Origin of the sequence: Mesorhizobium sp. GbtcB19, assembly GCF_019091085.1 — a bacterium.
Classification (GTDB): Bacteria; Pseudomonadota; Alphaproteobacteria; order Rhizobiales; family Rhizobiaceae; genus Mesorhizobium.
This window is the reverse complement of sequence record NZ_JAGXJY010000006.1, coordinates 115,344-171,063: the sequence shown is the minus strand read 5'-3', so window position 1 is coordinate 171,063 and position 55,720 is coordinate 115,344. Positions and strand designations below refer to the sequence as shown.

The 55,720-nt window shown below is 64.8% G+C and carries 54 protein-coding genes (2 of these 54 only partly in view); 20 read left to right on the top strand and 34 right to left on the bottom strand.

The annotated features are described in order from the left end of the window. Positions 1-253: the end of a 5,6-dimethylbenzimidazole synthase gene (bluB, locus tag KVT37_RS13490; protein ID WP_217573607.1), read on the top strand. 470 nt of this gene lie to the left of the window's left edge; the window shows 253 of its 723 coding nt (coding positions 471-723); its start codon lies off the left edge, out of view; the stop codon is at positions 251-253. A 68-nt stretch (positions 254-321) separates the two neighbouring features. On the opposite strand, the gene KVT37_RS13485 is transcribed toward bluB, so the two are convergent. Continuing rightward, positions 322-1,305: a hypothetical protein gene (locus tag KVT37_RS13485; RefSeq protein ID WP_217573605.1), complete on the bottom strand. Its 984-nt coding sequence runs from the start codon at positions 1,303-1,305 to the stop codon at positions 322-324. A 130-nt stretch (positions 1,306-1,435) separates the two neighbouring features. Next, positions 1,436-2,029, bottom strand: coding sequence for a TetR/AcrR family transcriptional regulator (locus tag KVT37_RS13480; protein WP_217573603.1), 594 nt, complete (start codon positions 2,027-2,029; stop codon positions 1,436-1,438). Positions 2,030-2,149: 120 nt separating this feature from the next. On the opposite strand from KVT37_RS13480, the gene KVT37_RS13475 reads away from it, so the two are divergent. Next, positions 2,150-3,370, top strand: coding sequence for an MFS transporter (locus KVT37_RS13475; protein ID WP_217573601.1), 1,221 nt, complete (start codon positions 2,150-2,152; stop codon positions 3,368-3,370). Between the two features lie 349 nt (positions 3,371-3,719). Here the strand turns inward: KVT37_RS13475 and ribB are convergent, their stop codons facing one another. Continuing rightward, positions 3,720-4,820 carry a 3,4-dihydroxy-2-butanone-4-phosphate synthase gene (gene ribB, locus KVT37_RS13470; protein ID WP_217573599.1) on the bottom strand — a complete coding sequence of 367 codons (1,101 nt, stop codon included), beginning with the start codon at positions 4,818-4,820 and terminating at the stop codon, positions 3,720-3,722. A 119-nt stretch (positions 4,821-4,939) separates the two neighbouring features. Beyond that, entirely contained in the window at positions 4,940-6,046 is a 1,107-nt protein-coding gene (aroC, locus tag KVT37_RS13465; protein ID WP_217573598.1) for a chorismate synthase, read from the bottom strand. A 223-nt stretch (positions 6,047-6,269) separates the two neighbouring features. Between aroC and KVT37_RS13460 the strand changes: the two genes are divergently transcribed. Next, positions 6,270-6,533 carry a DUF1344 domain-containing protein gene (locus KVT37_RS13460; protein WP_217573596.1) on the top strand — a complete coding sequence of 88 codons (264 nt, stop codon included), beginning with the start codon at positions 6,270-6,272 and terminating at the stop codon, positions 6,531-6,533. Positions 6,534-6,668: 135 nt separating this feature from the next. On the opposite strand, the gene KVT37_RS13455 is transcribed toward KVT37_RS13460, so the two are convergent. The 4 genes from KVT37_RS13455 to KVT37_RS13440 form a co-directional block, all read right to left on the bottom strand. Beyond that, on the bottom strand, positions 6,669-7,256 hold the full coding sequence (locus KVT37_RS13455) for a histidine phosphatase family protein (protein WP_217573594.1): 588 nt from the start codon (positions 7,254-7,256) through the stop codon (positions 6,669-6,671). A gap of 55 nt (positions 7,257-7,311) precedes the next feature. Then, positions 7,312-8,130, bottom strand: coding sequence for an enoyl-ACP reductase FabI (gene fabI, locus KVT37_RS13450; RefSeq protein ID WP_217573592.1), 819 nt, complete (start codon positions 8,128-8,130; stop codon positions 7,312-7,314). A gap of 108 nt (positions 8,131-8,238) precedes the next feature. Next, complete coding sequence (locus KVT37_RS13445; RefSeq protein WP_217573590.1) at positions 8,239-9,168, bottom strand: DnaJ C-terminal domain-containing protein; 930 nt, start codon at positions 9,166-9,168, stop codon at positions 8,239-8,241. Positions 9,169-9,403: 235 nt separating this feature from the next. Continuing rightward, the gene (locus KVT37_RS13440) at positions 9,404-9,865 is read right to left on the bottom strand and encodes an RT0821/Lpp0805 family surface protein (protein ID WP_217573587.1); all 462 of its coding nucleotides are present in this window, start codon (positions 9,863-9,865) and stop codon (positions 9,404-9,406) included. A gap of 40 nt (positions 9,866-9,905) precedes the next feature. Between KVT37_RS13440 and pdxH the strand changes: the two genes are divergently transcribed. After that, positions 9,906-10,523: a pyridoxamine 5'-phosphate oxidase gene (gene pdxH, locus KVT37_RS13435; RefSeq protein ID WP_217573585.1), complete on the top strand. Its 618-nt coding sequence runs from the start codon at positions 9,906-9,908 to the stop codon at positions 10,521-10,523. Positions 10,524-10,544: 21 nt separating this feature from the next. Here pdxH and KVT37_RS13430 read toward each other — a convergent pair whose 3' ends face one another. From KVT37_RS13430 to KVT37_RS13405, 6 genes are all read right to left on the bottom strand, one after another. Further along, positions 10,545-11,114, bottom strand: coding sequence for a hypothetical protein (locus tag KVT37_RS13430; RefSeq protein WP_217573583.1), 570 nt, complete (start codon positions 11,112-11,114; stop codon positions 10,545-10,547). A 9-nt stretch (positions 11,115-11,123) separates the two neighbouring features. Further along, positions 11,124-11,702 carry a hypothetical protein gene (locus KVT37_RS13425; protein WP_217573582.1) on the bottom strand — a complete coding sequence of 193 codons (579 nt, stop codon included), beginning with the start codon at positions 11,700-11,702 and terminating at the stop codon, positions 11,124-11,126. Then, the gene (locus KVT37_RS13420) at positions 11,699-12,292 is read right to left on the bottom strand and encodes a hypothetical protein (RefSeq protein WP_217573580.1); all 594 of its coding nucleotides are present in this window, start codon (positions 12,290-12,292) and stop codon (positions 11,699-11,701) included. The genes KVT37_RS13425 and KVT37_RS13420 overlap by 4 nt, the downstream gene beginning before the upstream one ends. Beyond that, complete coding sequence (locus KVT37_RS13415; protein WP_217573578.1) at positions 12,285-13,601, bottom strand: hypothetical protein; 1,317 nt, start codon at positions 13,599-13,601, stop codon at positions 12,285-12,287. The genes KVT37_RS13420 and KVT37_RS13415 overlap by 8 nt, the downstream gene beginning before the upstream one ends. Before the next feature lie 208 nt (positions 13,602-13,809). Next, positions 13,810-14,565, bottom strand: coding sequence for a crotonase/enoyl-CoA hydratase family protein (locus tag KVT37_RS13410; protein ID WP_217573576.1), 756 nt, complete (start codon positions 14,563-14,565; stop codon positions 13,810-13,812). Between the two features lie 20 nt (positions 14,566-14,585). After that, on the bottom strand, positions 14,586-16,355 hold the full coding sequence (locus tag KVT37_RS13405) for an acyl-CoA dehydrogenase family protein (protein WP_217573574.1): 1,770 nt from the start codon (positions 16,353-16,355) through the stop codon (positions 14,586-14,588). Positions 16,356-16,647: 292 nt separating this feature from the next. Between KVT37_RS13405 and KVT37_RS13400 the strand changes: the two genes are divergently transcribed. Continuing rightward, on the top strand, positions 16,648-16,884 hold the full coding sequence (locus KVT37_RS13400; protein ID WP_217573572.1) for a hypothetical protein: 237 nt from the start codon (positions 16,648-16,650) through the stop codon (positions 16,882-16,884). A gap of 15 nt (positions 16,885-16,899) precedes the next feature. Here the strand turns inward: KVT37_RS13400 and KVT37_RS13395 are convergent, their stop codons facing one another. From KVT37_RS13395 to KVT37_RS13370, 6 genes are all read right to left on the bottom strand, one after another. Further along, complete coding sequence (locus tag KVT37_RS13395) at positions 16,900-18,507, bottom strand: FGGY-family carbohydrate kinase (RefSeq protein WP_217573570.1); 1,608 nt, start codon at positions 18,505-18,507, stop codon at positions 16,900-16,902. Positions 18,508-18,638: 131 nt separating this feature from the next. Beyond that, positions 18,639-19,367 carry an SDR family oxidoreductase gene (locus KVT37_RS13390; protein WP_217573569.1) on the bottom strand — a complete coding sequence of 243 codons (729 nt, stop codon included), beginning with the start codon at positions 19,365-19,367 and terminating at the stop codon, positions 18,639-18,641. Between the two features lie 24 nt (positions 19,368-19,391). Continuing rightward, positions 19,392-20,642: a sugar ABC transporter permease gene (locus tag KVT37_RS13385; RefSeq protein WP_217573567.1), complete on the bottom strand. Its 1,251-nt coding sequence runs from the start codon at positions 20,640-20,642 to the stop codon at positions 19,392-19,394. After that, entirely contained in the window at positions 20,639-21,475 is an 837-nt protein-coding gene (locus KVT37_RS13380; RefSeq protein ID WP_217573565.1) for an ATP-binding cassette domain-containing protein, read from the bottom strand. Before KVT37_RS13380 ends, KVT37_RS13385 begins: the two co-directional genes overlap by 4 nt. Before the next feature lie 69 nt (positions 21,476-21,544). Continuing rightward, the gene (locus KVT37_RS13375; RefSeq protein WP_217573563.1) at positions 21,545-22,627 is read right to left on the bottom strand and encodes a sugar ABC transporter substrate-binding protein; all 1,083 of its coding nucleotides are present in this window, start codon (positions 22,625-22,627) and stop codon (positions 21,545-21,547) included. Between the two features lie 363 nt (positions 22,628-22,990). Continuing rightward, the gene (locus KVT37_RS13370; protein WP_217573561.1) at positions 22,991-23,875 is read right to left on the bottom strand and encodes an AraC family transcriptional regulator; all 885 of its coding nucleotides are present in this window, start codon (positions 23,873-23,875) and stop codon (positions 22,991-22,993) included. A 250-nt stretch (positions 23,876-24,125) separates the two neighbouring features. On the opposite strand from KVT37_RS13370, the gene KVT37_RS13365 reads away from it, so the two are divergent. Further along, positions 24,126-25,286 (top strand): glycoside hydrolase family 25 protein, encoded by a 1,161-nt coding sequence (locus KVT37_RS13365; RefSeq protein WP_217573559.1) that lies wholly within the window; start codon positions 24,126-24,128, stop codon positions 25,284-25,286. Positions 25,287-25,296: 10 nt separating this feature from the next. On the opposite strand, the gene KVT37_RS13360 is transcribed toward KVT37_RS13365, so the two are convergent. Next, positions 25,297-26,139: an AraC family transcriptional regulator gene (locus KVT37_RS13360; protein WP_254633997.1), complete on the bottom strand. Its 843-nt coding sequence runs from the start codon at positions 26,137-26,139 to the stop codon at positions 25,297-25,299. 247 nt (positions 26,140-26,386) lie between these two features. Here KVT37_RS13360 and KVT37_RS13355 point away from each other — a divergent pair, with 247 nt between their 5' ends. The 6 genes from KVT37_RS13355 to KVT37_RS13330 all read left to right on the top strand — a co-directional run bounded on the left by KVT37_RS13355 (position 26,387) and on the right by KVT37_RS13330 (position 35,380). After that, positions 26,387-27,853 carry an alpha-glucosidase/alpha-galactosidase gene (locus KVT37_RS13355; protein WP_217573555.1) on the top strand — a complete coding sequence of 489 codons (1,467 nt, stop codon included), beginning with the start codon at positions 26,387-26,389 and terminating at the stop codon, positions 27,851-27,853. 100 nt (positions 27,854-27,953) lie between these two features. Further along, complete coding sequence (locus KVT37_RS13350; protein ID WP_217573553.1) at positions 27,954-30,038, top strand: ABC transporter substrate-binding protein; 2,085 nt, start codon at positions 27,954-27,956, stop codon at positions 30,036-30,038. 125 nt (positions 30,039-30,163) lie between these two features. Then, complete coding sequence (locus KVT37_RS13345; RefSeq protein WP_217573550.1) at positions 30,164-31,171, top strand: ABC transporter permease; 1,008 nt, start codon at positions 30,164-30,166, stop codon at positions 31,169-31,171. Then, entirely contained in the window at positions 31,172-32,308 is a 1,137-nt protein-coding gene (locus KVT37_RS13340) for an ABC transporter permease (RefSeq protein ID WP_217573548.1), read from the top strand. It begins immediately after the preceding gene. A 10-nt stretch (positions 32,309-32,318) separates the two neighbouring features. Continuing rightward, complete coding sequence (locus tag KVT37_RS13335; RefSeq protein WP_217573545.1) at positions 32,319-33,989, top strand: ABC transporter ATP-binding protein; 1,671 nt, start codon at positions 32,319-32,321, stop codon at positions 33,987-33,989. 20 nt (positions 33,990-34,009) lie between these two features. Then, positions 34,010-35,380, top strand: a complete 1,371-nt coding sequence (locus KVT37_RS13330; protein WP_217573543.1) for an alpha-glucosidase/alpha-galactosidase — start codon at positions 34,010-34,012, stop codon at positions 35,378-35,380. Here KVT37_RS13330 and purD read toward each other — a convergent pair. Next, positions 35,377-36,657, bottom strand: a complete 1,281-nt coding sequence (gene purD, locus KVT37_RS13325) for a phosphoribosylamine--glycine ligase (protein WP_217573541.1) — start codon at positions 36,655-36,657, stop codon at positions 35,377-35,379. The two genes, KVT37_RS13330 and purD, sit on opposite strands and share 4 nt — an antisense overlap. 164 nt (positions 36,658-36,821) lie before the next feature. After that, positions 36,822-37,616: a phytanoyl-CoA dioxygenase family protein gene (locus KVT37_RS13320; RefSeq protein WP_217573539.1), complete on the bottom strand. Its 795-nt coding sequence runs from the start codon at positions 37,614-37,616 to the stop codon at positions 36,822-36,824. Between the two features lie 90 nt (positions 37,617-37,706). Between KVT37_RS13320 and KVT37_RS13315 the strand changes: the two genes are divergently transcribed. Both KVT37_RS13315 and ubiA read left to right on the top strand, forming a co-directional pair. Continuing rightward, positions 37,707-38,618, top strand: coding sequence for a LysR family transcriptional regulator (locus KVT37_RS13315; RefSeq protein ID WP_217573537.1), 912 nt, complete (start codon positions 37,707-37,709; stop codon positions 38,616-38,618). Between the two features lie 51 nt (positions 38,619-38,669). Beyond that, a complete protein-coding gene (gene ubiA / locus KVT37_RS13310) occupies positions 38,670-39,653 on the top strand; it encodes a 4-hydroxybenzoate octaprenyltransferase (RefSeq protein ID WP_217573884.1) in 984 nt (327 codons plus the stop codon). Positions 39,654-39,858: 205 nt separating this feature from the next. Here ubiA and KVT37_RS13305 read toward each other — a convergent pair whose 3' ends face one another. From KVT37_RS13305 to KVT37_RS13295, 3 genes are all read right to left on the bottom strand, one after another. Further along, positions 39,859-40,425 (bottom strand): DUF6101 family protein, encoded by a 567-nt coding sequence (locus KVT37_RS13305; protein WP_217573535.1) that lies wholly within the window; start codon positions 40,423-40,425, stop codon positions 39,859-39,861. A 185-nt stretch (positions 40,426-40,610) separates the two neighbouring features. Beyond that, a complete protein-coding gene (locus KVT37_RS13300) occupies positions 40,611-42,041 on the bottom strand; it encodes an FAD-binding oxidoreductase (protein WP_217573533.1) in 1,431 nt (476 codons plus the stop codon). Positions 42,042-42,060: 19 nt separating this feature from the next. Next, positions 42,061-43,023: an L-threonylcarbamoyladenylate synthase gene (locus KVT37_RS13295; RefSeq protein ID WP_217573531.1), complete on the bottom strand. Its 963-nt coding sequence runs from the start codon at positions 43,021-43,023 to the stop codon at positions 42,061-42,063. A 174-nt stretch (positions 43,024-43,197) separates the two neighbouring features. On the opposite strand from KVT37_RS13295, the gene KVT37_RS13290 reads away from it, so the two are divergent. Both KVT37_RS13290 and KVT37_RS13285 read left to right on the top strand, forming a co-directional pair. Beyond that, the gene (locus tag KVT37_RS13290) at positions 43,198-43,707 is read left to right on the top strand and encodes a hypothetical protein (protein WP_217573529.1); all 510 of its coding nucleotides are present in this window, start codon (positions 43,198-43,200) and stop codon (positions 43,705-43,707) included. A gap of 101 nt (positions 43,708-43,808) precedes the next feature. Then, positions 43,809-44,198 (top strand): hypothetical protein, encoded by a 390-nt coding sequence (locus KVT37_RS13285; RefSeq protein WP_217573527.1) that lies wholly within the window; start codon positions 43,809-43,811, stop codon positions 44,196-44,198. 161 nt (positions 44,199-44,359) lie between these two features. On the opposite strand, the gene KVT37_RS13280 is transcribed toward KVT37_RS13285, so the two are convergent. Together KVT37_RS13280 and glyS are read right to left on the bottom strand one after the other, a co-directional pair. Then, positions 44,360-44,722: an ATPase gene (locus tag KVT37_RS13280; RefSeq protein WP_217573525.1), complete on the bottom strand. Its 363-nt coding sequence runs from the start codon at positions 44,720-44,722 to the stop codon at positions 44,360-44,362. A 267-nt stretch (positions 44,723-44,989) separates the two neighbouring features. Then, the gene (gene glyS, locus KVT37_RS13275) at positions 44,990-47,464 is read right to left on the bottom strand and encodes a glycine--tRNA ligase subunit beta (RefSeq protein WP_217573523.1); all 2,475 of its coding nucleotides are present in this window, start codon (positions 47,462-47,464) and stop codon (positions 44,990-44,992) included. Positions 47,465-47,722: 258 nt separating this feature from the next. Between glyS and KVT37_RS13270 the strand changes: the two genes are divergently transcribed. Continuing rightward, positions 47,723-47,899 carry a hypothetical protein gene (locus tag KVT37_RS13270; protein ID WP_254633996.1) on the top strand — a complete coding sequence of 59 codons (177 nt, stop codon included), beginning with the start codon at positions 47,723-47,725 and terminating at the stop codon, positions 47,897-47,899. Here KVT37_RS13270 and KVT37_RS13265 read toward each other — a convergent pair. Continuing rightward, on the bottom strand, positions 47,896-48,819 hold the full coding sequence (locus KVT37_RS13265) for a glycine--tRNA ligase subunit alpha (protein WP_217573882.1): 924 nt from the start codon (positions 48,817-48,819) through the stop codon (positions 47,896-47,898). The two genes, KVT37_RS13270 and KVT37_RS13265, sit on opposite strands and share 4 nt — an antisense overlap. Before the next feature lie 194 nt (positions 48,820-49,013). Here KVT37_RS13265 and KVT37_RS13260 point away from each other — a divergent pair, with 194 nt between their 5' ends. Continuing rightward, a complete protein-coding gene (locus tag KVT37_RS13260) occupies positions 49,014-49,475 on the top strand; it encodes a GNAT family N-acetyltransferase (RefSeq protein ID WP_217573512.1) in 462 nt (153 codons plus the stop codon). Positions 49,476-49,526: 51 nt separating this feature from the next. Here the strand turns inward: KVT37_RS13260 and KVT37_RS13255 are convergent, their stop codons facing one another. The 5 genes from KVT37_RS13255 to KVT37_RS13235 all read right to left on the bottom strand — a co-directional run bounded on the left by KVT37_RS13255 (position 49,527) and on the right by KVT37_RS13235 (position 54,634). Beyond that, positions 49,527-51,302, bottom strand: coding sequence for a tetratricopeptide repeat protein (locus tag KVT37_RS13255; protein ID WP_217573510.1), 1,776 nt, complete (start codon positions 51,300-51,302; stop codon positions 49,527-49,529). A 195-nt stretch (positions 51,303-51,497) separates the two neighbouring features. Continuing rightward, on the bottom strand, positions 51,498-51,914 hold the full coding sequence (locus KVT37_RS13250; protein ID WP_217573508.1) for a DUF1284 domain-containing protein: 417 nt from the start codon (positions 51,912-51,914) through the stop codon (positions 51,498-51,500). Between the two features lie 33 nt (positions 51,915-51,947). Beyond that, on the bottom strand, positions 51,948-52,541 hold the full coding sequence (locus KVT37_RS13245; protein ID WP_217573506.1) for a biotin transporter BioY: 594 nt from the start codon (positions 52,539-52,541) through the stop codon (positions 51,948-51,950). A 308-nt stretch (positions 52,542-52,849) separates the two neighbouring features. Further along, positions 52,850-53,515, bottom strand: coding sequence for a GntR family transcriptional regulator (locus tag KVT37_RS13240; RefSeq protein ID WP_217573504.1), 666 nt, complete (start codon positions 53,513-53,515; stop codon positions 52,850-52,852). A 105-nt stretch (positions 53,516-53,620) separates the two neighbouring features. Beyond that, positions 53,621-54,634, bottom strand: coding sequence for a polyprenyl synthetase family protein (locus tag KVT37_RS13235; protein ID WP_217573879.1), 1,014 nt, complete (start codon positions 54,632-54,634; stop codon positions 53,621-53,623). A 178-nt stretch (positions 54,635-54,812) separates the two neighbouring features. Here KVT37_RS13235 and KVT37_RS13230 point away from each other — a divergent pair, with 178 nt between their 5' ends. Beyond that, positions 54,813-55,037, top strand: a complete 225-nt coding sequence (locus tag KVT37_RS13230; protein ID WP_027164594.1) for a DUF2007 domain-containing protein — start codon at positions 54,813-54,815, stop codon at positions 55,035-55,037. Further along, on the top strand, positions 55,037-55,720 hold the 5' portion of the coding sequence (locus KVT37_RS13225; RefSeq protein ID WP_217573502.1) for a tRNA1(Val) (adenine(37)-N6)-methyltransferase. It continues 114 nt past the right edge of the window; only the first 684 of its 798 coding nucleotides appear in the window; its start codon is at positions 55,037-55,039; the stop codon falls past the right edge of the window. Before KVT37_RS13230 ends, KVT37_RS13225 begins: the two co-directional genes overlap by 1 nt.

Genomic DNA, 55,720 nt, shown 5'->3' with positions numbered 1-55,720 from the left:
GGGCGTCGGCGTCGGCTGGGTGAGCATCATCGAGACCGAGGCGCTGAAGCGGCTGTTGTCGATCCCCGAACATGTCACGCCGATCGCCTATCTGTGCGTCGGCCGCGTCTCGGCCTTCGCGCCGAAGCCGGACCTCGAGGCGCATGGCTGGGGCAAGCGCCTGCCGCTGCCCGAACTGGTGATGAGCGAGACGTTCCGCGGCGCCGGCGAAGCGCCGCTCAAATCGGCGATCGCAAGGCTTGGCGGCTCTTAGAACGTTTGACGCAATTCCGGACGGAAAACCGTTTCACACTTTTCCTGGAATTGCTCCCGAAGCTCTGATCAAGCCGCTCGGGGCGTATCCCAGCGCGAGCCGCCGCCGAAAGAGCCCAGCGCCTTGTCGCGCAGCTCCCTGAACTTCGACGAGGCCTCGGCCAGCCGCCGGTCCCATTCGGGGTTGGGCGTCTGGCCTTCGATGGCTTCGAAATAGACCTGCATCAGCGAAGCGATGGCGAAGGGCTCGATGAAGGCCGCCTTGAAGGCCCAGGCAAAGACGATCGCCAGCACGAAGGCCCAGCCGGCAAGCTGGCCCGGCATGACCCAGAGGATGGCGGCCGCGGGCGCCAGCATCAGCAGGAAGATGACGAAGGACACGCCCCACATGATCACCGCCAGCCAGACGGCGTTCTTGACCATGTGCTTGCCGTTCTGCGCGTAGAGCACGACGCCCTGCCGCGCCGTCTCGAAGGGCGAGTTCGAATTGATGCGGATGTTGTAGCCGAGGATGATCTCGTCGACATAGGTCAGCGAGATGCGGATGACGGTGTTGATGAAGCTGACGATGCCGCTCAGGCCCGGGATGGGCAGAAAGGCGGCAACGCCGCCGATCAGGCCGGTGATGGCGCGGATGGCGCCCTTGACCAGCTGGTCGACGACGAAAAGGATGTTGGCCTCGGCGAAGCGCTGGGTCACCACTTCCTTGGCATAGGCGATCTGGCCCTGGCCGTCGGGAACGTCATGGCCGTCGATCAGATGCACCATGACGGCGATATGGCCGGCTTTCAGCACATAGAGGATGTATTCGCGGATCCAGTAGACGGCGATCGAGACGACGCCGAAGCCGACCACACCGCCCCAGAGGGCAAAGGACACCGGGCCGTCCGGATCGGTCGAGATGTGGCCGACGCCGTAGCCGACGCTGGCGCCCGTGCCGGTCGCCATGATGTAGGCAACCGTGATGCCGAAATAGACGATCATGCGAAAGACGATGAACGGCCATGTCCGCATCATGATGGACACAGACCGGCCAATGCTGAAGTCCCACATGCCCCGACTCTCCACACCCTAAGAGTTGGCGGTGGAGGATGCTCTCGCCCTGGCTGTTGTCAATCACGGCAGGGTTGCACCGGCCCGAAACCGGTGCACAACCCGGTGGCTTGGTTACCCAAGCGTGCGGTCAAGGCTTCTTGCGCAAGCCTTCGAGCAGTTGCTTGAACGCCGCGATCGCCTTCTTCGACGTCGCTTCGGGATCCTTGGAATTGGCAATGCGCTGCGCTGCCTGGCTGCTGGCGCCGTTGATCAGCCGCGCAGCCGTCTCCGGATCGAGGTCGGCAACGACCACGCCCTCATCCTGCAATGCGGTCAGGTGATCGGTCATCGAGGCCGTGCAGGCACTGGCGTTCGGCCATTGCGCCGGATCGCCGAGCACGGCCGGGCCGTCGCGAAACATGATGCGCTGGATTTCCGGCTCCAGCGCCAGCTCGATGTAGGTGGTGCATTCGTCGACGAAATGCTGCCAGCGGGTCGGCGCCTTCGAGGCCACCTCGTTGACGCGTACGGCCATTTCGCCGTCGATCTCGGCGATCACCGCCTGCAGCAGTCCCTTCTTGTCGCCAAAATGATGGTAGAGCGCGCCGCGCGTCAGGCCGGCCGACGCGGTGAAATCGTCCATCGAGGCCTCGGCATAGCCGATCGTGCCGAAAGCGTGGCGGGCGGCCGCGATCAGCTTGGCGCGTGTCTCGGCGATCATCTCCTTGCGCGGTCTGTGCATGGCTCTGGCCCTATTCACATACGCACCGTATGCCAATTGACATACGCGGCGTATGGACTATCTGACATTCATACGCAGCGTATGTAGTTGTGGTATGCACCCTTGTCGAGGAGCAGGATCATGCGAAACCCCTATTCGGACATCTTTCGGGCCCCCGGCACGAAGGGCTTCGCCGCGGCCGCTTTCGTCGCCCGCTTGCCGATCGCCATGGCGCCGATCGGCATCGTGGCGATGCTGTCGCAGACGCATGGCGAATACTGGCTGGCGGGAGCGGTCTCCGCGACCTACGCGCTGGTCAACGCCTTCCTCTCGCCGCAAGTGTCGCGGCTGGTGGACCGGCGCGGCCAGACGGCGATCGCAGCACCCATGACTCTCATCTCGGTCATTTCCTTCGCGACACTGATCGCGGCCGCCAACCAGCACTGGCCGGTCTGGACCTTGTTCCTGTCCGCCCTGCTTGCCGCCGCCATGCCCAGCATTCCCGCCCTGGTCAGGGCGCGCTGGACCGAGATCTTTCGCGACCGACCTGAGCTCAACACGGCGTTTGCCTTCGAATCGGCCGCCGACGAACTGGTCTATGTTGCCGGCGCCTCGCTGTCGGTAGGCTTGAGCGCGGCGCTGTTTGCCGAAGCCGGCATGGTGGTCAGCACGCTGCTTTTGGCGCTTGGCTCGGCGGCCTTCCTCTTGCAGCGTTCGTCCGAGCCGCCAGTGCGTCCGGCAGAACATGGCGCGACCGGTTCGGCGATCAGCCTGCGGCCGGTCCAGATCATCACCTTCGCGCTGATCTTCGTTGGCGCGACTTTCGCCACCACCGAAGTCACCACCGTCGCCATCACCAAGGCGCTCGGCCAGCCGGAGGCGGCAAGCCTGGTCATCGGCGTCTATGCGCTGGGATCCTTCGTGCTCGGCATCATCGTCGGGGCGCTCAGCCTGAAGGCACCGCTGCAACGGCAACTGGCGGTCGCCGTCTCCGTGATCGCGCTCACCACGCTGCCGCTGCTCTTCGCCGAGACAGTGCCGACGCTGGCGCTGGCGGTGTTCATCAGCGGCGTCGCGATCTCGCCGACCTTCATCACCGCCTTCGGCCTGATCGAACGCCACGTGCCGCCGGCAATGCTCACCGAAGGCGTCACCTGGGTCACGACCGGGATCGGCATCGGCATGGCGCTCGGCTCCTTCGCCGCCGGCTGGATGGTCGACAATTTCGGTCCGCAGAACGGGTTCTGGGTTTCCGTTGCGGCAGGCGCGATCGCGCTGGTCACCGTGCTCGCCGGCCAGTGCCGGCTGGCGACGGACGATGGCGATGCGGACAGGGGCGAAGCGGTGGTCCTGGCGGAGTGACGGTTGCTCGGCCGTCCGATCATCATCGCAGACGTTGGCAGTTAGCCGAGACCTAAGCGACGTCGTCATCCACGGGCGGAGCGACGCGAAGCGGAGCGCAGACCCGAGGATCCATTCCGTGATCTCGATCGTAAAGTGCAGCGGAGCAGAATTCTGAACCGTCGCAACGCGTCAAAGTCACGGAATGGATCCTCGGGTCTACGCGCGTCGCTTCGCTCCTTGCTTCGCCCGTGGATGACGATTTCGCGGAGGCTCCGGCCAATCGCCGGCGTCGCGGAGCCTATGGTCAATCAGCAACGCCGGCGGGCTGCCCGCCCAGGACCTCCGGTTCGTCAAATCCGTCGAAGGACTACAAAATCTCGGTCTTGGCGATATGGATGCCAAACCCTTCGAGGCCGACATAGTGGCGCTCGCGCGAGGCGATCAGGTTGATCGAGGAGATGCCGAGATCCTTGAGGATCTGGGCGCCGAGGCCGATCTCGCGCCATTCGTTCTCGCGGCGGCGGGCTTCCTCATGATCCTCGCGGTCGCCGCTGACCGGACGCTTGCGCTCCTGATGGGCGACGCCGACGGAGCCCTCGCGCAGATAGACGATGACGCCGCGCTTGCGCTCGCCCATCGCCTTCATGATGGTGTCGAGCCGGTGGCTGGTGCCGAAGACGTCGGTGACGACATCTTCCGAATGCAGGCGCACCGGCACGTCCTCGCCATCGCGGATGTCGCCGAAGACGATCGCGACATGGTGCATGGTGTCCCATGGCAGCGTGTAGGTGAAGACCTGCGCCTTGCCGCCGAGCGTGTCGATGTCGGAGCAGGCGACGCGCTCGACCAGCGTTTCCTTGCGCTGCCGGTAGGCGATGAGATCGGCGACCGAAACCTGCTTCAGCCCATGCTCTTCGGCGAAAGCCTGCACCTGCGGGCCGCGCTTCACGGTGCCGTCGTCGTTGACCAGCTCTGAGATGACGCCGATCGGCGGCAGGCCGGCGAGCTTGCACAGGTCGACCGCCGCCTCGGTATGGCCCGAGCGCATCAGCACGCCGCCCTCACGCGCGATCAGCGGGAAGATATGACCGGGCCGCACGAAATCGGAGGCGCCGACATTGCCGTTGGCGAGGTTGCGCACGGTGAGCGTGCGGTCGTCGGCCGAGATGCCGGTGGTGGTGCCGTGCTTGAAGTCGACGCTGACGGTAAAGGCCGTGGTGTGCGCGGAATCATTATCGGCGACCATCGGCTGCAGATTGAGCCGCTTGGCCTCCTCGCGCGGCATCGGCGTGCAGACGATGCCGGAGGTGTTGCGGACGATGAAGGCCATCTTCTCCGGCGTGCAATGCACCGCGGCGACGATCAAATCGCCCTCGTTCTCGCGCCCGTCATCGTCCATGACGACGACGATCTCGCCGCGCTCGAAGGCGCGGATCGCTTCGACGATCTTCTTCTGGTCGTAGGGCATGACGTGCTCGCTTTGCTCGCAGGGCAGTAGGGGAATAAGGCAGTAGGGCAGTAGGGAAAAGGAAATTTTTGGCTGTTTCGACGGGGCTGCTTAACATACTGCCCTATTGCCTTACTGCCCTATTGCCCTCCCTTTCCCGTCTGTCCTCTGTGCCGCAGATAATGATCGGCGATCGCGCAGGCAACCATGGCCTCGCCGATCGGCACGGCGCGGATGCCGACGCACGGGTCGTGGCGGCCCTTGGTCATCACCTCGACATCCTTGCCGTCCTTGTCGATCGAGTGGCGCGGGGTCAGGATCGAGGAGGTCGGCTTGACGGCGAAGCGGGCGACGATCGCCTGTCCGGTCGAGATGCCGCCCAGGATGCCGCCGGCATGGTTGGACAAAAACACCGGCTTGCCGTCATTGCCCATGCGCATCTCGTCGGCATTCCGTTCGCCGGTGATGCGGGCGGCCTCGAAGCCGTTGCCGATCTCTACGCCCTTGACGGCGTTGATCGACATCAGGCCCGACGCGATATCCTGGTCGAGCTTGGCGTAGATCGGCGCGCCGAGGCCGGCCGGCACGCCGTCGGCGACGATCTCGATCACCGCGCCGACCGAGGAGCCGGCCTTGCGGATGCCGTCGAGATAGGCGGTGAAAACCGGGACCGAGGCCGGATCGGGCGTGAAGAACGGGTTTTCGGCGTCGCCGATGAAATTCCAGTTCCAGTTGGCGCGGTCGATCGACTTTTCGCCCATCGAGACCAGCGCGCCGCGCACCACCACGCCCGGCACCACTTTGCGCGCCAGTGCGCCGGCCGCGACCCGCGCGGCAGTCTCGCGCGCCGAGGAACGGCCGCCGCCACGATGGTCGCGCAGGCCGTATTTGACGTCGTAGGTGTAGTCGGCATGGCCGGGGCGGTACTGGCGGGCGATCTCGCCATAGTCCTTGGAGCGCTGGTCGACATTCTCGATCAGCATCGAGACAGGCGTGCCGGTGGTGATCATCGTCTCGCCGTCCTCGTCGAGGATGAAGCCGGACAGGATCTTGACCTCGTCTGGCTCGCGGCGCTGGGTGACGAAACGCGACTGTCCAGGGCGGCGGCGGTCGAGCTCGGCCTGGATGTCCTCGCGCTTGAAGCGAATGCCGGGCGGGCAGCCATCGACAACGCAGCCGAGTGCCTCGCCATGGCTTTCACCCCAGGTGGTGACGCGGAAGAGGTGGCCGAAGGTGTTGTGAGACATTGAAAAGCGCCCTGCCAGCGTCCTTTGCGCGTCCAAAAGGCCGCGCAGCGCTGCACGCTGCCTTCTATTGGCGTTTTCCACGGTGGTCAAACGGTGATCGGACGCATCAAACTGTGATGTGGCGGATTTAGTTTTGACACATTCGGTTGGTTTCTGCTCTGCTCCATCCGCCGTTGAGGATCCGCCGCTACCAGCCGGCGCAATGACCTAAAAGAGGACGACGATGCGTACCCTGATTGGCGCCGCCTGCGCCATGCTGCTGATTTCCACCGCCGCCGCGTTCGCCGGCCAGACCGAAGGCCTGATCAAGAAGGTCGACAAGGACACGCTGACGCTGACGCTTGACGACGGCAAGGCCTACAAGCTCAACGCCGAGACCGATCTCGACTCGCTGAAGCCCGGCATGGACATCGTCATCGCTTTCGACGTGAGCAATGGCGAGAATGTCGTGACCGACATGCAGCTGCCCGACAGCGACCAGAACTAAATTCAGGTGAGGCCGGTCTGCAAATGGCGGCTTCCTGCGCTTCCGGTGCTCACGTACGAAAAGTACGCTCCGCTCCGGTTCTCAGAAGCCACCATTTTCGACTCGGCCTGACCTGAATTCGATAGGTCGCAGCTTTCAAAGCCACTCCAGGCTGCGGCCCTCAAGGCGGAGCAACCGGTCCTGCGGAACCTCGAGGCTGGCGGCTTCCTGTTTGGAAATGCCGGTGACGAAGCGGAAAAAGCAGCGCATGACGCCGCCATGGGTGACGCAGACGGTCGGCTGGCGAAGCGCGTCGAACCACGGCTTTATCCGTTCGAGCAGCATCTCGTAACTTTCGGCGCCCTCGCCGGGCGGCTGGAAATCCCACTTGGCGTGGCGGCGGCCATCGGTTGAACCGGGGGCACGCTCCTCGAGTTCGGCGAAGGTAAAACCCTGCCAGTCGCCGAAACTTATCTCCACCAGGCGCGGATCGGTGCGGTAGCCGGAAGGATCGAGGCCCATCGCCTCGCGCATCAGCTCCATCGTCTCGCGCGTGCGCCGCATCGGGCTGGCGACGAAGTCGAAATCCTCGGCCTTGCCGATGAGTTCCGCCAGCCGCTCGCCGTTCTGTCTCGCCTGCTTGCGGCCGAATGCATTGATGTCGGTGTCGGCCTGGCCCTGCAGGCGGTGCTCTGCATTCCACTCCGTCTGACCGTGGCGCGCGATGTAGACGAGCGGATACATCAGGTCTTCCGAGGTCGGGCCAGGGCCTGGGACGAAGGATAGGCGAAGGAGAGGATCAGTCCTTGACCGTCGAGATATCCGGCGCGTCGACCGCCTTCATGCCGACGACATGGTAGCCGGAATCGACGTGATGGACCTCGCCGGTCACGCCGCGCGACAGGTCCGACAGGAAATAGACGCCGGAATCGCCGACCTCTTCCTGGGTGACCGTCTGCTTCAGCGGCGAATTGTACTCGTTCCACTTCAGGATATAGCGGAAGTCGCCGATGCCGGAGGCGGCCAGCGTCTTGATCGGCCCGGCCGAGATGGCGTTGACGCGGATCTTCTTGGCGCCGAGGTCGACGGCGAGATAACGCACGCTGGCTTCCAGCGCGGCCTTGGCGACACCCATGACGTTGTAATGCGGCATCACCTTCTCGGCGCCGTAATAGGTCAGCGTCAGAAGCGAACCGCCATCCGTCATCAGCGGCTCGGCGCGCTTGGCGATGGTGGTGAAGGAATAGACCGAAATATCCATGGTGCGCAGGAAATTGTCGCGCGTCGTCTCGACATAGCGGCCGGTGAGCTCGTCCTTGTCGGAGAAGGCGATGGCATGGACGAGGAAGTCGAGCTTGCCCCAATGCCTGGCGATATCGGCGAAAACCGCGTCGAGGCTCTCAGCGTCGGTCACGTCGCAATGGCCGGCGACATGCGCGTTGAGTTCGGCCGCCAGCGGCTCGACGCGCTTCTTGAAGGCTTCGCCCTGATAGGTCAGCGCGATTTCGGCACCGTGATCGACGCAAGCCTTGGCGATCCCGTAAGCGATCGACCGATTGTTGGCGACGCCGAGGATAAGGCCCCGCTTACCGGCCATCAGGCCCTGTCCACCTGCCATGTGCAAGCTCTCCGCAAGAATAGATGCTTTGTGGAGAGCCCTATCGCACAGGCACAGAGCCCCTTCAAGCGCTCAAAAGACACTGTAACAGGAACAAGATTCCGCCGATCAGCCTTTTTGGCGGCGCATCAGGGCCTCAAGCTCGGCATTGCCGCCTTCCGGCAGCATCAGCCGCACATGGGCGTAAAGATCGCCATGGCCGCCGGCTTTCTCCGGCAGGCCCCTGCCCTTCAGCCGCAGCACCTTGTCCGAGCTCGACCATGCGGGCACGTTGACCGCGAGCTTGCCGGTCGGCGTCTCGACCGCCACCTTGGCGCCGAGCACGGCGTCGGCCAGATCGACAGGCAGATCGACATGCAGGTCGCGCCCCTCGATGCGATAGCGCGGATGGCGGCGGATGTGGATCTTGACCAGCGCGTCGCCCGGCTGGCCCGGGCCCTGCTCGCCCTGGCCCTTCAGGCGGATCGTCTGGCCATCCTCGACATAGGCCGGCAGCTTGACCGCGACCTTGCGGCCGTCGGGGAACATCGCCGTCACCTTCTCGGCCGTGGCGGCTTCCTCGACGCTGATATCCAGCGTGACGTTCAAATCCGCGGCCTGGGCAGGCTGGCGGCGGTCGCCGCCCCTGCCGCCGCCGCGCGCGCCGGAAAAGGCATCGCCGAAGATCTGGCTGAAGATGTCGCTGTTGCCGTCGAACGGATCGCCGCCCGGGCGCCCGCTGCGGAATTCGAAATGCGCGCCGCCCGGGCCCTGCTGGCGCCGGAAGCCGGCGAACGGGTCGCCGCCGGCGGCACCTTCGAAGCCTTGGAATTTCGGCTTGCCTTCGGCGTCGATCTCGCCGCGATCGTAAGCGCCGCGGGCCTTTTCGTCGCCGACGACCTCATAAGCCTGGTTGACGGCGGCAAAACGGTCCTTCGCCTTCGGATCATTCGGATTCTGGTCCGGATGATGCTTCTTGGCGAGCTTGCGGTAGGCCGATTTTATGTCCTTGGCCGATGCGTTCTTGGCAACGCCCAGCACCTCATAGGGGTCGCGCATGCTTCCTGCCTGCAAAAGAGATTGAGTCCACGGTTGCTCCCTATATGCGCTCGCATAGGAAGAAATTCCAGTGCCGCAAGGGGGATTAACATCCGAAAGTCAGAGCGCCCGAAATCAGGGCGCCCCTAAAGCGCGTCGCGCTGAAAACGGATTCAGGCGACGCGCTTTAGTCTTTTGTTTTTATGCATGTCGTTGCCGCAAAACCGCTGCACACTTTTGCGCGACACGCATTAAATCACAGCGCCTTGAATTCCTGCATGCGCCAGCCGCCGGCTTCGGCCAGACACAGTTCACCCTTGTAGAGCGCGACGCCGTCGAAGCTTTCGCGCGTGGCGCTGAAACGGCGGCAGGTCAGGCCGCCATCCTTCAATTCCACCAACTCGGTGATCGCGCCGCGCGAGCCGGTGCCGGAATTGGCCCATGGCACCGCCTGGCCGCCCAGTTCCTTGATGTCGGCGGAGGAGACAGCGTTGCCGATGGTGGTCTGGTCGGAGTCCTTGTCGGCCACCGGAGCGGCGGGCGCGGACGGCGCGCTGGAGGTGATGATCGAGCGGTCGACATCGGCCTTTTCCAGGCTGAAGCCACCGGCGCCGCAAGCGGCAAGCGGCAGCGCCAGTGTCACGAGCGCAGCCTTGACGCTGGCCGAAGCGATAAAGCCCCATTGCCTGCTGTCAAAAGCTTGCGCGATACGCGACAATCGGCGAACTCCTCCCGCTACGTTAAAAATTTGGAAAACTATGAACGAAACCGAGTTAACAAGCAGTGACTTCACCGAAGCGGCGGAGCCGTTCCGGCTCTTTGCCGCATGGCTGGAGGACGCAACCAAAAGCGAAATCAACGATGCGAACGGCGTCGCCCTGGCGACCGTCGATGCCGACGGCATGCCGGATGTGCGGATGGTGCTGCTCAAGGGGTTCGACGAAAAGGGGTTTGTCTTCTACACGAATTTCGAGAGCGCCAAGGGCCGCGAAATTCTTGGCAGCATGAAGGCGGCGATGTGCTTCCACTGGAAATCGCTGCGCCGCCAGGTGCGCATACGCGGGCCGGTGGAGATCGTCAGCGACGCCGAGGCGGATGCCTATTACGCGACACGGCCGCGCGGCAGCCGCATCGGCGCCTGGGCCTCGAAGCAGTCGCGACCTTTGGAGAGCCGCTTCGCGCTGGAAAAGGCGGTGGCCGAATACACGGCGCGCTACGCCATCGGCGAGATCCCGCGGCCAAAGCACTGGTCGGGCTTCCGCATCCTGCCGCAGACGATCGAGTTCTGGCACGACCGGCCGTTCCGCCTGCATGACCGCGTCGTCTTCTCGCGCAACGCCGCCAGCGGCTGGGACAAGGAGCGGCTTTACCCCTGACCTCGAACGCCTGCCGGAAAGTCAATCCTTCTCCAGCTGAAACAGCAGGAAATGCGGCCGCTCGCTGGCGACGCTAACGGCCGGGCGGATGGATTTGGTCGCTTCCTTCGGCACCAGGAAGGTTTCGCGCAGGTTGAGCGTGTCGCCGCTCTTGGCGCCTGAGAAGATCGCCGAGATGCAGGTCTGGACATTGCCGGTCGCCTTCAGCGAGACGATCGAGGTCGGCGACCAGCGCCGGCCGTCCTTGTCGATCAGCACGATCTTGCAGCCGAGCCAGAGGTTCTGCAAATTCGGGTCGCCGATCTTGACCTGGAAGTCGGCCAGCACGGGCACCGAATCCGGCGGCAGGTTCGACATGCCGAAAGCCCCACGCAGATCGGTCAGCTTCCAGTCGCTGCCGCCGAACTGCGCGCTCTGCCCCCACACCACGCGACGCGCGAACAGGTCGTTGTTGCCGAGCAGCGCCTTGACGCTGTCATAGGCCTCGACGGCCAAAGCGAGCGGGATCAGCAGCAGGAGCGACCAGAGGCTGCGGCGGCGCCATTTGCGCTCGCCGTCCCTATTCTCCTGGTCCAGAACTTCCGCCGTCATTCGCGATCCTCAGAGTGGCTGCGCCATATCCAGCATGTCGACCGTGCCTGTGGGCAGACCGTCCGCCGCGGTCGTCACCGGCCCGAGCGAAATTTCGGCCTGCGAATCCAGGGCCGCCACCAGCTTTTCGGACACGAGCAAGGTCGCGTTGCTCACCTCGTCCGGCCGCAGTTCGAAGATCAGCCTCGCCTTCCTCGGCAGGCCGGGATCGAGCGCGACCGGCAAAAGCCCGTTCATGAAGGAAAGCCGCTCCGTCTGGTCGTAGGTGAGACCGGTCGGTCCGCGCCAGGACGCGACGGAGACCACGGTCGACTGCGCCCGCGCCGCAAACTCTGCGGTGACCACCGCCCAGACGCCGCCGGTGGTCAGGATCTTGGTCTGGCCGTACTGATCGACCGTCAGCTTGCGGGCGAACTCGATCTTCTCGGCATGGATCTCGAAGCCGCGCCCGACGACGGTGTCGCCCGGCTTGCCGCGCGCCGGGATCGGCCCGATCAGGTCGCCGTAATGCGGCTTCGAAACCTGCAGCCCGTAGCAGAACGCCACCGCGACGAGCAGCAGGGCAATGTTGGCCAGTCTGCGCATCATGGCTGCATATCCGGTGCGTCGGGCCCGGCGCCGACGGGAATGGTCATCGTGCCGATCGGCGCCGGATTGAACCAGCCGGGAAGACCGTAGAGGTTGTCCCGCGGCTTGTAGGTCTTGCGGATGACCGTCAGCTCCAAACTCGCAGACGCGGCCGCTCCGTCCGGCAATTGCCAGATATAGGCCATGCGCTCCGGCATGCCGGGATGCAGTTCGGGCGACATGGTGGAATCGCGCACTAGCGCGATGAAGGGTTTCGTCGCCGGGTCGATGGTCGCCTGCCCCACCTGCAGGAGGTCAAAATAATCCTTGGTGGACCTTGCCGTGCGGTTGGTCATTTCGAGCTCGAGCACCAGCGCCTTGCCACCCGGCTTGAGCAATGCGCCGTAGACGTATTTTTCCGCCGAGACATAGGCTTTCAGCGGCCGTATTTGCCATTCACCCGTGTCGATCCGGCTGGACGGCGCCAGGACCGGCAGCGGCTCGTGCCTTGCGCCGAAAGCGCCGAGAACGCCGGCAACCGCAATTGCCGCCGCCGTGCCGATGCCGGCGATCGCCCATGCCTTGAGACGCGAACCGGCGTTTTCAAGCATGCTGCGCCTCCGCAGCCCCCGCCGGCCCGGGCTGGGCGCTCTCGGCGGCCCGGCGCTTCGGCAGCGAAAATGCCGTTTCGAGGATCGCGGCGAGGAAGCAGATCCTGAGCGGCTCGACCAGGATGCCGGTCGAGGAATCCTGGAATGGGCTGCCGAACAAGAGCGAGACGCCTTGCGACAGCACCTGCCATGTGTCGAGCTCATGCGGGCCGATGAGCCGCGTCATGCCGAGCCATGCCCAGGCCGCCAGCCAGTCGATCAGGCGGTAGCCGACGATCAGCGTGACGATCAGCACGACGCCCGAGCTCAGCGTGATGCGCACGCCGTTGGCGATCGGCAGGTAGCGCGAGCGGTAGCCGGAGATGAAATGCTCGGCGAAATCGCGCAGGAATTTCGGGATGGCGCGGTAGCGCTCGCCGAGGCGCTCGACGCGCCGGTGCGCGCGCATCAGTTCCTTGTCGTCACGCACGTCATAGCCGTAGATCAGCGCCGCCAGCACCAGCCAGATCACCGGCAGGAGCATGTAGAAGAAAAGGTTCACCAGTTTGGTCGTGGTGTCGATGGAGGTCACTTCGACCGGCACGAACTGGGCAGCAAAGGCGCCGGCGACAGGATGCGTGAGACCGTCCGCCGCGGCTTCGAGAACGGAAAAGATGTTGCGGCTCATGATCCAGCCAACGGCCTCGTCCTTCCAGCGCGAGATCACATAGAGACCGATGAAGATCCAGTTGGTCTCGCAGATCACCACGACGATCTGCCAGAAGGAGCGCGCGCCGCCGCGCTTCTGCATTGCGGTGGCGAAACGCCTTATCAGCCAGGAGATGACGACCGAGACGATCAGCCAGCGCGAATCCAGCACGTCGAGCACGTTGCCGGCGCCTTCGCCGAAGGGGGCCATGTCGAGCGTGACGCGCGAATATTGCCGCACCGTGTCGCCCAAAAAACCCCAGGCGGCGTAGTAGGCGAAGAAGGGGAGCAGCGCGACGCTGACCATGCGCGTCAGCCGGGCGCTGCCAGTGGCCGGCGCGGCCTCGGTTTCGCCTTGCGCCGCCTGTTGCGCGGCCTGCACGGCAGGCAAGGCGGGCAGCAGCGTCTGGAACATGGCAACGGTGACGATGAGTTGCGTCAGCGCGACAAGCGTCAGCAGGGCCAGGCCCGCCATGTGGTTGAGCAAGGCGGTGCGCGCCGCGAGTTGCATGAACAGGTCGCCGAAGACGATGCCCAAAAGCACCGTGGCAACCAGCTGCGGCCAGAAGCGCCACCAGAACTTCAGGGTCAGCGCCAGCGGTTTTACGGCAATGGCAAGCATGTCGGACGCTCAATCCGTCAATGCATGCCTTATCGTTTCGGAAGGTTGCGTGTCTGCGGCAAGCTGGCGGGCCATGTCCACTCCAGGCGACTAGGCCCCCGCCCCGTCGGATTTACGAGATAGGGCGAAGGGTCCCTAGTGTACAGACCGAAAATCGCGTTCTGCGCGAGTTTCGATCGAAGCTGACACAACCTGACAGTGTCGCGGATCAGCCCGCCTTCTTGCGCGTCATGAAAGCATTCAGCGCGGCGCGGGCTTCATCGGAGGTCAGGCGCTCGCGGAAATGCTCGCTTTCCACCTTGATGCGCGCGACGAGCGCCTCGCGCGGCTCGCGCATCAGGTCGCGCGCGATCTTCAGCGCCTGAGGCGGCTTCGCGGCGATGTCGTTGGCGGCGGCAAATACGGCGGCCTCCAGCCTGCCTTCCTCGACCACGTCGTAGATCAGACCAGCAGCCTTGGCACGCTCGGCCGAAAAACCCTCGCCGAGACCGAGCAGCGCGAAGGCGCCCTGCCGTCCCAGAAGTTGCGGCGCGATCAGGCTGGACCCGGCCTCCGGCACCAGGCCGAGGTCGACGAAGGGTGTGCGGAAGAGCGTGCGCGGCGTGGCGAAGGTAAGGTCGCAATGCAGATTGAGCGTGGTGCCGATGCCCACCGCAATGCCGTCGACGCCCGAGACCATCGGCTTTTCCGCCTTGGCCAGCGCCATCAGGAAATCCCAGACCTCGTTGCCGCCCTCGCCGCCAGTGGCGATGACGAGGAAATCGGCAAGGTCGTTGCCGGCGGAAAAGGCGCCTGGAACGCCGAGGAAGACGTGGACGCGGACCGCCGGATCGGCGTCACCCTCGGCAAGGGCAGCCGACATTTTCCCATACATGGCCCGTGTCAGCGCGTTCTTCTTGTCCGGCCTGTTCATCCGGATGATCTGCAGGGCGCCCCGGCGCTCGATGAGGATATGGTCGGTCACGATTTTTCCCTTGTGAAGCATCAGGCTGAAATCAGCGTCTTGCCGGCGGCGGCGAGGCTTTCGGCGCCGTCAACGACGCGCTCCTTCAGCGCGCGCGTCTCGCCGAGGAGATTTTCAGCAAAGAAGCGGCAAAGGGCGATGCGGCCACGGTCGGCCAGCCCGCCCTGCGCCAGGTAGGCGCCGCCGGCGGCGAGCGAGATCAGGCGCAGATAGGGCGTGGCGCCGGCCATGGCGGCGTCGGCCCTGCCGTCGGCAAGCAACCCTTGCAGGAAGCGTGTCGCCTCGTCGAGATCGGCCAGCGCGCGGTCCAGATTGTCGGCGGTGCGGCCAAAGCCTTCGATGTTCGAAGTGCGCACGGCATCGGCCACCGCTTTCAATTCGCCGATGTAGCGATGCACGTGCTCGCCGCCGCCGAGCGGCAGCTTTCGCGCCACGAGGTCGATCGCCTGGATGCCGTTGGTGCCTTCATAGATCGGGGCGATGCGGGCGTCGCGGTAAAGGGCGGCTGCGCCCGTCTCCTCGATGAAGCCCATGCCGCCATGCACCTGGACGCCAAGCGAGGCGACCTCGACGCCGACATCGGTCGAAAAGGCTTTCGCCAGCGGCGTCAGCAGGTTGGCGCGGTCGCGCCAGGTGGCGGCGGCCTCGCCCTCGCCGACGCGAGCGCGGTCGAGCGCGTGCGCGCAAGAATAGCTGATCGAGCGAGCGATCTGCGTCAGCGCCCGCATGGTGAGCAGATTGCGCTGCACGTCCGGGTGATGGACGATCGGCGCCATGCCGGAACCCGAATAGTCCGAGGCCTTGCCCTGGCGGCGTTCATTGGCATAGGCGATCGCCTTCTGCGTCGCGGTCTCGGCAACCGCCACGCCCTGCATGCCGACGCAAAGCCGGGCATTGTTCATCATGGTGAACATGCAGGCGAGACCCTTGTTCTCCTCGCCGATCAGCCAGCCGATGGCACCGGGCGTCGCGCCCTGAAAGCCGTCGCCGTAGATCATGGTGCAGGTGGGCGAGGCGTGGATGCCGAGCTTGTGCTCGAGGCCCGAACAGAAGACATCATTGCGGGCGCCAAGCGAACCGTCGTCATTGACGAAAAACTTCGGGACCAGAAACAGCGAGATGCCGCGCGTGCCGGCCGGTGCGTCGGGCAGCCTTGCCAGCACCAGATGCACGATGTTGTCGGTGAAATCGTGCTCGCCATAGGTGATGAAGATTTTCTGGCCGAAGATGCGGTAGGTGCCGTCGCCGACCGGCTCGGCGCGGCTGCGCAGGGCCGCAAGGTCCGAGCCCGCCTGCGGCTCGGTCAGGTTCATCGTGCCCATCCACTCGCCCGAGACGAGCTTGGCCAGATATTTTTGCTTCAGCGCTTCGGAAGCGTGCTTATCGAGGGCTTCCACCGCCCCCATGGTCAGCGTCGGGCCGATGCCGAAGGCCATGGCCGCGGAGTTCCACATTTCGAGCGCGGCGACGCCGAGCATGGTCGGCAGGCCCTGGCCGCCGAATTCTTCCGGCCCGGACAGCGCGTTCCAGCCGCCGTCGATCCAGCGACGGTAAAGCTCCTTCCAGCCGGGCGGCGTGGTGACGGCCGCGTCCTTCAGCACCGCGCCATGCTCGTCGCCGATCTTGTAGAGCGGCGCCACCTCCTCGCTGGCGAAGCGTCCCGCCTCGGCCAGGATCGCGTCGACGAGGTCTTCGCCGAGATCGCCGAAGGTGCCGGCATCCAGCGCCGGCTTCAGCCCCGTGACGTGCTTGAGCGTAAAAGCGATGTCCTCGACCGGTGCCCGATACATGTTTGCTCTCCTGCGTTCCAGCCAATCGTAGTGCATGGCCGAAGCGAAACCATCCGGGATTTCGCGCCTTCTTTTTACGTAAACGTCAAACTTTGTCACGCGGATTTTGCGTAAACTTCGTCATCCACGGGCGGAGCGGGAGCGAAGCGGACGCACAAACCCGAGGATGACGAAGCTGAGGGGCTTCGGCCAATTTTCAAAACTGCAACTGCCGCTCAAAATTCCTGCGACGAATTCCATCCGGCTGGTATGATCCGCCGATCGCAGGCCAAAGCAAACCGGACAACCATCCATGCTTGCCAGACCCGACGCCTATCGCTGCATCGAATGCGGGCTGCCCTATCGGGCGCCGGGCTTCAACTACTACCATGGCGAGATCGAACAGGGTCCGGCCTACTGGACCGATCGCGGCCTGTTGTGCTCGCCGCAATGCTCGCTTGCGCATCACAACAAGCGCAGGGCCGAAGGCACGCTGCAGCAGGAGCCGGCGCCCGACCCATTCGAGGTCCCGTCGCTGTTCCGACGCTGACGCCTTACCGATCCCTCAGCGTATGCTGCGACCCACCGTCTGCAGTGCCAGGAAGGCTTCATAGCGGCGGTCGTGCCAAGCGCGGATGTCGCCGATCGCCGGCGTGAAAATGTCGCCAAGCCGGGACATGGATGGCATGGCCGTCGAAAGGTCGGGGTAACGGCCGACCGCGACCGCTCCGAGCATGGCAGCGCCGAGGAGCACCGGTTCCGGCGATTGCGAGGCGGCGACCCGCAGGCCGACGGCGTCGGCAAGCAGTTGGCGCACCAGCGGCGACTGGCCGGCGCCGCCGCTGATGACGATGGTGTCGACGGCATGGCCGGACGACGCCATCGCCGCCACGATCTGGCGCACGCCATAGCCGAGGCCGCAAAGGCCGGCCACGTAGAGGCCGACGAGACTTTCGACTGAGCGGTCGGTGCCGAGCCCGGCGATCAGGCCGCGCGCGTCCGGATCGGCCAGCGGCGAACGATTGCCGAGGAATTCGGGCACGACATGGATGCTTCCCGCGAGTGCCGCGGCGGCCGAGAGGCCGGGCGAAACCGCCGTGGCGGCCGCGGCCAGCCAGTCGACCAGCGATTTGCCTTCAGCCGCGGCGCGCGCGGAAGCCTCGGCTTCAGCCGGGTGGAAATGCACCAGGAGATCGATGGCCGCGCCGGCCGCAGACTGACCGCCCTCGCTCAGCCAGAACCCCGGCACCATGGCGGAATAGTAGGGCCCCCAGACGCCCGGCACGAAGGCTGGACCTTCGCTGCTCGCCATGGTGCAGGCCGAAGTGCCGAGCACATAGGCCATGCGCGAGGCGATGGTGCCGGCATCGCCGGCGGCGCCCACCGTGCCGACGCCGCCGGCATGGGCGTCGATCAGCCCGGCGGCGACGACGGTGCCCGCGGCCAGACCCAGTTCAGCGGCGGCCGCTTCGGTCAAACCGGCGCCCACCGCCGTGCCCGGATCCACTACCTCCGTGCCGATGCGGGCAAACCCCTCATCGGCGAGTTCGCCGAGCCCGACGGCGTAAAAATAGCTGTTGTCCCAGCGCCGCTCATGGCCGAGATAGGTCCATTTACAGGCCAACGTGCAGACCGAACGGGCAAGGCTGCCGGTGGCGCGCCAGGTCAGGTAATCGGCGAGATCGAAGAAATGCCTTGCCCTGGCGAAGGTCGCGGGCAGGTTCTCCTTCAGCCACAAAAGCTTTGGAGTCTCCATCTCCGGCGAAATGACGCCGCCGACATAGTCGAGGACGGGATGCCGGAGGGCATTGATGCGCCTGGTCTGGTCGAGGGCGCGATGGTCCATCCAGACGATGATGTTCCTGTCACTGTCTCCCGAACGGCCCACCGGCAAGGGCTCGCCATCGTCGCCGACCACCACCAGCGAACAGGTGGCGTCGAAGCCGATGCCTTTGATGTCCCCCGGGCCGACGCCCGACTTCGCGACCGCCTCGCGCACGCTGGCGCACACCGCCTGCCAGATGTCGCGGCTGGATTGCTCGGCGATCTCGCCGGGCTCGACGAAAAGCCCGATGTCGCGCTTGGCCGAACCCAGGAGCTCGCCGTGCTCGTCGAAAACGCCGGCGCGCGCGCTGCCGGTGCCGACATCGATGCCGAGGAAGTGGGAAGGCATGGGGGAACCTCAAGGTAGGCAGTAGGCAGTAGGCAGTAGGCAGTAGGCAGTAGGCAGTAGGAGATGGTCCGTGTTGAATGGCCGGAGGCAAGAGCCTCTTTCCCTATTCCCTACTGCCTAATTCCTACTGCCTACAGATCATTGCTCTGCGGCAGGATCACCAGATCGCGAATGGTGATGTTTCTCGGCCGCGTCAACATGAACAGGACGGCGTCCGCGACCTCTGTCGGCTGCATCAGGCCGCCGGCCGCAAGCTCGTCCTCGAGCTTCTGCTTCGGCCAGTCGCTGATCAGTGCCGTCACCACCGGTCCGGGCGCGACGGCGCCGACGCGCAGGCCGTGCTTGGCTACCTGTCGGCGCAATGTGTGAACGAAGGCCTGGATGGCGTGCTTGGAGGCCGTGTAGACCGGCTCCCAGACGACAGGCACGAGACCGGCGATCGAACTGGTGACGATGATGTCGCCGGTCTTGCGGCCGACCATGTGCGGCAGCACCGCGTGCACCGAACGGAACACCGAATTGATGTTGAGGTTCAGCATGCGGTCCCACGCGTCGGGATCGCCGTTGAGGATCTCGCCGCCGACATAGGAGCCGGCATTGGCATGGAAGATGTCGAGCTGGCCGGCCTTGTCGAGGATGCCGGGCAGCATGGTCGCCACGCTGGCGGGGCTGGTGAGGTCGACCACCAGCGGGATCGCGCCGTCGCCGAGTTCGCCGACGATCTCCTTCAGCTTGTCCCCTGCCCTGTCGACCAGCACGACGCGGGCGCCGGCCGCCAGCATGGCCCTGGCGCATTCGAGGCCGATGCCCGATGCCGCGCCGGTGACCGCTGCGACTTTTCCCGAAAGATTCTGAGCCATGTGTACCCTTCTCGTTTGAACGGATCAGGCGCGGCCGTGCGAAGCACGAGACCTGCGCGCGAGGGAGTCGACGATCACGGCGATGGCGAGAACGGCACCGGTGATCATGTAGCGGAGCGACGAGGACAGATCGAGCAGCGTCAGGCCGCTGGCGATCGACTGGATGACGATGATGCCGAGCAGCGCGGAATAGGCGCTGCCGCGGCCGCCGAACAGGCTGGTGCCGCCGATGACCGCGGCCGCGATGGCGTTCAGGTTGACGTCGCCGGTGCCGGCCTGCTGGCTGGCGGAAGCGAGCCTGGCGGCCGCAAGCACGCCGCCGAGCGCGGCAAAGAGCGAGCACAGCGCGAAGGCGCTGAGATAGATGGCGCGCACCTTGATGCCGGCGCGCCGCGCCGCCTCGCGGTTGCCGCCGACGGCGGTCATCGAACGCCCCCATTTGGTCCGGGTGAGCGCATAGTTCATCGCCACGACGAGGCCAACGAAGAGGCCGAACATCCATGGAATGCCGCGCGACTGGTTGAGGTAGGCGACGATCAGCTCGAGGCCGACGGTTATGACGGCGACGCGCAGGACGAGGCCGGCCACGGAGGGTGCCGAGAGGTTGGCCGCGCGGCGGCGCGCGAAGGTTCGAAGCCCGGTGATCAGCATCGCCAGGCCCGGGATAACCGCGAGCGTGTAGGAAACCCATTTCGGCATCACCATCAGCTGGCCGAAATCCACCAGAGCGGAGCCATAGGGCAGATTGATCGAGCCGGTGGAGCCGAGGATGTAGAGCTGCATGCCGAGTACCGCGAGCAGGCCGGCAAGCGTCGACACGAAGCTCGGCATGCCGAGCCGGTTGAACAGCAACGCATAGAGCGAGCCGATCAGCGCGCCGAAGGCCAGCGCGGCGAGGATCGCCAGTGCGACCGGCCAACCCTGGTTGACCCAAAGCGTGCCGACCATCGCCGAGGCGAAGCCGCTGATCGAGCCGACGGACAAGTCGATCTCGCCGACCATCAGCACGCAGACGATGCCGAGGGCGATGACGCCGACCGTCGAACAGTCGAACAGGAGATTGACCAGATTGCTGCTGGAGACGAACACCGGGTTGAGGCTGGTGAAAACCGTCCAGATGACGACGAGGCCGACGACGACCGGTAGCGAGCCGAGGTCGCCGCTGCGCACGCGGTCGAGGAAGGCGCTGAGCGCGCCGCCAATGCCAGCTTCATGCTTCACCCGCGCGTCGGCGCGATCGAGCGCCAAGGGAGCCGAGTTGCCTTGCTCCGTCATGGGTGCTGCTCCCCTGCCTGTCCGCCATGGGCCTGATTCCGTTCCGTCCGCAGGCGCTCGGCGCGACGCGATACAGCGTTGTTGGAGGCGCCGGTGATGGCGCTCACCAGATCCTGGTTCGAAGCGTCGGGCTCGAAGACGCCGTTGTTGCGCCCGAGCCGCAGCACGACGATGCGGTCGGCGACGGCGCGGACATCTTCCATGTTGTGGCTGATCATCACGACGCCGAGTCCGCGCGCGCGGACGCGGTCGATCAGGTTGAGCACTTCGGCCGTCTGGGCGACGCCAAGGGCGGCGGTCGGCTCATCGAGCAGGATGAGCTTCGGTTCCAGCAGCAGCGAGCGGGCGATGGCGACCGTCTGGCGCTGGCCGCCGGACAGCGAGGCGACCGCCTCGCGCACGCTCGGGATGCGCGCCGACAATTCGTTGAGCAGCGTCCAGGCCCGCATCTCCATCGCCACCTCGTCCAGCCGCAGCGGGCTGAGCTCGTTGCCGAGGAAAATGTTGGCGACGACATCGAGGTTTTCGCAAAGCGCCAGATCCTGGAACACCGTGGCGATGCCGAGCGTCAGCGCCGCGCGCGGGTCGGGCAACGTCACCGCCCTGCCGCGGAAATTGATCGTTCCCGAGCTCGGCTGGTGCACGCCAGCGAGGATCTTGACCAGCGTCGACTTGCCGGCGCCGTTGTCGCCGACCAGCGCGACGACCTCGCCGGCATGGACGTCGAAATCGATATCGGTCAGCGCCGAAACGGCGCCGAAATTCTTCGATATGCCGCGCAGGCTGAGCACCAGCTCGCCGACGGAAGCCGACCCTTCAAGACTCTCAATCATGCGCCGCCTTTCTTGACAGTCGTTTCGTGGACATCCGGCCGCCCGACGGGGCGGCCGGATGCTATGTGATCAGTTGCTGATGCCGAGCTTCTTGCAGCCCTCGGCATAGCGGTCGACGCAGAGCTCGGCGGCCGTGTTGATCTTCTTGTCGATGATCTCGGCCTTGAGATTCTCCTGCGTCACCACAGCCGGGGTGAAGAGCTGCGAGGGCGTGTCGTAAAGCGTCATCTCGGCCTTCGGCGTCTCGCCCGACAACAGCTTGACGGCGACGTTGGCCGCGGCCGCCGCGACGATCTCGCTCGGCTTGGAGATGGTGTTGTACTGGTCGCCGGCGATGATCAGCTGCAGGGCCGCGATGGTCGCATCATTGCCGGTCACCGGCGGAACCGGATCGACGCCGGCCGCCTTGAAGGCCGCGATCGCACCACCGCCGGTGCCGTCATTGGCAGCAACGACGCCGAGGATCTTGGCGCCAAAGCGGGTGACCTGGCCGCTCGCCCATTGCTGGGCTTTCGGCGGCGCCCATTCCGGCGTGTCGAATTCGGCCAGGATCGGGTAGCCGCTGTTGTCGAGACCTTCATGGATGCCCTTCTTGATCAGGCCCGCGGCGGCGTCGGTCGGCGAGCCGTTGATCTGCAGCAGGCCGCCGCCGGCCGGGTCGACCTTGAGCGCCTTGAGATGCTCGACCAGCGAATCCGCGATCGCCTTGCCGATGCCTTCATTGTTGAAGGACACGTAGAAATCGGCTGGCGCCGTCGGGATGGGCCGGTCATAGGCGATCACCTTGACGCCCTGGCTCTGCGCCAGCTTGACCAGCGAGGCTGCGGCGGTGGAATCGACCGGGTCGAGCACGATCGCCTTGGCGCCCTGCGAGATCACCGAATTGAACTGCTGCTGCTGGCGCGCGGCATCGGCATCGGCGTTCTGGTAGATCACCTTGCATCCCGGGCAGAGCTTCTTCATCTCGGCGACGAAGCCCGGATAGTCGTGCTGCTCGTAGCGGGTCGATGCCTGGTCGGGCATCAGGAAGGCAACCGTGGCGTCGGTGACGGTGCCGGCGAATGCCGCCGTGCTGGCGAGCAATGAGGTTGCGAAAACGGCCGCGACCGTCGATTTCAAGGCAAACGGCGATTTCCAAGTATTTCTGGTCATTCGAATGTCTCCGTTTCGAGAAATGGTTTCACGATGACCTGCGCGGTGGACGACGCGTCAGGCCTTGACTGCATGTCGAACTGTTGAAAGGAGTATGACTGGCGGCGCTTAGAGGGATGCGGTCGATCCGATCCCGTTCAAGCGTGCCTGCATCCTCCTGAAGTGCTGGATTTCAGGACAAACGATCTCCAGCACCGGGTGCGCTGCACCCCGCGTCTTCCTTCCCTGAATGTCTCTTTGTTTGACGCAATTCCGGACGAAAAACCGCTTCACACTTTTCCTGGAATTGCTTCGTTTCGACGCAGTTCCGGACAGAAATCTTTCAGACCGGATCTGCTTTTGGCTCCTCCCGTTCCCTCCCTGTTAGGCGGCGATCTCCGCGTTGACGTTCTGCGCCAGCAAGGCCCTGAAGCGCGAAGGCGACATGCCTTTCTGCGCCAGGAACTGCCGGTTGAAATTCGAGATGTTGTTGTAACCGGCGGCGTAGCAGATTTCGGTGATCGACATCTGTGCCTCGCTCATCAAGAGCTGGCAGGCAAGGTTGATGCGCAGCCGGTTGACATACTGCACCAGCGCCATGCCTGTGTGCCGGCGGAAGCTGCGCGAGAAAGCGCTCGGGCTGCGCCCGGCGATCTCGGCCAGCGTGCCTTCGCTGAAGGGCTCGGTCAGGTGGCAGTTGATGTAGGCGAGCGCCTGGTTGATGCCGGCCGACATGAAGCCGGAAGGGTCCGGCAGATAGCCGGCGCTGGCCAGCGTGCGGACGTCGCCGGCGCGGTTCAAGATATCGAGCACGGCCATGAACAGCGACAGGCGGCGCACGCCCTGCGCCTCGGTCAGCTCCGCCAGCAAAGGCGCCGCGAGTTCTGCCGTCGCCGGCGAGAACAGCGCGCCGCGACGGCTGGTTTCGAGGATGCCGGCGCAGGCGGCGAGTTCGGGCAAGGCGGCCGAAGCGTCGGCGATGAATTCTTCCGAGAACTGCACGACGCGGCCGCGCAGCGGCACGGTCTCGCCCGGCGGCACGTCGCTGACCCAGTTGTGCGGCAGGTTGGGTCCGGTGAGCACGAGATTGCCCGGCTCGAACTCGCCGATGAAGTCGCCGACGAAATAGCGGCCGGTGGTGGCGACGACCAGATGCAGCTCGTATTCGGGATGGAAGTGCCAGCGGACAGTGCGGAAAGGATAGCCGTGGGCCCAGGCCTTGAACGACTCTCCTTGTCTGATCTGGACGACTTCCAGGTCCGGATTCATGTTCCTTTTCCTCCCCGCGCGGGTCCGGTCTTGTGACCGGTTGCTGCGCTTCGCGAGGCGAACCGTGTATTCCCACTGGCCGCCGTGATTGAAAGCTTAGGCGGCAATTGAAGCGCCTGCCACCACGGCTTGTCCACCCTACCGATACTTTTTTGACGTTTCGGGGCAGGTCGAAGCAGCCGATGTTCTGAAAGCAATTCCTTAACCATAGCGGTTCAGGATCGTCCCCTGGTCAGTGGGGACACCCTGATTGAAAGAGCCGGCGCGCCCTCTTCGCCGCCTGGCGCTGATCGCTGCGGCGATTGCGCTGGGCACGGCGGCAAAGGCCTCGGATTTCTCCGAGCCGTGGAAGAATGCTGACCGCCCGCTGGTGATCGACGCCTACGAATACAATTCGATCGACTGGCAGCAGCTCGTCACCGACAAACGCATCGCCGGCTTCATCAACAAGGCGTCGGACGGCCTGCCGCCGCCCTATTTCTGCTTCGGCGCCGACGCCGACGTCAAACTCTGCAAGGCGCAGTGGAAGCGCTATGCGGTGACCCGCGAACTGTTCCAGACGCGCAAGGTGGTGGCCAAGGCGCTCGGGCTGAAATGGGGCGCCTATCATCTCGCGCGCCCCGGCAACCCGGTCGAGCAGGCCAACAATTTCATCGATTTCGCCGAGCCGGCGCCGGATGAGCTGATGGCCCTCGACATCGAAGGCATCGATGCCAGGCAATGGATGTCGCTGGAGGATGCCGAGGAGTTCGTGCGACAGGTGCACCGCCGCCTCGGCCGCTTCCCGGTGCTCTATGTCAATGGCAAGACCGCCCAATACATCGCCGACAACCGTTACCAGTATCGCCTCTTGTCACGGTTGCCGCTCTGGTATGCCCGCTACAAGCCCGACATCGACGTGCATTTCCCGATGGGCAACTGGCAGGGCTACGCGCTGTGGCAATTCTCAGCACAAGCCAATTGCGGCCGTTTCCGCTGCCCCTATCGCGTGCCCGGCACGCTCAACGACATCGACGTCAGCGTCGCGCCGATGAGCGCCGACCAGTTGCGCCAGGAATGGGCCTTTGGCGGCCTGCTCGACGTGCCGGCCGACTACCTCGCCTCGATCCCGGTGCCGGTACCGCGCCAGGCAGCGCTAGCCGGCAAGGTGACGATCACCTATGCCGATGTGGCGACGCCGCCGACCGTCGAGGAAATGGTCGCCGTGCTCGGCGCGCGCTGGGAAAAATTCCGCGACGGTTTCCGCATGCCGGTGGTGAAGACGGTGCCGCAGCGCCCGAGCTTCGGCATCGTGCAATATGTCGCCTGGAAGCGGACCGAGCAGCGCACGCCCGAACAGATCGACGCGGCCTTTGCCGCCGCCGATCCGGTCAAGACTGCCTCGACCGCTCTAGACCACAGGCGGCACTGAATCCCAGGCATCAGCGATGGTTGCCCAGGCTGGCATACATGCCGGTGGTGCGGAACTGCGTCGGATTGATGCCGTAGCAGCGGCGAAAGACCTTCGAGAAATAATTGGCGTCCTCGAACCCGCACAGCATCGCGACCTCCTTGACCGGCAGGAAGTCCGCCTTGGTCAGGAGCTTCGCCGCGCGCTGCAGCCGCTGCTGCAGGACGAACTCCGCCGGCGGCAGTCCTTCACTCTCGGCGAAGCAGCGCGAGAAATGGGCCCGGCTGAGGCCGCTGATTTCCACCAGCTCCGCAACCGGCAGCGGCTTGTCGAGATTGGCGTTGATGTGGTCGATCACCGGCTGCATGGCGCTCTGTTTTTCGGCGAAAGCGTGCGAGCCGAAGACATCGTCGTAAAGCGCCATCGCCGCCTCATAGGCGATCGCCGAGGCAGCGCCAGGCGAAGCCGCACCTTTGATCAGCCGCAAGCTGCAATCGGCGAGATGGTCGACGGTCGCCGGCTGCAGCCGGAACACCGGGCCTGAGACGCTCAAGATCGATTTGTGGATGCGCAGCGCCTCCTCGCCATTCATCGAGATCCAGAAATATTCCCAGCGGTCGCCCTTTGCCAGCCAGTAGCGATGGTTGTGCGGCACCAGCACCAGCAGCGTGTCGTTGGCCTGCAGGCGATAGTTGCGGTTCTCGTAGCGCAGCTGGCCGGCGCCGCCGATGGTGTGCTGGAGCACGGTGAAGGGCGTCTGGCCGCGCTTTCGCCCGTCCCAGTCATAGACTTCGTCCTCGCGCACCTCATAGCCGGTGCTGGTCGGCATGGCATGCAGGCGCTGGCGGCCGCGCGGCAGCGAAATCGTGCGCATCAACTTCCCGTTGGCGATCAGGTCCCGCAGCACAAAATTACCCTCGAAAGCATAATCCTTCTCTGGTCGCGCCGGCGAATAAGCGCATAATCAGGCCCTCAAGAACGGGAATGACCCGCGGTCGAGGAGCGGGCGGGAGGAGAAAAAGCCGGATTTCCGGCTTTGAGCGGTGCGTGCGCCATGGCGCGCGGCCGTATCCTCCCTTGCTGCTCCTTGCCTAGCATTCGATTGGATCGAGGTGAAGGTGGTGAGCTTCAAAATCGCTATTATCGGCGCTGGCAGCGTCGGCTTCACCAAGAAGCTGTTCACCGACATTCTGTGCGTGCCGGAATTCAAGGACATCGAATTCGCGCTGACCGACATCAGCGAGCACAATCTCGGGATGATCAAGGCGATCCTCGACCGGATCGTCGAGTCGAACAGACTGCCGACCAAGGTGACGGCGACGACGAACCGCCGCGAGGCGCTGGACGGCGCGCGCTACATCATCAGTTGCGTGCGCGTCGGCGGCCTCGAAGCCTATGCCGACGACATCCGCATTCCGCTGCGATACGGCATCGACCAGTGCGTCGGCGACACGATCTGCGCCGGCGGCATCCTCTACGGCCAGCGCAACATTCCGGTGATCCTCGACTTCTGCCGGGACATCCGCGAAGTCGCCGACACCAACGCCAAGTTCCTCAACTACGCCAACCCGATGGCGATGAACACCTGGGCGGCGATCGAATACGGCAAGGTCGACACGGTCGGGCTCTGCCACGGCGTCCAGCACGGCGCCGCGCAGATCGCCCAGGTGCTCGGCGCGAAATCGTCGAAGGAACTCGACTATGTCTGTTCCGGCATCAACCACCAGACCTGGTTCATCGAGCTCAGGCTGAACGGCCGGCCGATCGGCAAGGACGAACTTGTCGCCGCCTTCGAGGCGCATCCGGTCTATTCCAAGCAGGAGAAGCTGCGCATCGACGTGCTGAAGCGCTTCGGCGTCTATTCCACCGAAAGCAACGGGCATCTGTCCGAATACCTGCCCTGGTACCGCAAGCGGCCCGACGAGATCACGCGTTGGATCGACATGTCCGACTGGATCCATGGCGAGACCGGCGGCTATCTGCGCTACTCGACCGAAACCCGCAACTGGTTCGAGACGGAGTATCCGCAGTTCCTCGAAGCGGCGTCGCAGCCGCTCGATCCCGCGAAGCGCTCCAACGAGCATGCCAGCCACATATTGGAAGCACTGGAGACGAACCGCGTCTATCGCGGCCACTTCAACGTCAAGAATGACGGCGTGATCACCAACCTGCCGCAGGACGCCATCATTGAGTCGCCCGGTTTCGTCGATCGCTTCGGCATCAACATGGCGGCCGGCATCACGCTGCCGGAAGCCTGCGCCGCGACCTGCATGGCCTCGATCAACGTCCAGCGCATGTCGGTGCATGCGGCGATTGCCGGCGACATCGATTTGTTGAAGCTCGCCGTGTTGCACGACCCGCTGGTGGGTGCCGTCTCGACGCCAGAGGAGGTCTGGCAGATGGTGGACGAGATGGTCGTCGCCCAGGCGCAATGGCTGCCGCAATATGCGCATGCCGTTCCGGCAGCCAAGGAGAGGCTTGCGAAATCCAAGGTCAAGACCCGCGAATGGGCGGGCGCGGCGCGCCGCAGCGTGCGCTCGATCGAAGAATTGCGCGCCGAAAAGGCGGCGCTGAAACAGGCCGGCTGAACGCTCGAAACACCGACCTGCAGGAGGCAGGTCCGTCGGAATCAGCCACCCGAAAATAAGAGGCGGGCAACCGAGACGTCCAAACATCTGGGAGGATACCATGAGGAGTTTTCGTAGAATTGGCATTGCCGCCGGGTTGATGCTCGGCGTTTCAGTCCACGCGCTCAACGCCTTCGCTTCCGAACCGACGGTGCCACCGGAGCCGGCGACGTTCCCGGCCGAGGGCAAGATCAAGCTTGTGGCGCGCGACTCCATCCTGGAGTTCAAGGCGCTGCCGGACTATCACGAGCCGGACTGGGTGACCGAGAAATACGTCAAGACCGGCAAGCTGCCGCCGGTCAAGGACAGGCTGCCGAAGGAGCCGCTGGTCTTCAAGACGGGCAACATGCCCGACGGCATCGGCGTCTATGGCGACACGATGCGCCATGTCATCGGCGGCCGGCCGGAAGGCTGGAATTACGGCGCCGGCCAGACGCAAGGCTGGGGCGGCATCGACATCGGGCTGTCCGAATGCCTGACGCGCACGGCGCCGCTGTTCCAGGTCGAGGCCAAGGACACCGAGCCGCTGCCCAACCTCGCCAAGAGCTGGGACTGGTCGAGCGACGGCCACAAGCTGACCATGCATCTGATCGAAGGCGCCAAATGGTCCGACGGCGCGCCCTTCAACGCCGACGACGTGATGTTCTACTGGGACGACGAGGTGGTCGATCCGAACGTCTCGCCGCTCAACGGCGCCACGCCGGAAACGTTCGGCGTCGGCACGACGCTGAAGAAGGTCGACGACTACACCGTCGAGTGGACGTTCAAGGAGGCGTTCCCGCGGCAATATCTCTATGCCATGGCCTATGGCACGTTCTGCCCCGGCCCCTCGCACATCCTGAAGCCGCAGCATCCGAAATATTCGAAGAACACCTACGACCAGTTCAAGAACGCCTTCCCGCCGGAATATATGAACATGCCGGTGATGGGTGCCTGGGTGCCGGTCGAGTACAGGCCCGACGACATCATCGTCATGCGCCGCAATCCCTACTATTGGAAGGTCGACGAGAAGGGCAACCAGCTGCCTTATCTCAACGAGCTGCAGTACAAGCTCTCGACCTGGGCCGACCGCGACGTCCAGGCTGTTGCCGGCTCCGGCGACTTCTCCAATCTCGAGCAGCCGGAAAACTTCGTCGCCTCGCTGAAGCGCGCGGCGGACAAGAACGCGCCGGCCCGGCTTGCCTTCGGCCCGCGCCTCATCGGCTACAATCTGCGCCTGAACTTTTCCGCCAATGGCTGGGGCAACCCTGACGAGCGCAGCCAGGCGGTGCGCGAATTGAACCGCAATGAGGACTTCCGCAAGGCCGTCACCATGGCGCTCGACCGCAAGGCGCTGGGCGACTCGCTGGTCAAGGGTCCGTTCACCGCCATCTATCCCGGCGGGTTCTCGTCGGGCACCAGCTTCTACGACCGCAAGTCGACCGTCTACTACCCCTTCGACCTCGCGGGCGCCAAGGCCTTGCTGGCCAAGGCCGGTCTCAAGGACACCGACGGCGACGGCATCGTGAACTTCCCGGCCGGCACCGCCGGCGGCAAGGATGTCGAGATCGTGATGCTGGTCAACAACGACTACACCACCGACAAGAGCCTTGCCGAAGGCGTGGTCGCGCAGATGGAGAAGCTTGGCCTGAGGGTCGTGCTCAACGGGCTCAACGGCACGCAGCGCGATGCGTCCCAGTACTCGGGCCGCTTCGACTGGCTGATCCGGCGCAACGACCAGGAGCTCACCTCCGTGGTGCAGAACACCGAGCAGCTCGCGCCGGTCGGGCCGAAGACCAGCTGGAACCATCGCGCGCCGGAAAGCGGCGAGGTCGACCTGATGCCGTTCGAGAAGGACCTCGTCGACATCGTCAACAAGTTCGTCTCGACGCAGGACAACGACCAGCGCGCCGAGCTGATGCGGAAGTTCCAGAAGATCTCGACCGAAAACGTCTACAATGTCGGGCTGACCGAATATCCGGGCGCGCTGATCGTCAACAAGCGCTTCTCGAACATCCCGCAGGGGACGCCGATCTTCATGTTCAACTGGGCCGAGGATTCGATCATCCGCGAGCGCGTGTTCGTGAAGGCGGACAAGCAGGCCAAGTATGAATTGTTTCCGCAGGAGCTGCCCGGAAAGCCGGGTGACAAGGGTCCAATGGACTAGGAGTTCGATGTAAGGTTTACCTCCCCAGACGAGAGACGTCCGGCCGCGTCGCGGCGCGGCCGGACAAACGAAACCTCCGAACGCACCCGAGGGAGCGACGGGCAGACAAGAAGGCGGACGATCCGATGCTGCGGTTCCTGCTCATGCGCATCGCCTCGGCGATCCCCGTTCTCGCCATTTTGAGCCTGGTCACCTTCGCCATCATCCAGGCGCCGCCGGGCGACTATGCCGACTACATCAAATCGCAGCTGATCAACCAGGGCGGCGCCTCCTATGCCGAAGCCGACGCGCAGGCGCAGGCCTACCGCGTCGAGCATGGCCTCGATAAGCCACTACCGGTCCAGTATCTCAACTGGATCGGCGGCATCGTCACCCGCGGCGATTTCGGCTACAGCCTCTATTACAACAAGCCGGTGGCCGACGTGGTTGGCGAGCGGCTGCCGCGCACGCTGCTGTTGGCGCTTGTCTGCCATCTGCTCGCCTCGGTGCTCGGCATCACCTTCGGCATATGGGCGGCGACGCGGCAGTATAGCTGGATCGACTCGACGCTTTCGGTCATCTCGTTCCTGGGCATGACTGTGCCGCGCTTCCTGATGGCGCTGATCATCGTCTATCTGTTGGTGTTCCAGTTCAACGTGTCGGAGATCGGATCGTTCTTCTCGCCGCAATATGGCGGCGCGCCTTGGTCGTGGGCGAAGTTCGTCGACCTGGTCAAGCATGTCTGGCCGGTGGTGGCGATCGCTACCTTCGGCGGGCTCGCCTACAACATGCGCGTCATGCGCGGCAATCTGCTCGACACGCTGAACGCCCAATATGTCGAGACGGCCAAGGCCAAGGGGCTGACCGGCGGCGCCGTGGTGATGCGCCATGCGGTGCCCAACGCGCTGCATCCGCTGATCATGTATCAGGGCGTGGTGCTGCCTTACATGCTCACCGGCGAAATCGAGACGGCGATCATCTTCGCGCTGCCGACCGTCGGCCCGGCGATCGTCGGCTCGATGGCGGTCGGCGACGTCTATGTGACCGCCACCTTCATGATGGTGCTGTCGGCGACGCTCATCATCGGCAACATCATCGCCGACCTGCTGCTCGTGCTGCTCGATCCGCGCGTGCGCCAGTTCGGGGAACGCTAGATGCTGGCGCGCGATCCCTCCCCGCCGCCGCCGGCCGAAGGCGCGACCATAGCCGAGCCGGCGCATGGCAATGAGAGCTATATCGCGCTGGTCTGGCGCCGGCTCAAGCGCTCCTGGACCGGCATGACCGGGCTGATCCTGGTCGTGCTTCTGGTGGTGATGGCGCTGTTCGCCGATTTCTTCGCGCCGATGGATCCGAAGGCGACCGATGTCGCCTTCGCGCCGCCGCAGGTGATGAGTTTCCATGACAAGGACGGCAATTTCGTCTGGCAGCCGCGGGTCTATGCGCTGGCCGACTCGGCCGATCTCGATCCCGTCACCTTTCAGCCGATCGTCGGTCCCGACTACGACCATCCGCGCCTGCTCGGCTTCTTCACCGAAGGCGCGCCCTACAAGCTGTTCGGTCTGATCCCGGCCGACCGGCATTTCTTCGCCTCGAGCGACGGCCTGCCGGTGCATTTCCTCGGCACCGACAAGTTCGGCCGCGATGTCCTGTCGCGCGCCATCCACGGCTCGCGCGTCTCGCTGATGATCGCGCTGACGGTGGTCTTCATCGTCACCGTGATCGGCACCACCGTCGGCATGGTCTCCGGCTATTTCGGCGGCAAGTTCGATGTCTGGATGCAGCGCTTCGTCGAGCTGGTGCTCGCCTTCCCGCAACTGCCGCTCTATCTGGCGCTGACGACGCTGATCCCGGTCACCGCGCCGACCAATGTCTTCCTCGGTTTCGTCATCATCGTCATGTCGGCGCTGGGCTGGGCGCAGATGTCGCGCGAGGTGCGCGGCAAGACGCTGGCGCTGGCGCGGATCGACTATGTGCGCGCCGCCATGGCGGTCGGCGCTACCGACCGGCGCATCATCATGCAGCACATCTTTCCCAATGTGATGAGCCATGTCATCGTCGCGGTGACGATCGCCATCCCGACGGTGGTGCTGCTCGAAGCCTTTCTCGGCTTCCTCGGGTTCGCGGTGAAGCCGCCGCTGATCTCCTGGGGGCTGATGCTGCAAGACACCGCGACCTACTCGGTCATCGGCACCTATCCGTGGATCCTGTCGCCGGTCGGCTTCGTGCTGGTCACCGTGTTTGCCTTCAACGCGCTGGGCGACGGCCTGCGCGATGCCGTCGATCCGTATTGAGGTGGCCGGGATGACGACGATCGCGCTCGCAGACGATTTCGCACCCGCCGTCCGGCACGACCATGCCGCGCGGCATGAACAGCCGATCATCGATGCGCGCAACATCGAGGTCGCCTTCAAGGTCGAGCATGGCACCGTCGAGGCGGTGAAGGACGTCTCGTTCCAGCTCTATCGCGGCGAGACCATCGCCATCGTCGGCGAATCCGGCTCCGGCAAGTCGGTGACCGCGCGCACCGTGATGGGGCTTTTGTCGCGCCGGGCGACGGTGTCGCCGCGCTCCAGCGTCGATTATTGCGGGCAGAACATTCTGAAATACGCGGAAAGCGCCCGGCGCAAGCTGCGCGGCAACCGCATCTCGATGATCTTCCAGGAGCCGATGAGCTCGCTCAACCCGATCTACACGGTCGGCAGCCAGATCGTCGAGGCCATCCGGGTGCACCGAAGGGTGAGCCGCAGAGAAGCCTGGGCGCGTGCGCTGGAGCTCCTCAAGCATGTCCAGATCCCGGAGCCGGAAGCGCGCATCAAGCAGTATCCGCACCAGCTCTCGGGCGGGCAGCGCCAGCGCGTGATGATCGCCATGGCTCTGGCCAACGACCCCGACGTGCTGATCGCCGACGAGCCGACCACCGCGCTCGACGTCACCGTGCAGGCGCAGATCCTGAACCTGATCCGCAATCTTCAGAAAGAGCTGAAGATGGCGGTGATCCTGATCACCCACGACCTCACCGTGGTGCGCAAGTTCTCCGACTATGTCTACGTCATGCAGCATGGCGAGATGCGCGAGCACAACGTCACCGAACGGCTGTTCGCCGACCCCCAGCATCCCTACACGCAGCGGCTGCTCGCCTCGGAACCGCACGGGCGGCCGCAGCCGCTGCCGGAGGGGTCCGGCCCAATCCTCGAGGCGAACAACGTGCGCGTCTGCTTCATGCTGCGCCACGGTTCGTTGCTGAAGCCGGACTGGCGCGAGCTGGTCGCGGTCGACAATCTGGGCCTGAAGCTTTGCCGACACGAGACGCTGGGGCTGGTCGGCGAATCCGGCTCCGGCAAGACTACGTTCGGCCTGACCCTGCTTCGGCTGCAGGACGCAAAACGCGGCGAAATAAGCTTCGACGGACAAGCGATTCAGGGCCTGTCGCGCGCCGAGATGCGGCCGCTGCGCTCGCGCATGCAGATCGTCTTCCAGGACCCGTTCTCCTCGCTCAACCCGCGCATGACGATCGGCCAGATCATCGAGGAAGGGCTGGTCGTCAACAGGCTGGGGACGACGCGGCGCGAGCGGGTCGAGCGGGTGCGCGAGGCGCTCACCAGCGCCGGCATGCCCGGCAACATCCTGTCGAGGTTCCCGCATGAATTCTCCGGCGGCCAGCGGCAGCGCATCGCGATCGCGCGGGCGATTGCCCTGGAGCCGGAATTCATCCTGCTCGATGAGCCGACATCGGCGCTGGACCTTTCCGTCCAGGCGCAGATCATCGACCTCTTGCGCAAGCTGCAGGACGAGCGCGGCCTGAGCTATCTGTTCATCTCGCACGACCTCAAGGTGGTGCGGGCGCTCTGCCACCGCGTCATCGTCATGCAGCAGGGCAAGATCGTCGAGCAGGGACCCGTCGACGAGGTCCTTTCAAATCCCAAGACCGCCTACACCGAACGGCTCGTCAGGGCCGCCTTCGAGGTGGCGTAGACAAGTGCCGGAGGCTTACAGTGGCTAGAAATCCCAGGATCACGTTCATCGGCGCCGGCTCGACGGTGTTCATGAAGAATATTGTCGGCGACGTGCTGCAGCGGCCGGCGCTGTCGGGTGCGACGATCGCTTTGATGGACATCAACCCGCAGCGGCTGGAAGAGAGCGCCGTCGTCGTCAACAAGCTGATCGCAACGCTCGGGGTCAAGGCAAAGGCCGAGACCTATTCCGACCAGCGCAAGGCGTTGGCGGGCGCCGACTTCGTCGTCGTCGCCTTCCAGATCGGCGGCTATGAACCCTGCACTGTCACCGATTTCGAGGTGCCGAAGAAATACGGGCTGCGCCAGACCATCGCCGACACGCTGGGCGTCGGCGGCATCATGCGCGGCTTAAGGACCGTGCCGCATCTGTGGAAGATTTGCGAGGACATGCTCGCCGTCTGCCCCGAGGCGATCATGCTGCAATATGTGAACCCGATGGCGATCAACACCTGGGCGATCGCCGAGAAATACCCCACGATCAAGCAGGTCGGGCTCTGCCATTCGGTGCAGGGTACGGCGATGGAATTGGCGCACGATCTCGACCTCCCCTATGAGGAGATCCGCTACCGCTCGGCCGGCATCAACCACATGGCCTTCTATCTCAAGTTCGAGCACCGGCAGGCGGACGGCTCCTATCGCGACCTCTATCCCGATCTCGTGCGCGCCTATCGCGAAGGCCGCGCGCCGAAGCCTGGCTGGAACCCGCGCTGCCCGAACAAGGTGCGCTACGAGATGCTGACCCGGCTCGGCTATTTCGTCACCGAGAGCTCTGAGCATTTCGCCGAATACACGCCCTATTTCATCAAGGAGGGCCGCCCCGATCTGATCGAGAAATACGGCATCCCGCTCGACGAATACCCCAAGCGCTGCATCGAGCAGATCGAGCGCTGGAAGGATCAGGCGCAAGCCTACCGCTCGGCCCAGCGCATCGAGGTCGATGAGTCCAGGGAGTATGCCTCCTCGATCATGAACTCGGTGTGGACCGGCGAGCCGTCGGTGATCTACGGCAATGTCCGCAACAATGGCTGCATCACCTCGCTGCCCCGCGACTGCGCCGCCGAAGTGCCATGCCTGGTCGATGCCTCCGGCATCCAGCCGACCTATATCGGCGACCTGCCGCCGCAGCTGACGGCGCTGATCCGCACCAACATCAATGTGCAGGAGCTGACGGTGCGGGCGCTGATCAACGAGAACCGCGAGCACATCTACCACGCGGCGATGATGGATCCCCACACCGCGGCCGAGCTAGACCTCGACCAGATCTGGTCGCTGGTCGACGATCTGCTTGCCGCGCATGGCGACTGGCTGCCGGCATGGGCGCGTGGAGGCCGCAAGAGCGCCGCGGCTTAGGCCCCGGCCTTCTCGCGCGCAACCGCCTGCCAGCCGATGTCGCGTCGGCAGAAGCCCTGCGGCCAGTCGATACGGTCGACCGCCGCGTAGGCCTTTGCCTGCGCCTCGCCGACTGTCTTGCCGGTTGCCGTCACGTTGAGCACGCGGCCGCCATTGGCGACCAGCGCGCCGCCATTGACGGCGGTGCCGGCATGGAAGACCTGGACGCCCTCGCCTTCCACCGTGTCGAGGCCGCGGATGACCGAGCCCTTTTCCGGCGTGCCCGGGTAGCCGCGCGCCGCCATCACAACGGTCAGCGCAGCCGCGTCGCTCCAGCGGATCGACATATGCGCGAGCTGGCCGTCGACGGCGGCGTTGAGCAGGACGAGCAAATCATCCTTCAGCCGCATCATCAGCACCTGGCATTCGGGATCGCCGAAGCGGGTGTTGTACTCGATCAGCTTCGGGCCGCTCTCGGTGATCATCAGGCCGGCGAAGAGGATGCCGGCGAAGGGCGCGCCGAGCTCGGCCATGCCGCGCATCGTCGGCTCGACGATCTCGCGCATGGTGCGCTCGGTCATCTCAGGCGTCATCACCGGCGCCGGCGAATAAGCGCCCATGCCACCGGTGTTCGGCCCGGTATCGCCGTCGCCGACGCGCTTATGGTCCTGCGCGGTGCCGAAGGGCAGCGCGGTCGCGCCGTCGCAGAGGCAAAAGAAGCTCGCCTCCTCGCCGGTCAGAAATTCCTCGACCACGACCTCGGCGCCGGCCGCGCCGAAAGCGCCTTCGAAACAGGCTTCCAGCGCGGCATTCGCCTCGTCGAGCGTCATGGCGATGGTGACGCCTTTGCCGGCGGCCAACCCGTCGGCCTTGATGACGATCGGCGCGCCGACTTTCTCGACATAGGCCTTGGCCGAAGCGAGATCGCCGAAGCGGCCATAGGCGGCGGTTGGGATGTTGAACCTGGCGCAAAGGTCCTTGGTGAAACCTTTCGAGCCTTCGAGCCGGGCCGCCGCCTTAGACGGGCCAAAAACGCGGATGCCCCAGGCGCGCAGATCGTCGGCGATGCCGGCCACCAGCGGACCTTCCGGGCCGACGACGACCAGATCGATCTTCTTTTCCTGGCAGAAGGCGGCGACGGCGGAATGATCGGCGACGTCGAGCTTCACCAGTTCGGCGAGCTTGCCGATGCCCGGATTGCCGGGCGAGGCGTAGAGCCTGGTCAGCAATGGCGAGGCGGCCATCTTCCAGGCGAGCGCATGTTCGCGGCCACCCGAGCCGAGAAGAAGAACATTCATGGCCACCTCTTGCTGCCGATCGTCCCGTCGAGAGAACCCGCTATTGGTCCGCGGGCGACGGGTCAAGGCGTCTTGGCATTTTGGCGGCAATTGCGCACGGTAACATGGCCTTCATCAAGGTATGATGAGGCAAGTCCCACAGGCGGCCGGGCCGGAAAGCCGACTCAGCTCTGAAAGACTACCGGGAACCAGTCCTCGCGCAGCTTCTGGCCGGGCTTCATGTCGTGGCCCGGATAAGGCGGCGAGGTGCGGCCGGGGCGCTCGACATAATGCGCGTCGTCGCCGACCCAGCGCAGCGACAGCGCCCGGCGCCGCGCCGCCGTCAGATTGCCGCGCGCGCCATGCGCGGTGCGGAAATCGAAGAGGATGGCGTCGCCCGGCTCCATCTCCCATTCGAGCACCTTCATCGACGGGTCGTTGTCGGGATCGGGCACCGGCCGGTAGTCGCCCTCGCCGGCATAGAAATTGTCGTCGTTCAGCCAGCGCACCGGCAGCACCATCTTTTCCCATTTGTGCGAGCCGGCGATCAGCCGAAGCGTCGCCTCCTTCACCGGATCGATCGGGATCCAGAAGCTCACCGTCTGGCTGCCGTCGACGAAGTAATAGGGGATGTCCTGGTGCCAGGGCGTCGGCTTCTGGGTACCTGGCTCCTTGACCAGCACGTGGTCGTGGAAGAATTGGGCGCTGCGCGACTGCATGACGGCGGCGGCGAGCTCGGCGGCCGGCGATTCCCTGACGATCTTGACGAATTCCGGGATGCGCTCCCAGTTGCAGTAATCGTCGAAGAAGCTGCCCTTGCCGCCGGCGATGTCGGAGGCCGTGGCGCTGCGGTTCTCAATGTTGCGCTCGATGCCAGCCGCGATGATTTCGACCCAGTCCTTGAAGGCGCCGCGGATGCAGACCGCGCCATCGCGCTGGTAATCGGCAATCGTCGAAGCATCGATCTTTGGGCTGGCCATGGCGCTCTCCTTGTGTGCGATGCCCAACTATCGCAGCCGTCTCATATCGGGTAAAATAATAACTTCTCATCCTACTTATAGTTTTTCCCTATGAAATTCACGCTCACCCAATTGCGCTATGTCGTTGCCGTCGCCCGCCATGGCAGCGTGACCGCGGCGGCGTCGGCGCTCAACGTCTCGCAGCCATCGATCTCGGTGGCGATCGACCATGTCGAGGACGCGCTTGGCCAGAAAATCTTCGTGCGCCAGCGCGGCAGCGGCGTTGCGCTGACCTCCTTCGGCCGCAGGGCCGTCGCCAAGGCAAGGCAGGTGCTGGGCGAGGCGGACGAGTTGGCGGCGCTCGGATCGCGCGATGCCGATATCGGCGGCGAGCTGGTGCTCGGCTGCTTCGAGGATCTGGCGCCCTATTTCGCGCCGGCGCTGATGCGCGCCTTCGCCGAGCGCTGCCCGGCCGTCACCGTCGTCATCGGCGACGAGACCTTCGACACGCTGGGGCGGCGCCTGGCCGACAGCGCCGTCGATCTCGGCCTCACCTACGATCTCGGCCTGCCCGGGCATTTCAAGCGCATTCTTTTGCATGAACTGCGGCCGCACGCACTTCTGCCTGCCGGCCATGTGCTGGCGGACAAGCATGCCGTCAGCCTGGCGGAGCTCGCAACGTACCCGCTGATCACCACCGACCAGCCGCACAGCTGGCAGCACATGCTGGACCTGTTCCTCAGCCGCGGCCTGTCGCCGATCGCCCGGGCGACAACGAGCTCGTTCGAGCTGCAGCGCTCGATGGTGGCCAACGGCTTCGGCGTCGCCGTCAGCTACACTAGGCCGCGTGGCGACATGAGCTATGACGGCCTGCCGCTGGTCTGCAAGCCGCTCTCCGACCCGCTGCCGATGCAGCGCATCATCCTGACCCATGACACGCGCCAGCGCCTGTCCAAGGCGGCCACGGCCTTCATCGAGGTCGCCAAGGCATGGTTCGCCAGTCACGAAGTTTTCACCGGCTGAGCGACAACGCGACCGCTTGACGGCGCCCGTCGCTGCTGCCACTCCAAAGTGATGGAAACCGTCCAGTCGAAAGCGATCCAGGGCCGTGTCGCCGACGCGCCGAGCGGCCATTGGGTCTACCGGGTGCTGCCGCGCTGGCTGTGGCCCTATGCGCAGTTGGCGCGCTGGGACCGGCCGATCGGCTGGCAGCTCTTGTTATGGCCCTGCTGGTGGTCGGCAGCCCTTGCCGCCGGCGCTTATCCGCGCCCGACCGACCCGCTGCTGACGCTGCTTCCGGCGCCTTGGTATCTGCTCTTGTTCTTCATCGGCGCCGTCGCCATGCGCGGCGCCGGCTGCACCTATAACGACCTCGCCGACGAGGACATCGACAACCAGGTCGAGCGCACCCGCTCGCGGCCGCTGCCGGCAGGCAAGGTGACGCGCCGCCAGGCCTGGATATTCGTCATCATCCAGGCGCTGGTAGGCCTGGCCGTGCTGTTGCAGTTCAACAGCTTCGCCATTCCGCTCGGCATCGCCTCGCTGGCGATCGTCGCCGTCTACCCCTTCATGAAGCGCATCACCAACTGGCCGCAATTCGTGCTGGGCTTAGCCTTCTCCTGGGGCGCGCTGATGGGCTGGGCGGTCGAGTTCGGCGACATCGATGACCCGGCCATCATGCTCTATATCGGCTCGATCCTGTGGGTGATCGGCTACGACACGATCTATGCGCATCAGGACAAGGAAGACGACGCCATCGTCGGCGTGCGCTCGACGGCGCGGCTGTTCGGCGACAACACCAAAATGTGGCTCACCGGGCTCTATGGCGGCGCGCTGATCTGCTTCGCCATCGCCTTTGCCTCGGCACAGGTGCCGGTGGTGTCGCTGGCCGGCCTGATCGCCGCCGGCGCGCATATGGCGCGCCAGATCATCCGCCTCGACATCAACAATCCGGACCAATGCCTGAAACTGTTCAAGTCGAACAACCAGGTCGGCTGGCTGATCTTCCTCGGGTTGATCGGCGGGTCAGTGTGGATATGGCTGAAGCCGCTGGTTTGATCTCCCTTCTCCCCGTTCTACGGGGAGAAGGTGGCGGCAGCCGGATGAGGGGCAGCGCCAGCCTTGGTGGCAAATTTGCAGCGGCAATACAGCGTCTGATCGGGTTTGTGAGGTGGCCAAACACCTAGGTCGGCGCTGCCCCTCATCGCCCTGCCGGGCACTTCTCCCCGTATAGTGACGGGGAGAAGAAAGCCGTCATCGACGGCTACTCCCTTGCAATAATCTCCTGGCCGTCGATGACGAGCCTGAGGCCAAGGTTGCCGGCCTTGCGGCGGGCGAGGAAGCGCGGGCGGCGCGTGGTGGAGACGCGGCCCTTGCGGCGGTCCTGCGGCGGTAGCGCCTTGATCGCCACGCCGAGGGATTCTTCCAGCGTGCGGGCGATGCCGTCGGCTTCGATCAGAAGCATCGGCAGGCGATAGGCATCGGCCCAGGCGCGCCAGTCGGCGGCGACATCTTCCAGATCGTCGGCGACCAGCAGCGGCACCGACAGCATCGGGTCATTGTGCAGAAGTTCCAGCGTCACCGTGACGTTGCCGTCCGGGTCTTCCATGGCGCGGGCGGCGACGCCGCGGAACGCCTTGGCGGGCAGCGCGATGATCGCCGGCACGCCGCTCATCTCCAGCATGCGGCGGATGACGGCGCCACGCTGGTCGATGGTGAAGGTGACATCGCCATAATCGTCGCGGGTGGCATAGCTCACCATCTGCGGCAGGCGAAACGGGTCGAGACGCATGTTGCGCCCGGCCCAGACTGGCTTCAGTCCAGTGTTCATCGAATGTCTTCCCTGTTATTCCTGAGGGCCGTTTTCCGGTTCTCTCAGGGCCGGTTTTTCCGGCCTCGTTATGGGAAGAAACATTAGCGCTCGCTTCTTACCGTCGCGCTTAAGAAGTTCGGTTAAATTTTGCTGATCTCACGGATGGTTATCGGAATGCGACCGACCACCAGATTTAGGAAGGATCAGATAACCTTACCGGGATTCATGATGCCGGCCGGATCGAATGCCGCCTTCACCCGGCGCATCAGGTCGATCGCCATCGGCGGCGCCGTGGCTATGAGCTCGTCGCGCTTCAACTGGCCGATGCCGTGTTCGGCCGAGATCGAGCCATGGAAGGAGCGCACGACGTCGTGCACGGCCTTGTTCATGGGATGGTAGAGGTCGAGGAACGCCTCGTCCTGCCAATCGACGGGACGCGAGATGTTGTAGTGCAGATTGCCGTCGCCCATATGGCCGAAGCAGACGACGCGCGCGCCTGGGCAGACGGCCTCCACCACGCCGGCCGCCTTTTCGATGAAGTCGGGGATCGAGGCGATCGGCACCGAGATATCATGCTTGATCGAGGCGCCCTCCGGCTTCTGGCATTCGGGCAGCGTCTCGCGGAAATTCCAGAAGGCGTCGCCCTGGGCCAGGCTTGCCGACACCACGGCGTCGCCGACGATGCCCTGCTCGAGCCCGGCCGCAAGGATCTCCTCGATCAGCGCCTTGCCGTCCTCCTCGGAACGGCCGGAAGAAACCTGCATCAGGACATACCAGGGCCAGTCATCGGCCAGCGGCCGCGTGATGCCTTGGCCATGCTTCAGCGTGAAATCGTAAGGCCTTCTGGCGATCAGCTCGAAAGCGGTGAGCGAAGCGCCGGCCCGGTCCATCGCCAGGGTGAACAGCGACAGCGCGTCTTTCGGGGACGACGGCAGGCCGGCAAAGGCGACCTCCCTGCCCTTCGGCTTCGGGAATAGTTTAAGCACCGCGGCGGTGACGACGCCAAGCGTGCCTTCGGCACCGACGAAGAGGTTCTTCAGATCGTAGCCGGTGTTGTCCTTCTTCAGCTTGCGCAGGTCGTCGAACACCTCGCCGGTCGGCAGCACCACCTCGACGCCGAGGCAGAGCTCGCGCGCATTGCCATAGGCGAGCACGCCGGTGCCGCCGGCATTTGAGGAAAGATTGCCGCCGATCTGGCAGGAGCCTTGCGCGGCGAGCGACAGCGGAAACAGCCGGTCGGCGGCGTCGGCGGCTTCCTGCAGCGTCTGCAGGATGACGCCGGCCTCGACGGTGACCGTGTTCGACAGGACATCGATCTCGCGGATGCGGTTCAGCCGCGATAGCGACAGCACGATGTCGTGACCGGATCTGTCGGGCACCTGGGCACCGACCAGCCCGGTGTTGCCGCTCTGCGGCACGACCGGCGTTCCGGTCTCAGTCGCCAGCCGCATGATGCGGCTCACTTCCTCGACGCTGCCTGGTCTCAGCACCAGGGATGTGCGGCCATGCCAGAGGCCTCGTCGCTCGGTGATGTAAGGCGCGATGTCGGCCTGGTCGCGCAGTGCGTATTTGTCACCCACGATGGCGGCGAAGCGATCTATGACGGCAGGGTCGAGGTCGAAGGGCTGATCCATGAGCGAAAATCTATGGCGATCAGACGATCTTGTCACGCGGCGCGGCGGCGCGGGCGAGCCGGTCGTTGATCGCTTCGCCCAGTCCCTCGAACGGGATCGGCTCGACGGCGATGGTCGCGGCGCCGACGCGGTCGAGCGCCTGCATGAAGGCGAAGAGATTGCTGGCCGCCTCGCGCAGGTCGCCGGTTTCAGACAGATTGCGGATGGCCGCCGCATCTTGCCAGCCTTCGGCGCGGCTGCGGCCGAAGGCAAGCAGCGCCTCGCCGCCGGCAACCTTCTCGACGTTCAGCCGCATCAGGGCACCCGGCGCGTAATGCGAGGCGAGCATGCCCGGTGCCTCGATGCCGGCGGCGCCGCGCAGCAGTTTCGCCCCCGCCACCGCCTCGATCTCTTCGGCGCCGATGCCGCCTGGCCTGAGCAGCCGCAGCTCGCCGTGTTCGACCTTGAGAATGGTCGATTCCAGACCGACGGGCGTTGCGCCGCCATCGACGACCAGCCTGATCCTGTCGCCGAGATCGGCGGCGACCGCGCCAGCCGTGGTGCCGCTGATCCGGCCTGAGGAATTGGCGCTGGGGGCGGCGAGCGGCCGGCCGAGCCGCGCGATCAGTTCACCCCCGAAGCCCCTCGGCATGCGCAGCGCGATGGTGTCCAGCCCCGCGGTGACCAGCGGATGGATGCCGCTGTCGGCGCGGTGCGGCAGGACCAGCGTCAGCGGACCGGGCCAGAACGCTCCGGCGAGCCTTGCCGACAGCGGATCGAAAACGGCAATGCGGTCGGCCATGGCGCGATCGGCGACATGGGCGATCAGCGGATTGAAGCGCGGCCGGCCCTTGGCCTCGAAAATGCGCGCCACGGCGACGCCGTTGGTGGCATCGCCGGCGAGGCCATAAACCGTCTCGGTCGGGATGGCGACGACGTCGCCGCCTTCGAGCAGCGCCAAAGCCTGCTCCAGAGCCTCTCCGACCGCCAATATCTCAGCCAAATGCGCCACCAATCCTGAACATGCCGGTCCCGTAATACGGCCGCTTCTCTCGGGCAAGTGCGGCCATTGGCGATTTATCAATCCCTAAAATGTTAAGGTTCCGCGCAAGCCGGCTTCAACGTGCCGGCCCTAAGGTGCGGGTTTGGTGTGGTTGCGGGCTGGGGAGTTGTTGTGATGCGTTTGCTTGGAGCGTTCGGTATCGGCCTTTTGGCCATGAACGGCATCGCGCATGCTTCGTCGATCCTCGTGCTTGGCCCTTCGACCTCGACGCCGTCGGTGATCAGGCTGAATGCGATCGAGCCGGCCAAGTTGTCCGCGGCGACGGCGCCGTCGGTGATAGCGCTGGGCGACCCGATTCCCGCCGTCACCGACGAAAAAGTCGCGGCAATTCCGGAAACGTCCGGGCACCACCAGCTGGCCCCGATGATCATCCGCGGCGGCATTGTCGGAGGCGCCTTTGCAGCGCCCACGGCAACCGCGGCGGCCAAGCCCGCGACACCCGCGGCCACCGCGCCGGCCAACGGCACTTCGCCGGCAACGCCCGCCAACGGCACCGCCTCGGCTTCGAACGGCAACGGCAAAACCACCAGCCAGCCGGGCGCGACCGCGCAGGCCGGCGCACAGACCCAGGCGCAGCCTCAAACCACCACCACGCCACCGCCGCGCGTCGGCAAGGCGATGTAGTTCACATTGAACGTCGCCCCTCTATGCTAGGCGCGTGAGCTCTGTCCGATTTCCGTCATCCGGAGCGGGCACGATGGCACTGGCATTTCAAAGGGGGTTTCATGACTGTTTCGAAAGCAATCGCCATTGCCGGCCTGATGGCGGCAACAGCGCTGGGTGCAGGCCCGGCGCTTGCCGACGACATGCTCGGCTCTTACGTGGCGCGGATTTCCGATCGCGACCATCGCGCCAGCGACGGCTATCCGCTGAGCAGCGCGGCGCAGATGGTGCGGCAGGACCGCGCCAACTGGCATAAGTTCCACCGGCGCGACAGCGATGACCAGGGCGACGAATGGTTCCGCAGCGACGGCTCGCGCGCCGACCTGCAGCGCATGCTCGAACGCGGCGGCGCCATGAGCAGCGCGACGCGGCGCGCCATCGTCAACGGTGAGCCGCTGATCGAGGTGGATGTCTATTCCGACAGCGTGCGGGTGAGCATCGTGGAAGATTGACGAGGTCAACTTCTCGAAGACTGACGAAGTCAGCTTCTTGAAGACTGACAAAGTCAGCTTCTTGAAGATTGACGGGTCAATCTTCCCGGAAGACTGAAACGCTGACGAAAAGGGCGGCGCCTGACGCGCCGCCCCGTATTTTTCAGACGACGGGAAACGGCTCAGGCCGCCTCTTCCTTGTCGTCATCGTCGGACTCGTCTTCGTCCTCGGCGTCTTCATCCTCGTCGTCGGATTCGTCATCGCCCGAGGCCTTGGCTTCTTCGTCGGCGTCGTCTTCATCCTCGTCGTCGCCGTCTTCATCCTCATCGTCCGACTCGTCGTCGGCCGATGCAGTGGTTTCCTCGTCGCCGTCTTCGTCTTCGCTGTCTTCGTCGTCGCCATCTTCCTCGTCATCGTCGGACGGATCGGCGGCTTCGACAGCCGCGGCGGCGGCGTGATCGAGGACGTTTTCGGAAGCGGATTCGGTGGCCTCGGCGGCGGCCGGGGTTTCTTCAATCAAGTCCATATCGTCGACGGAATTCATGGCATGCCTCCGTGGTTTGGGGAACGTTGGAGCACGTTGCGCTGAAGCGGATTCAGGCGGCGTGCTTCACGTCTGTTTGATGCATGTCGCTGTCCCGGAACCGCTGCGCGCTTTCCGGGGCGACATGCATTAGTTCTCCCACGTGGAGGTCATCGTCATATGACTGTAAGCCGGCTCCGGCGCATTAAATTTCGGGCGCCAAATTGTTCAAGCCTGCCCGCATCGTAGCGGATGCAGACAGGTCCAAATGTGCGATTTTTCGAGCCATCAGCCGACGATTTTTGAAAAATCCGCGACCTGATCGGTCGCCGCGCGGATGCGGGCAAGCAGCGCCAGGCGGTTGGCGCGCACGGCCTGGTCCTCATCATTCACAAGAACGCCTTCAAAGAATGAATCAACCGGTTCGCGCAACACGCTAAGCGCCAGCATGGCGGCGGAAAAATCTTCGTTTTTAATTGCTTGGCCGGCTTCCTTCTCGGCGTGATTCACCGCGGCATAGAGCATCTTTTCCGCATCCTCGCGGAACAGAGCCGGCTCAACGGTCTCGGCGACGAGCGTTTTCTTCTTCTCTTCCGCCGCCAGGATGTTGGCCGCACGCTTGGTGCCAGCGAGCAGGTTCTTGCCATCCTCGGTGTCGAGCAGGGAGCCCAACGCCTCGACGCGGCGGACGATCTGCAGCAGGTCGTCGTTCGGCGATTGGCCGATCTCCCCCCTTGTGGGGGAGATGCCCGGCAGGGCAGAGGGGGGCGCGACGGAATGAGAGGCTGGCGGGACAGCGCCCCCCTCTGTCGGCTTCGCCGACATCTCCCCCACAAGGGGGGAGATCGGGCGCGAACCGGCCGACAACACAGCATCAATTAGGTCGTGCCTTGCACCGCTTTCACGCAGATAAACCTTCAGCCGGTCGTGGAAGAACGCCAGGAGGTCGGAACCATATTCACGAAAGCCTCGCCGTTCCGAACCATTGGGCAAAAAGCAGCCATCCTCATCAATAATCTGGATTGCTGTTTCTTCATCGTTCGGCGAGTGCTGATCACGAAGGGAATACAGGAAATATTCCGTCTCGCCGTCAACCGTATCCATGTCGCCTTCCAACATTGCCGCTCCGCTGTGGAACAACTGTTCTGAAGCATACCTATTGGCTCGTTGAGCGGCTTGAGCGATCGACGCCCGCACATTGTTCTCGACCAGTATCCTGATTACCCCAAGCGCGGCTCGGCGAAGCGCGAACGGATCCTTGCTGCCGGTGGGCTTTTCGTCGATCGCCCAGAAGCCGGTGAGCGTGTCGAGCTTATCGGCGAGCGCAACGGCAACCGAGACCGGATCGGTCGGCACGCGGTCGGAGGGACCTTGCGGCTTGTAATGCTCCTCGGCGGCGGCCGCGACCGACGCATCCTCGCCCTGCAGCAGCGCGTATTTGCGGCCCATGGCGCCCTGCAATTCGGGGAACTCGCCGACCACCTCGGTCTGAAGATCGGCCTTGGCGAGCACGGCGGCGCGAGCAACCAGCGCGCTGTCGGCGCCGACGACCGGCGCCAGTTCCCCGGCCAGCCGCTTGATACGCTCAACGCGCTGCCCTTGCGTGCCGAGCTTGGCGTGGAAGGTCACGTTCAGATGATCAAGCCGCGCCATGCGCTGGTCGAGCGGCTTCTTCAAATCGAGGCCGAACTTTTCCGCCGATCCTGCGAGCTGGTCGAGGTCCGGCAGGTCGCCCTGGTCGGTCTTCCAGAAATACAGCGCGTCGGAGAGACGGGCGCGCACCACCTTGCCGTTGCCGCGCGCGATCTCCCTGCCGCCATCCTTTGCCTCGATATTGGCAATGAGGATGAAGCGGTTCGAAAGGTCTTCGCCCGCGCTCTGCGGCCGGGTGACGAAACACTTCTGGTTGGCGCGGATGGTGAGCCGGATGACCTCGCCCGGAATGGTGAGGAAATCGCGCTCGAACTCGCCCATCAGCACGACCGGCCATTCGACCAGGCCGGAGACCTCCTCCAACAGGCCTTCGTCCTCGACCAGGTCGAGGCCGTTGGCGAAGGCGATGTTGCGGGCGTCGGCAAGGATGATCTCCTTGCGCCGGTCGGCATCGAGGACGACCCGGGCAGCCTCGAGCTTCGACACGTAGTCGTCGAAGCGGCGCACGGTGATGGCGCCCGGCGCGTGAAATCGATGGCCAAAGGTGACGTTGCCCGAGCGGATGCCGTCGATCTCGAAATCGACCACCACCGGCTCCTCGGTTTCCGGGCCGAAGGTGCAGACAATCGACTGCAGCGGCCGCACCCAGCGCAGCGAGCCGGGCTTGGCCGAGGCCGGCCCCCAGCGCATCGATTTCGGCCAGGGGAAGCTCTTGATGATGCCCGGCACCAGCTCGGCGATAATGTCCTCCGCCGCCCGGCCCGGCTTCGAGATGTGGGCGACGTAGAAGTCGCCCTTCTTCGGGTCGGAATGGACATGCGCCTCGGCGATCGATGACAGGCCGGCCTTGCGCAGGAAGCCCTGCACGGCCTGCTCGGGCGCCGTGGTCGAGGGACCCTTGATCTCCTCGCGGATATCCTTGGAGCGCGCGGTCAGGCCGCGGATGTCCAGCGCCAGGCGCCGCGGCGTCCAATATTCGCGCGCCGCCTCATAGGTGAGGCCCGCCTCGACCAGACCGTCGGTCAGCATCTTCCTGAGGTCGCCGGCAGCTTTGCGCTGCATGCGGGCGGGGATCTCTTCCGAGCGAAGTTCTAGAAGCAGGTCAGGCATTGGTAAGCTCCTCACCCTCCCCTCGATGGGGAGGGTCGGCGCGCAGCGCCGTAACGAATGCGCGGGAAATAGCAACTCGGCCGGCCGCTGTCACCCCGCTAGCAGATCGCCTGGTTGATCGATTTCGCGGAATTTTTCGAGCCGCTGTCGGGACGGCGCGGGGTCGCCCGTCCTTGGAGCAGAATTTCCCATGAACCGAACACGGCGCTGAAGCGACACACGCTCAGGCAGAGACCTATTGGCTGAACGACGATGAAGATGGCATCGAGAACCCTGCAGATCCTGGCGCTCAGCGCCTGCTTCGCCGCGCAGATGCATGGCGCGATCGCGATGCCGGGCGTGAGGCAGGCCATGCGCACGATCGATGGCGCGACGGCGCAGATCGTATTGCCGGTCGGCGCCACCACCGAGACCGTGAAAGCCCTGTCGGCTTAAGCCGCTGCCAGCCCGCCCGCCCGCGTCTTCAGGAACGCTTCGCCACATGCTTTGGCCAGATTGCGTACGCGCAGGATGTAGCTCTGGCGCTCGGTGACAGAGATCACGCCGCGCGCGTCGAGCAGGTTGAAGACATGGCTTGCCTTGATGCACTGGTCATAGGCCGGGAAGACCATGCGGTGCATCGCCAGATTGTCGCTCGGCTTCGGCGTGCCGGCATCGAGTAGCGCCTTGCACTCGGCCTCGGCGTCCTCGAAGTGTCTCAACAGCATCGAAGTGTTGGCGAATTCGAAATTGTGGCGCGAATATTCCTGCTCGGCCTGCAGGAAGACGTCGCCGTAAGTGACTTTTTCAGCGCCCTCGCGGCCGTTGAAGTTTAGGTCGTAGACGTTGTCGACGCCCTGCACATACATGGCGAGCCGCTCCAGCCCGTAGGTGAGCTCGCCCGCCACCGGCGCGCATTCGATGCCGCAGACCTGCTGGAAATAGGTGAACTGCGACACTTCCATGCCGTCGCACCAGCACTCCCAGCCGAGGCCCCAGGCGCCCAGCGTCGGGCTCTCCCAGTCGTCCTCGACGAAGCGGATGTCATGCAGCAGCGGATCGACGCCGATGGCTTCCAGCGAGCCGAGATAGAGCTCCTGCAGGTTCGGCGGATTGGGCTTCAGGATCACCTGATACTGGTAATAATGCTGCAGGCGGTTCGGGTTTTCGCCATAGCGGCCGTCCTTCGGGCGGCGCGAGGGCTGCACGTAAGCGGCGTTCCAGCGCAACGGACCGAGCGCCCGCAAGGTGGTCGCCGGATGGAAGGTGCCGGCGCCGACTTCCATGTCGTAAGGCTGCAGGATGAGGCAACCATAGTCCGCCCAGTAATTGTGCAAGGTCAGGATCAGCCCCTGGAAGGAGCGGCTGGGATGCATATGGGCGGGAATCTCGATGGTCACGGCGGCCTCGGCAAGCGCAGGATGACGCTTCCCTAGTTGCCGGGCCGGCAAGCGTCAAGGCGGCGGGCCACATCCGGCGAGGTTGAACGCTTTGCGGCCGGCTGGCCCATTGCCGGCGCGCGGCGGTGATCCTTTGCTCCGGCGAGCGTCACAACAACGAAGGTTCAGCCATGTCCGGCCAACTCACCGTCCGACCCGTCACAAGGCAGGATTACGAGCAATGGCTGCCGTTGTGGGACGGCTACAACGCGTTTTACGGGCGTTCCGGCCCGACGGCGCTTGCCGGCGAGATCACGCAGATGACCTGGTCACGTTTCTTCGACGCCTATGAGCCGGTGCATGCGCTGGTGGCCGAGCGCGAGGGCAACCTGCTCGGCCTCGTCCACTATCTCTACCATCGCTCGACGACGTCGATCGCGCCGAGCTGCTACCTGCAGGACCTCTTCACCACGCAGGCCGCGCGCGGCCAGGGCGTCGGCCGGGCACTGATCGAAGGCGTCTACGACCGCGCCGGCCAAGCGGGCGCGAACCGCGTCTACTGGCTGACGCATGAGACGAACCACACCGCCATGCAGCTTTACGATCGCATCGGCGATCGATCCGGCTTCGTCGTCTATCGGAAGATGTTCTGAAATGCCGCGGGGTCCCGAAGGACCCCGCCAGAAAAATCAATATTGCGACGCTCAGCCCTTCGGCGCGGGCGTCGGGTCCGGCTTCACTTTCGGGGTTTCCTGCGCGGTGCTGGATTCGATCGGCGGCAGGCCCTTGAGCAGCTTCTGCTGCAGGGTGGCCAGAACGTCCGGATCGGGCTTCAGGTCGCGCGCCTGGGTCCACTGATAGGTGGCCTCGAGCTTGCGGCCGACCCGCCAATAGGCGTCGCCCAGATGGTCGTTGAGCACCGGGTCCTCCGGCTTCAGCGAGACGGCGCGCTCCATCTCGCGCACGGAGTCGTCGAAGCGGTTGAGGCGGAAATAGGCCCAGCCCAGCGAATCGACGATGTAGCCGTCGTTCGGCCGCAGATCCACGGCCTTCTGGATCATCGCCAGGCCTTCCTTGAGCTTCATGTTCATGTCGACCCAGGAATAGCCGAGATAGTTCATGACCTGTGGCTGGTCGGGCTGCAGTTCCAGCGCCTTGAGGAAATTGGGTTCCGCCTTCGGCCATTCCTTCAGCCGCTCATAGGCGATGCCGCGCTGGTAGAAGATGTTCCAGTTAGCGGCGGTCGGCGTCTTCAGCTGCTCGACGGCCTTGTCGTAGAGATTGGCGGCCGAGCGGAAATCTTCCTTCGAGCCATAGACGCCGCCAAGCGCCAGATAGGCGCGCATGTCGTCCGGATGCTTGTCGAGATAGGCCTTGAGGTGGGAAATCGCCTCGTCATGCTTGTCGAGATCGGCAAGGTTGAGCCCGATCTGCAGGTCGGAGAGCTCTTTCAGCGGCGAGGACGCCGGAATGCGGCGGTAGAGCGCGACTGCACTTTCGCCGTCCTTCAGTTGCTCGGCAACGGCGGCGAGCTGCACAAGGGCGGCATCGCTGTCCGGCTTCAGCGCCAGCGCGTATTGCAGGTAAAGCCGCACGAACGGCTCGCCGCCGCCGCGGTTGAGCGCGGTGGCAAGGTCGAGCAGGATTTCGGACGCGCCGTCGGCCGGGCTGGCGACCAGCGGCTCGATCTTGTCGCCCTTGGCGATGCGGTCGCGCAGCGTGGTGATTTCGAGCTTGCCCGGCGCAAAGGCCTCGGCCTGGTTCAACACCGCCAGCGCCTTCGACTTGTCGCCCTTGCGGGCGAGGAACGAGGCATAAGCCTGGGCGTTGCGCATCCAGGTTTCTGGCGCGGAGCCGCCGGCGGCGGTGTCGGCCATGGTCGCGGCATAGATCTCATCGGCCTTGTCGTTAAGGCCGGCGGCATCGGCGATCAGCGCGCGGTGGAACGACTTGAACAGGCCGAACCAATCGGGTCCCTTCAACTTGTCGATGGCGTCCATGGCCTCGGACGCGTTGCCGGCGCCGTCCTTGGCCCAGCCGTCCATGACGCCGGAGAGCAGCCGGTCGAGGTCGGATTCAAGCGACAGCTTCAGCCAGTACTGCGCCTTGGTGTAGTCCTTCTTGTGGAAAGAATCGACCGCCAGCGCCAGGCGCGAGAAGCGCTCGACGTCGGCCACTTCCTTCAGCTTGTCGGCATAGACCAGCGATTCCTCGAAACGGCCCTGCGAGACCAGCGCCAGCATCAGGCTCTGCTGCAGTTCCTTATCATCCGGCGCAAAGGCCAGCGCTTGCTTGTAATAGGCGATCGCGTCGTCGAGATCGTTGTCGGTTTCGGCGATATGGGCCGCAAGATAGGCGCCCGAGAAAGACGTGATCTGCAGCGGCTTGGCTTCTTCCTTGGCCTGCACCGGCAGCACCCAAAGCGCCACTCCGGTCAAAAATGCCAGCCTCGTCAGCCAGCGTGCACGTCCTTGCCGCATCGTATCCCTTTCAGCCAGATGCGATCCCGCCCTTGAAGGACCGCCCCACAGACTCGAACTTTTCCGGTCAAAGCATGGCCTTTTTGCGGTCAGGCTTCAATCGGCAAGCGAATCACAATCCAATCATCCCGCTTAACAAACGATGCCAGTGAGCGAAAATATGCGGATCGGCGGCCGAATTTCGACAGAAGCGGTCTAAAGGCGTGTTCCGTGAAAGCCGCCGGCGGCGACCGCGCCACATAGCTCAAACCACTCGCAGCCCGGGCACGCCTTGCGCGTCAGGCCGGATGAAAATGCCTCGCGCATCCGCACGAGGGTCGAGGCATCGAGCTCGAGCCTGGCGCCGGCCAGGAGCGGCCGGCCGAGAAGAGCGGCGACGTCCTGCGCCGCGACGGCGTCCCGCCCGGCTGCGCTTTCACCCAGGCAGTGCGGCTCGGACTCGTCCAGCAGCGGGGCGCAGATGTCGTCCGGGCCGGAAACGATCAGGATGTCCTCGCCGCCTGCCAGGCGCTTCACCACAACGTCGTAATTGGCGGTGAAGGCCGGCGAGTAGCCCTTGCCGACATAGGTCAGCAGGCAAAGCAGATGATGGGCGCGCAGCCTGACGGTCATCTGGTGTCGGGGATCGGTTGTTTGCCTGGCAGCTTACTGAGGATTGGCCGGCCGGCTGTTGCCCGAAAACAGCTTCAGCGTCGCAGCGCCCAGCGCCGACTTGAGCAGGCCGCCGACGATGAAAGGCGTAAAGCCGAAGGTGATGGCCTTCTCGGTGCCGATCATGACGGCAAGCCAGGCCGTGCCGAGAACCAGGCAAAGCAGGTTGCCGATCAGCATGGCGGCGAAGGCAAGCAGGACGCGGTTGCCGTTCCAGCCGCGCTCGGCCAGCCAGCCGACGACGGCGCCGACGACCGGGAACGAGAAGAGATAGCCGCCGGTCGGGCCGACGAAATGCTGCAGGCCGGCTGCCCCGCCAGCCAGCACCGGAAAGCCTGCCGCGCCTTCAACCAGCCAGGCGGCGATGGTGAGCGCGCCGAAGCGCCAACCATAGAGCGCGCCGACCAATGTGACGGCGAAGGTCTGCATGGTCACCGGCACCGGCACCATCGGCACCTCGATGTAGGAGGACAGCGCCAGGAACAGCGAGCCGAGAACGACGGCGCCGATCTGCCAGGCGAGCGAACGGCTGTGCAGCCGCAAGGGGCTGAAGGAGGGCTTGTAGGTCGAAACGGTTGCGTTGGTCACGGTGTCTTCCCTGGCTCGTGTGAAATTATAGATAATTTTTGAACTTCATCTATTATCGAATCCATATTTTCGCGGAGATGGCAAGCCCGCAGCTTCGTCATCCTAGGGCGAAGCAGCCGCGAAGCGGCGTCGCGTAGACCCTAGGATCCATGCCGTGACCTTGGTCGAAGGCAAAAGCGGGGCAGAACAAAGGTCGTTCTGCACCGCTGCAAGGCTCCGACGTAACGGCATGGATTCCAGGGTCTGCGCGTGTCGCTTCGCTCCTTGCTCCGCCCTGGAATGACGACGGCGTGGAGGTTGAGCCAGCATCACCCCACGATGGCGAAGGCGTCGCGGGTCTTGCCGGAGGCGGTCTTGACCGGTTTCTGACCGATCCATTGCACGTGGCGGCCGAGGGTCGCGGCGGCCGATTCGGTGTTGCCTTGCCGCAGCGCGCTGAGGATGGCGCGGTGATCCTGGTCGGTGCGGGTTTCCCACTCCGAACGCCAGGCCGCGAACAGGAAACGGGCGCTCGCCGCATGCAGGTCGTCGATGGTGGAGAGCAGGCGCGGCATGTTGCAGGGCGACAGGATCAGGCGGTGAAAGGTACGGTTGGCCTCCTCCCAGGAGCGGACGTCGCGGGATTTGTCGCCGGCCTTGGTCGCTTCCTCGGCCTTCTCCAGGATCGACGCGGTCAGGTGCGGCGCGGCATGGCGCAGCGCCAGCACTTCGAGCGCAGCCCGCATCTCGGCCACTTCCCTGACCTCGCCGAGATCGAAGGAGGCGACGCGCACGCCGCGGCGCGGTTCGCTGATCGCCAACCCTTGAGCCTCCAGGCGGCGAAAAGCCTCGCGCACCGGGACATGGCTGGTGTTGAATTCCTCGGCGACATGGTCCTGGCGCAGCCGCGAGCCGGGCTCGATCGCGCCCGAAATGATGCGGTCCGCCAGTTCCTTGCTGATGCGGACGGCGATCGTGTCTTCTGTGCTGGCCATATTTTATAGATAATTTGCCGGGCCGCCCTTTGTCGAGACGGCCGGACCGGGATTCACAAGCGCCCTGCCCGGCGTCAGCCAGGCAGGCGCAGGGGGCCAGCAGGCTCAGTTGACGCGACTGATGCAGAAATCGATGACGTCGATCAGGGCCGACTTCTGCGGCGTGGCCTCAAGCGGCGCCAGCGCATCGCGGGCGATCTCGCCGAAATGGCGCGCGCGGCCGATCGTGTCGGCGATGGCGCCGTGGCGGGCCATCAGGCCGATCGCCTTTTCCAGCCCGGCATCGTCGGTGACGTTATCCTCGATGGCGCGCTTCCAGAAGGTGCGCTCGGCCTTGGTGCCGCGCCGGTAGGCGAGGATCACCGGCAGCGTCACCTTGCCCTCGCGGAAATCGTCGCCGACATTCTTGCCGAGGTCCTTGCTGGAGCCGCCATAGTCCAGCGCATCGTCGATGAGCTGGAAGGCAAGGCCGAGATTCATGCCGTACGAACGCAACGCCGCGCGATCGGTGCGCGAGGCCTGGGCGATGACGGGGCCGACTTCGGCGGCGGCCGAAAACAGCGCCGCGGTCTTGGCCTTGATGACGGCGAAATGCTCGTCCTCGGTGGTTTCAAGGTTTTTCGCCGCGGCAAGCTGCATCACCTCGCCCTCGGCGATGATGGAGGCGGCGGCCGACAGGATGTCGAGGGCTTCCAGCGAGCCGACTTCGACCATCATGCGGAAAGCCTGGCCGAGCAGGAAATCGCCGACCAGGACGCTTGCCTGGTTGCCCCAGATCATGCGCGCCGTCTTCTTGCCGCGCCGCAGCGCGCTTTCGTCGACCACGTCGTCATGCAGAAGCGTCGCCGTGTGCATGAATTCGACGGCGGTCGCGAGCTTGACATGGCCTTCGCCCGAATAGCCGAACATCTGCGCCGCGGCGAGGGTCAGCATGGGCCGCAGACGCTTGCCGCCGGAGGAGATCAGGTGGTTGGCGATCTCCGGAATCATCTCGACGTCGGAGCCGGCCTTGTACAGGATCAGCTCGTTGACGCGGCCCATATCGGCTGCCGTCAGATCGATGAGATCCTTGATGGAAGCGGGTTCCCGCTTGCCTTCGATGTTCAGAACGACACCCACCACGATCACTCCCGTCTATCAAACGCGCACGAGTTAACGCGCACGACGGCACCCTTAATCCCACATCGACTCTAGGGCGGTACAACCGGGCACGGCAAGAGGCGAATTGGCGCGGCTTGGCCGACGGTGTGTCCACCCGCACGTTTACACGAACGCCGCAACCTGCGATTTTCGTTCCATGATCGAGCTTGTCCGCACCAACGACGCCGTCGTCATCTCCTTTGTCGAATCGCTGATGCGCGATGCCGGCATCGCCTGTTTCGTCGCCGACCAGAATATGAGCGTGCTCGACGGCTCGCTCGGCATCCTGCCCCGGCGGGTGATGGTCGACGCCGAGAAGGTCGATGCCGCGCGCCGGATCCTCAAGGATGCCGGCATCGAGAACGAGATCCGCAAGAAATAATGGCAGTCAGCCCCGCCCCCGTCCCGGATACGCCGGCGCATACGGTCGATGCCTTCCATCGCGGACGCTTCTGGCTGGTGCAGCCGAGCCGGGGCGGTCACCGCGCCGGCATGGACGCCATGATGCTGGCCGCCGCGGTGCCGTCGGGTTTTTCCGGGCGGCTCGCCGATTTCGGCGCCGGCGCCGGCGGCGCCGCCCTCGCCGTGCTGTCGCGCTGTCCGTCGGCGCGGGCCGTGCTGGTCGAGCGCTCGGCCGAAATGGCCGGGTTCGCCGCCGCCACGCTTTCGCATCCCGGCAATGCGCATCTCGGCGACCGCGCCGCGGTGCTGACGGCCGACGTGACGCTTTCCGGCCGGGCGCGCACCGAAGCCGGGCTTGGCGACAATTCCTTCGACTTCGTCATCATGAACCCGCCATTCAACGCCGCCGAGGATCGCTCGACGCCGGACGCGCTGCGCCGGCAGGCGCATGTGACGGAAGATGGGCTGTTCGAGCGCTGGATCAGGAGCGCGGCCGCCGTCGTCAGGCCACGCGGCGGGCTGGCCATCATTGCAAGGCCCGAGCAGCTGGTCGCCATTCTCGATGCGATGGAAGGGCGCTTCGGCGATGCGGAGATGCTCACCGTGCATCCGCGTCCTGACGCGGCGGCGATCCGCATCGTCGTCAGGGCGGCGCTCGGCGCG

What these genes read in the sequence shown, in the direction of transcription:
- KVT37_RS13485 (WP_217573605.1), bottom strand. Translation starts at nt 1,305, where the DNA reads ATGTGGGACTTCAGCATTGGCCGGTCTGTGTCCATCATGATGCGGACA.
- KVT37_RS13480 (WP_217573603.1), bottom strand. Translation starts at nt 2,029, where the DNA reads ATGCACAGACCGCGCAAGGAGATGATCGCCGAGACACGCGCCAAGCTG.
- KVT37_RS13475 (WP_217573601.1), top strand. Translation starts at nt 2,150, where the DNA reads ATGCGAAACCCCTATTCGGACATCTTTCGGGCCCCCGGCACGAAGGGC.
- ribB (WP_217573599.1), bottom strand. Translation starts at nt 4,820, where the DNA reads ATGCCCTACGACCAGAAGAAGATCGTCGAAGCGATCCGCGCCTTCGAG.
- aroC (WP_217573598.1), bottom strand. Translation starts at nt 6,046, where the DNA reads ATGTCTCACAACACCTTCGGCCACCTCTTCCGCGTCACCACCTGGGGT.
- KVT37_RS13460 (WP_217573596.1), top strand. Translation starts at nt 6,270, where the DNA reads ATGCGTACCCTGATTGGCGCCGCCTGCGCCATGCTGCTGATTTCCACC.
- KVT37_RS13455 (WP_217573594.1), bottom strand. Translation starts at nt 7,256, where the DNA reads ATGTATCCGCTCGTCTACATCGCGCGCCACGGTCAGACGGAGTGGAAT.
- fabI (WP_217573592.1), bottom strand. Translation starts at nt 8,130, where the DNA reads ATGGCAGGTGGACAGGGCCTGATGGCCGGTAAGCGGGGCCTTATCCTC.
- KVT37_RS13445 (WP_217573590.1), bottom strand. Translation starts at nt 9,168, where the DNA reads ATGCGCGACCCCTATGAGGTGCTGGGCGTTGCCAAGAACGCATCGGCC.
- pdxH (WP_217573585.1), top strand. Translation starts at nt 9,906, where the DNA reads ATGAACGAAACCGAGTTAACAAGCAGTGACTTCACCGAAGCGGCGGAG.
- KVT37_RS13430 (WP_217573583.1), bottom strand. Translation starts at nt 11,114, where the DNA reads ATGACGGCGGAAGTTCTGGACCAGGAGAATAGGGACGGCGAGCGCAAA.
- KVT37_RS13425 (WP_217573582.1), bottom strand. Translation starts at nt 11,702, where the DNA reads ATGATGCGCAGACTGGCCAACATTGCCCTGCTGCTCGTCGCGGTGGCG.
- KVT37_RS13420 (WP_217573580.1), bottom strand. Translation starts at nt 12,292, where the DNA reads ATGCTTGAAAACGCCGGTTCGCGTCTCAAGGCATGGGCGATCGCCGGC.
- KVT37_RS13415 (WP_217573578.1), bottom strand. Translation starts at nt 13,601, where the DNA reads ATGCTTGCCATTGCCGTAAAACCGCTGGCGCTGACCCTGAAGTTCTGG.
- KVT37_RS13405 (WP_217573574.1), bottom strand. Translation starts at nt 16,355, where the DNA reads ATGTATCGGGCACCGGTCGAGGACATCGCTTTTACGCTCAAGCACGTC.
- KVT37_RS13400 (WP_217573572.1), top strand. Translation starts at nt 16,648, where the DNA reads ATGCTTGCCAGACCCGACGCCTATCGCTGCATCGAATGCGGGCTGCCC.
- KVT37_RS13395 (WP_217573570.1), bottom strand. Translation starts at nt 18,507, where the DNA reads ATGCCTTCCCACTTCCTCGGCATCGATGTCGGCACCGGCAGCGCGCGC.
- KVT37_RS13390 (WP_217573569.1), bottom strand. Translation starts at nt 19,367, where the DNA reads ATGGCTCAGAATCTTTCGGGAAAAGTCGCAGCGGTCACCGGCGCGGCA.
- KVT37_RS13385 (WP_217573567.1), bottom strand. Translation starts at nt 20,642, where the DNA reads ATGACGGAGCAAGGCAACTCGGCTCCCTTGGCGCTCGATCGCGCCGAC.
- KVT37_RS13380 (WP_217573565.1), bottom strand. Translation starts at nt 21,475, where the DNA reads ATGATTGAGAGTCTTGAAGGGTCGGCTTCCGTCGGCGAGCTGGTGCTC.
- KVT37_RS13375 (WP_217573563.1), bottom strand. Translation starts at nt 22,627, where the DNA reads ATGACCAGAAATACTTGGAAATCGCCGTTTGCCTTGAAATCGACGGTC.
- KVT37_RS13370 (WP_217573561.1), bottom strand. Translation starts at nt 23,875, where the DNA reads ATGAATCCGGACCTGGAAGTCGTCCAGATCAGACAAGGAGAGTCGTTC.
- KVT37_RS13360 (WP_254633997.1), bottom strand. Translation starts at nt 26,139, where the DNA reads ATGCGCACGATTTCGCTGCCGCGCGGCCGCCAGCGCCTGCATGCCATG.
- KVT37_RS13350 (WP_217573553.1), top strand. Translation starts at nt 27,954, where the DNA reads ATGAGGAGTTTTCGTAGAATTGGCATTGCCGCCGGGTTGATGCTCGGC.
- KVT37_RS13345 (WP_217573550.1), top strand. Translation starts at nt 30,164, where the DNA reads ATGCTGCGGTTCCTGCTCATGCGCATCGCCTCGGCGATCCCCGTTCTC.
- KVT37_RS13340 (WP_217573548.1), top strand. Translation starts at nt 31,172, where the DNA reads ATGCTGGCGCGCGATCCCTCCCCGCCGCCGCCGGCCGAAGGCGCGACC.
- KVT37_RS13335 (WP_217573545.1), top strand. Translation starts at nt 32,319, where the DNA reads ATGACGACGATCGCGCTCGCAGACGATTTCGCACCCGCCGTCCGGCAC.
- purD (WP_217573541.1), bottom strand. Translation starts at nt 36,657, where the DNA reads ATGAATGTTCTTCTTCTCGGCTCGGGTGGCCGCGAACATGCGCTCGCC.
- KVT37_RS13320 (WP_217573539.1), bottom strand. Translation starts at nt 37,616, where the DNA reads ATGGCCAGCCCAAAGATCGATGCTTCGACGATTGCCGATTACCAGCGC.
- KVT37_RS13315 (WP_217573537.1), top strand. Translation starts at nt 37,707, where the DNA reads ATGAAATTCACGCTCACCCAATTGCGCTATGTCGTTGCCGTCGCCCGC.
- ubiA (WP_217573884.1), top strand. Translation starts at nt 38,670, where the DNA reads ATGGAAACCGTCCAGTCGAAAGCGATCCAGGGCCGTGTCGCCGACGCG.
- KVT37_RS13305 (WP_217573535.1), bottom strand. Translation starts at nt 40,425, where the DNA reads ATGAACACTGGACTGAAGCCAGTCTGGGCCGGGCGCAACATGCGTCTC.
- KVT37_RS13300 (WP_217573533.1), bottom strand. Translation starts at nt 42,041, where the DNA reads ATGGATCAGCCCTTCGACCTCGACCCTGCCGTCATAGATCGCTTCGCC.
- KVT37_RS13290 (WP_217573529.1), top strand. Translation starts at nt 43,198, where the DNA reads ATGCGTTTGCTTGGAGCGTTCGGTATCGGCCTTTTGGCCATGAACGGC.
- KVT37_RS13285 (WP_217573527.1), top strand. Translation starts at nt 43,809, where the DNA reads ATGACTGTTTCGAAAGCAATCGCCATTGCCGGCCTGATGGCGGCAACA.
- KVT37_RS13280 (WP_217573525.1), bottom strand. Translation starts at nt 44,722, where the DNA reads ATGAATTCCGTCGACGATATGGACTTGATTGAAGAAACCCCGGCCGCC.
- glyS (WP_217573523.1), bottom strand. Translation starts at nt 47,464, where the DNA reads ATGCCTGACCTGCTTCTAGAACTTCGCTCGGAAGAGATCCCCGCCCGC.
- KVT37_RS13270 (WP_254633996.1), top strand. Translation starts at nt 47,723, where the DNA reads ATGGCATCGAGAACCCTGCAGATCCTGGCGCTCAGCGCCTGCTTCGCC.
- KVT37_RS13265 (WP_217573882.1), bottom strand. Translation starts at nt 48,819, where the DNA reads ATGCATCCCAGCCGCTCCTTCCAGGGGCTGATCCTGACCTTGCACAAT.
- KVT37_RS13260 (WP_217573512.1), top strand. Translation starts at nt 49,014, where the DNA reads ATGTCCGGCCAACTCACCGTCCGACCCGTCACAAGGCAGGATTACGAG.
- KVT37_RS13255 (WP_217573510.1), bottom strand. Translation starts at nt 51,302, where the DNA reads ATGCGGCAAGGACGTGCACGCTGGCTGACGAGGCTGGCATTTTTGACC.
- KVT37_RS13250 (WP_217573508.1), bottom strand. Translation starts at nt 51,914, where the DNA reads ATGACCGTCAGGCTGCGCGCCCATCATCTGCTTTGCCTGCTGACCTAT.
- KVT37_RS13240 (WP_217573504.1), bottom strand. Translation starts at nt 53,515, where the DNA reads ATGGCCAGCACAGAAGACACGATCGCCGTCCGCATCAGCAAGGAACTG.
- KVT37_RS13230 (WP_027164594.1), top strand. Translation starts at nt 54,813, where the DNA reads ATGATCGAGCTTGTCCGCACCAACGACGCCGTCGTCATCTCCTTTGTC.